The 43805-nt window shown below is 51.0% G+C and carries 43 protein-coding genes, 2 tRNA genes and 2 rRNA genes; 1 reads left to right on the top strand and 46 read right to left on the bottom strand.

Translation table 11 applies throughout. The annotated features are described in order from the left end of the window. From KNP80_RS14665 to metG, 36 genes are all read right to left on the bottom strand, one after another. A 16S ribosomal RNA gene (locus tag KNP80_RS14665) occupies window positions 1–106 on the bottom strand; the annotation flags it as partial. 330 nt (window positions 107–436) lie between these two features. Beyond that, window positions 437–1927 carry a lysine--tRNA ligase gene (gene lysS / locus KNP80_RS14660; RefSeq protein ID WP_021068200.1) on the bottom strand — a complete coding sequence of 497 codons (1491 nt, stop codon included), beginning with the start codon at window positions 1925–1927 and terminating at the stop codon, window positions 437–439. A gap of 147 nt (window positions 1928–2074) precedes the next feature. Further along, complete coding sequence (dusB, locus tag KNP80_RS14655; RefSeq protein WP_214720441.1) at window positions 2075–3070, bottom strand: tRNA dihydrouridine synthase DusB; 996 nt, start codon at window positions 3068–3070, stop codon at window positions 2075–2077. A gap of 22 nt (window positions 3071–3092) precedes the next feature. After that, window positions 3093–3581, bottom strand: a complete 489-nt coding sequence (folK, locus tag KNP80_RS14650; RefSeq protein WP_353048002.1) for a 2-amino-4-hydroxy-6-hydroxymethyldihydropteridine diphosphokinase — start codon at window positions 3579–3581, stop codon at window positions 3093–3095. 11 nt (window positions 3582–3592) lie between these two features. After that, window positions 3593–3958, bottom strand: coding sequence for a dihydroneopterin aldolase (gene folB / locus KNP80_RS14645; protein WP_214720443.1), 366 nt, complete (start codon window positions 3956–3958; stop codon window positions 3593–3595). After that, a complete protein-coding gene (gene folP, locus KNP80_RS14640) occupies window positions 3951–4736 on the bottom strand; it encodes a dihydropteroate synthase (protein ID WP_214835005.1) in 786 nt (261 codons plus the stop codon). The genes folB and folP overlap by 8 nt, the downstream gene beginning before the upstream one ends. Next, window positions 4733–5563, bottom strand: a complete 831-nt coding sequence (locus KNP80_RS14635; protein WP_214720445.1) for an aminotransferase class IV — start codon at window positions 5561–5563, stop codon at window positions 4733–4735. The genes folP and KNP80_RS14635 overlap by 4 nt, the downstream gene beginning before the upstream one ends. Then, complete coding sequence (pabA, locus tag KNP80_RS14630) at window positions 5547–6131, bottom strand: aminodeoxychorismate/anthranilate synthase component II (protein ID WP_029594412.1); 585 nt, start codon at window positions 6129–6131, stop codon at window positions 5547–5549. Before pabA ends, KNP80_RS14635 begins: the two co-directional genes overlap by 17 nt. After that, the gene (locus tag KNP80_RS14625; RefSeq protein WP_251132406.1) at window positions 6128–7483 is read right to left on the bottom strand and encodes an anthranilate synthase component I family protein; all 1356 of its coding nucleotides are present in this window, start codon (window positions 7481–7483) and stop codon (window positions 6128–6130) included. The genes pabA and KNP80_RS14625 overlap by 4 nt, the downstream gene beginning before the upstream one ends. Window positions 7484–7601: 118 nt before the next feature. Then, window positions 7602–8555 (bottom strand): cysteine synthase A, encoded by a 954-nt coding sequence (cysK, locus tag KNP80_RS14620; protein WP_021068192.1) that lies wholly within the window; start codon window positions 8553–8555, stop codon window positions 7602–7604. A gap of 86 nt (window positions 8556–8641) precedes the next feature. Further along, window positions 8642–9568 carry an Hsp33 family molecular chaperone HslO gene (hslO, locus tag KNP80_RS14615; protein WP_285800955.1) on the bottom strand — a complete coding sequence of 309 codons (927 nt, stop codon included), beginning with the start codon at window positions 9566–9568 and terminating at the stop codon, window positions 8642–8644. 20 nt (window positions 9569–9588) lie between these two features. Then, entirely contained in the window at window positions 9589–10353 is a 765-nt protein-coding gene (locus tag KNP80_RS14610) for a type III pantothenate kinase (protein WP_021068190.1), read from the bottom strand. A gap of 94 nt (window positions 10354–10447) precedes the next feature. Continuing rightward, window positions 10448–12475, bottom strand: coding sequence for an ATP-dependent zinc metalloprotease FtsH (ftsH, locus tag KNP80_RS14605; protein ID WP_214834116.1), 2028 nt, complete (start codon window positions 12473–12475; stop codon window positions 10448–10450). 105 nt (window positions 12476–12580) lie between these two features. Further along, window positions 12581–13126 carry a hypoxanthine phosphoribosyltransferase gene (gene hpt, locus KNP80_RS14600; protein ID WP_021068188.1) on the bottom strand — a complete coding sequence of 182 codons (546 nt, stop codon included), beginning with the start codon at window positions 13124–13126 and terminating at the stop codon, window positions 12581–12583. 35 nt (window positions 13127–13161) lie between these two features. Further along, window positions 13162–14391 (bottom strand): tRNA lysidine(34) synthetase TilS, encoded by a 1230-nt coding sequence (tilS, locus tag KNP80_RS14595; RefSeq protein ID WP_214835003.1) that lies wholly within the window; start codon window positions 14389–14391, stop codon window positions 13162–13164. A 68-nt stretch (window positions 14392–14459) separates the two neighbouring features. Continuing rightward, window positions 14460–14531: transfer RNA gene (locus KNP80_RS14590), tRNA-Glu, on the bottom strand. Window positions 14532–14540: 9 nt separating this feature from the next. After that, window positions 14541–14617, bottom strand: a tRNA-Met gene (locus tag KNP80_RS14585). Window positions 14618–14759: 142 nt separating this feature from the next. Beyond that, a complete protein-coding gene (locus KNP80_RS14580) occupies window positions 14760–17162 on the bottom strand; it encodes a YhgE/Pip domain-containing protein (RefSeq protein ID WP_214835002.1) in 2403 nt (800 codons plus the stop codon). Between the two features lie 209 nt (window positions 17163–17371). Continuing rightward, the gene (locus KNP80_RS14575) at window positions 17372–17908 is read right to left on the bottom strand and encodes a S1 domain-containing RNA-binding protein (RefSeq protein ID WP_029594406.1); all 537 of its coding nucleotides are present in this window, start codon (window positions 17906–17908) and stop codon (window positions 17372–17374) included. Between the two features lie 75 nt (window positions 17909–17983). Further along, entirely contained in the window at window positions 17984–18358 is a 375-nt protein-coding gene (locus KNP80_RS14570; RefSeq protein ID WP_021065740.1) for an FtsB family cell division protein, read from the bottom strand. A 45-nt stretch (window positions 18359–18403) separates the two neighbouring features. Beyond that, a complete protein-coding gene (locus KNP80_RS14565; RefSeq protein WP_021065741.1) occupies window positions 18404–18676 on the bottom strand; it encodes an RNA-binding S4 domain-containing protein in 273 nt (90 codons plus the stop codon). Continuing rightward, window positions 18673–20088 carry a bifunctional methyltransferase/pyrophosphohydrolase YabN gene (gene yabN / locus KNP80_RS14560; protein WP_214834107.1) on the bottom strand — a complete coding sequence of 472 codons (1416 nt, stop codon included), beginning with the start codon at window positions 20086–20088 and terminating at the stop codon, window positions 18673–18675. The genes KNP80_RS14565 and yabN overlap by 4 nt, the downstream gene beginning before the upstream one ends. 1 nt (window position 20089) lies before the next feature. Further along, the gene (locus KNP80_RS14555) at window positions 20090–21637 is read right to left on the bottom strand and encodes a polysaccharide biosynthesis protein (protein ID WP_214835001.1); all 1548 of its coding nucleotides are present in this window, start codon (window positions 21635–21637) and stop codon (window positions 20090–20092) included. Then, a complete protein-coding gene (gene mfd / locus KNP80_RS14550; protein ID WP_214835000.1) occupies window positions 21621–25145 on the bottom strand; it encodes a transcription-repair coupling factor in 3525 nt (1174 codons plus the stop codon). Before mfd ends, KNP80_RS14555 begins: the two co-directional genes overlap by 17 nt. A gap of 45 nt (window positions 25146–25190) precedes the next feature. Further along, on the bottom strand, window positions 25191–25748 hold the full coding sequence (pth, locus tag KNP80_RS14545) for an aminoacyl-tRNA hydrolase (RefSeq protein ID WP_058765144.1): 558 nt from the start codon (window positions 25746–25748) through the stop codon (window positions 25191–25193). A 54-nt stretch (window positions 25749–25802) separates the two neighbouring features. Beyond that, window positions 25803–26759, bottom strand: a complete 957-nt coding sequence (locus tag KNP80_RS14540; protein WP_021065746.1) for a ribose-phosphate diphosphokinase — start codon at window positions 26757–26759, stop codon at window positions 25803–25805. Between the two features lie 45 nt (window positions 26760–26804). After that, complete coding sequence (gene glmU / locus KNP80_RS14535; protein ID WP_214834999.1) at window positions 26805–28160, bottom strand: bifunctional UDP-N-acetylglucosamine diphosphorylase/glucosamine-1-phosphate N-acetyltransferase GlmU; 1356 nt, start codon at window positions 28158–28160, stop codon at window positions 26805–26807. A gap of 185 nt (window positions 28161–28345) precedes the next feature. After that, window positions 28346–28645 (bottom strand): septation regulator SpoVG, encoded by a 300-nt coding sequence (spoVG, locus tag KNP80_RS14530; RefSeq protein ID WP_021065748.1) that lies wholly within the window; start codon window positions 28643–28645, stop codon window positions 28346–28348. 135 nt (window positions 28646–28780) lie between these two features. Continuing rightward, window positions 28781–29605, bottom strand: coding sequence for a pur operon repressor (purR, locus tag KNP80_RS14525; protein ID WP_021065749.1), 825 nt, complete (start codon window positions 29603–29605; stop codon window positions 28781–28783). A 73-nt stretch (window positions 29606–29678) separates the two neighbouring features. Next, window positions 29679–30542, bottom strand: coding sequence for a 4-(cytidine 5'-diphospho)-2-C-methyl-D-erythritol kinase (gene ispE / locus KNP80_RS14520; RefSeq protein WP_214720454.1), 864 nt, complete (start codon window positions 30540–30542; stop codon window positions 29679–29681). A gap of 100 nt (window positions 30543–30642) precedes the next feature. Further along, window positions 30643–30879: a Veg family protein gene (locus KNP80_RS14515; RefSeq protein ID WP_021065751.1), complete on the bottom strand. Its 237-nt coding sequence runs from the start codon at window positions 30877–30879 to the stop codon at window positions 30643–30645. Window positions 30880–30961: 82 nt separating this feature from the next. After that, entirely contained in the window at window positions 30962–31840 is an 879-nt protein-coding gene (gene rsmA, locus KNP80_RS14510; RefSeq protein ID WP_214834998.1) for a 16S rRNA (adenine(1518)-N(6)/adenine(1519)-N(6))-dimethyltransferase RsmA, read from the bottom strand. Beyond that, window positions 31837–32397 carry a ribonuclease M5 gene (rnmV, locus tag KNP80_RS14505; RefSeq protein ID WP_214720455.1) on the bottom strand — a complete coding sequence of 187 codons (561 nt, stop codon included), beginning with the start codon at window positions 32395–32397 and terminating at the stop codon, window positions 31837–31839. Before rnmV ends, rsmA begins: the two co-directional genes overlap by 4 nt. Continuing rightward, on the bottom strand, window positions 32390–33700 hold the full coding sequence (locus tag KNP80_RS14500) for a 3D domain-containing protein (protein WP_251132405.1): 1311 nt from the start codon (window positions 33698–33700) through the stop codon (window positions 32390–32392). Before KNP80_RS14500 ends, rnmV begins: the two co-directional genes overlap by 8 nt. Further along, a complete protein-coding gene (locus KNP80_RS14495) occupies window positions 33700–34467 on the bottom strand; it encodes a TatD family hydrolase (protein ID WP_214834088.1) in 768 nt (255 codons plus the stop codon). The genes KNP80_RS14500 and KNP80_RS14495 overlap by 1 nt, the downstream gene beginning before the upstream one ends. Window positions 34468–34520: 53 nt before the next feature. After that, window positions 34521–36482, bottom strand: a complete 1962-nt coding sequence (metG, locus tag KNP80_RS14490; RefSeq protein ID WP_214834996.1) for a methionine--tRNA ligase — start codon at window positions 36480–36482, stop codon at window positions 34521–34523. 329 nt (window positions 36483–36811) lie between these two features. On the opposite strand from metG, the gene KNP80_RS14485 reads away from it, so the two are divergent. Beyond that, window positions 36812–37105, top strand: coding sequence for a transition state genes transcriptional regulator AbrB (locus KNP80_RS14485; RefSeq protein ID WP_012727742.1), 294 nt, complete (start codon window positions 36812–36814; stop codon window positions 37103–37105). 16 nt (window positions 37106–37121) lie between these two features. Here KNP80_RS14485 and rsmI read toward each other — a convergent pair whose 3' ends face one another. From rsmI to rrf, 10 genes are all read right to left on the bottom strand, one after another. Further along, on the bottom strand, window positions 37122–37991 hold the full coding sequence (gene rsmI, locus KNP80_RS14480) for a 16S rRNA (cytidine(1402)-2'-O)-methyltransferase (protein WP_214834995.1): 870 nt from the start codon (window positions 37989–37991) through the stop codon (window positions 37122–37124). Next, window positions 37963–38241: a GIY-YIG nuclease family protein gene (locus tag KNP80_RS14475; protein ID WP_214834080.1), complete on the bottom strand. Its 279-nt coding sequence runs from the start codon at window positions 38239–38241 to the stop codon at window positions 37963–37965. Before KNP80_RS14475 ends, rsmI begins: the two co-directional genes overlap by 29 nt. Further along, complete coding sequence (locus KNP80_RS14470) at window positions 38234–38968, bottom strand: tRNA1(Val) (adenine(37)-N6)-methyltransferase (protein ID WP_058765157.1); 735 nt, start codon at window positions 38966–38968, stop codon at window positions 38234–38236. Before KNP80_RS14470 ends, KNP80_RS14475 begins: the two co-directional genes overlap by 8 nt. 65 nt (window positions 38969–39033) lie before the next feature. Then, window positions 39034–39369 (bottom strand): DNA replication initiation control protein YabA, encoded by a 336-nt coding sequence (gene yabA / locus KNP80_RS14465; RefSeq protein WP_021065760.1) that lies wholly within the window; start codon window positions 39367–39369, stop codon window positions 39034–39036. Between the two features lie 23 nt (window positions 39370–39392). Then, window positions 39393–40223: a PSP1 domain-containing protein gene (locus KNP80_RS14460; protein WP_021065761.1), complete on the bottom strand. Its 831-nt coding sequence runs from the start codon at window positions 40221–40223 to the stop codon at window positions 39393–39395. Window positions 40224–40229: 6 nt separating this feature from the next. Next, complete coding sequence (locus KNP80_RS14455; RefSeq protein ID WP_214720462.1) at window positions 40230–41222, bottom strand: DNA polymerase III subunit delta'; 993 nt, start codon at window positions 41220–41222, stop codon at window positions 40230–40232. Window positions 41223–41239: 17 nt separating this feature from the next. Next, complete coding sequence (locus KNP80_RS14450; RefSeq protein ID WP_029594397.1) at window positions 41240–41569, bottom strand: cyclic-di-AMP receptor; 330 nt, start codon at window positions 41567–41569, stop codon at window positions 41240–41242. Further along, window positions 41569–42207, bottom strand: coding sequence for a dTMP kinase (gene tmk, locus KNP80_RS14445; RefSeq protein ID WP_214720463.1), 639 nt, complete (start codon window positions 42205–42207; stop codon window positions 41569–41571). Before tmk ends, KNP80_RS14450 begins: the two co-directional genes overlap by 1 nt. Before the next feature lie 2 nt (window positions 42208–42209). Continuing rightward, complete coding sequence (locus KNP80_RS14440) at window positions 42210–43631, bottom strand: aminotransferase class I/II-fold pyridoxal phosphate-dependent enzyme (protein ID WP_251129033.1); 1422 nt, start codon at window positions 43629–43631, stop codon at window positions 42210–42212. Window positions 43632–43715: 84 nt separating this feature from the next. Then, a 5S ribosomal RNA gene (gene rrf / locus KNP80_RS14435) occupies window positions 43716–43805 on the bottom strand; the annotation flags it as partial.

The following is a 43805-nucleotide window of genomic DNA, read 5'->3' as shown; positions in this document are numbered from 1 at the left end:
CCGTCGACTTCCCCCCGAAGGGTTCCGTCGATTTCCTGCGCTCGACTTGCATGTATTAGGCACGCCGCCAGCGTTCGTCCTGAGCCAGGATCAAACTCTCCAAAGAATTTGATATAGCTCTTTAAAACATGACGAAGCTTGCGCTTCATTCAAACATTGTAAAACTTTTTTTGCCTCATCGTTCAGTTTTCAAAGTTCGTCTGTCGCTCATTGGCGACTCTTAAAATAATACAAGTCATCGACACAGTTGTCAACCACTTTTTTTATTCTTTTCCGCTGCCATCAGCGGCAACGTTTATTACTTTACCGCATCCCTAAATAGAACGCAAGACTTTTTGCAAAAGTTTTTCTAAAAAAGTTTTTATCCTCTTTAAATCGGCAACATTCTCCATAGAAAAACCTCTCGCCCGTAAGAGCGAGAGGTTGAAACGATTCTTTACTGTTGGTGTCTCATCGTCGGGAACAATAGAACATCACGAATCGATGGTGCATTCGTCAACAACATGACGAGGCGATCGATTCCGATTCCAAGACCGCCCGTTGGTGGCATTCCGTATTCGAGTGCCTCAAGGAAATCGTTGTCCAATTCATGGGCTTCGTCATTCCCTGCTTCTTTCTCAAGAAGTTGAGCTTCGAAACGCTCACGCTGATCAATCGGATCATTCAATTCCGTGAAGGCGTTAGCATGTTCACGACGAACGATGAACAATTCAAATCGATCCGTGAAGCGTGGATCTGTATCGTTCTTTTTCGCCAATGGCGATACTTCGACAGGATGACCTGTGACAAACGTCGGTTGTAACAATGTTTCTTCGACTTTCTGCTCAAAGAATTCATTGACGATGTGACCGAACGTCATATGGTCTTGAATCTCGACACCGTGCTCTTTTGCAAGCGCACGTGCATCTTCATCAGACATCTGTTGCCAGAAATCGACGCCTGTTTCTTCTTTAACCAAGTCGACCATGTGCGCACGTTTCCAACCGACAGCCAAATGAATCGTATCTTCTCCATATTGAACGTCCGTCGTGCCAAGGACTTCTTGAGCTACGTGAGCTACGAGTTCTTCCGTCAAATCCATGATGTCATTATAGTCCGCATACGCTTCATACAATTCAATCATCGTGAACTCCGGGTTATGACGTGTTGAGATCCCTTCATTACGGAAGACACGGCCAATCTCATACACGCGCTCGAGACCACCGACAATCAAGCGCTTCAAATGAAGCTCGATGGCGATCCGCATATATAACTCCATATCAAGTGCATTATGGTGCGTCAAGAACGGACGGGCCGCCGCTCCACCTGCGATTGTATGCAACATCGGCGTTTCGACTTCCAAGTAACCGCGATGGTTCAAGAAATTCCGAATTTCCGAGATAATTCGGCTACGCAGAATAAACGTTTGACGCGAATCGTTATTCGTAATTAAATCCAAATAACGTTGACGATAGCGTTGCTCAACATCTTTTAAGCCATGGTATTTATCAGGAAGCGGACGAAGTGCTTTTGTTAAGAGTTCGAACTCTTCAACATGAATCGACAATTCGCCGACGTTCGTCTTGAACAACTTCCCTTTCACCCCGACGATGTCACCAAGGTCAGATGACTTAAATAAATCGAACGGTTCGTCACCTACGTCATTTTTACGCACATAGATTTGGATTTGTCCTGTGACGTCTTGGATGTGGGCAAAGAAGACTTTCCCTTTTCCACGTTTCGTCATGATTCGTCCGGCAAGCGTCACTTCGACGTCTTGTTCGGCCAAGGCTTCTTTTTCAATCGCCTCATATTGTTCATGTAATTCACCGGCGTGGGCAGAACGTTCGAACCGACGTCCGAACGGGTCAAGCCCTTGTTCACGCATCTCGGTCATTTTTTCAAAACGAACCTGCATTTGGTCATTCATTTCCAACTCGTGACTCACTACTCCATTCACTCCTCTATACGTATTGGGGATGTTCCTAATAAAAAACTGTCAGCCTCACGGCCAACAGCACAGCCTAAACCGTTTGCTTGTGTGGTTCACTTTTTCGCCAAACAAGCTTACCACAAATCAATTTTTTTCACTAGTTCACACTTCTTGCATGTGTCGCTCGAGCTGTTCCACAAAATGATACAACACGATGCCAAAAGCATCTCGCGATTCCGTTTCGTTGATTTGCTTCCGAACCGGGCCGCTGCCTTTCAACCCTTTCAAGTACCATGCCGCATGTTGACGCATCTCGCGAACGGCGGTTACTTCTCCTTTGATGGCAATCAAGCGATCGAGATGCAACATACAGATGTCGATCTTTTCACGCGCCGCTGGTTCTGGCGGAAGTTCACCAGTCTCCAAATACTGCACCGTTTGATACAGCATCCATGGGTTACCGAGCGCTGCCCGTCCGATCATGACAGCATCGACACCATAATGATCAATCGCATGTTTTGCTTCTTGTGGTGTCGAGATATCGCCGTTACCGATAATCGGAACTGTCGCAATCTTCTTGGCTTCGCCAATCCAATCCCAGTTTGCGGTTCCTTCATATTGTTGAGACCGCGTACGACCATGAATCGCAATCGCCGCCGCTCCGCCAGATTGAGCCGCCCGAACATTGTCGAGAATATAAATATGGTCTTCGTCCCAACCGAGGCGCATTTTGACCGTGACCGGCTTATCGACCGCATTCGAGACGGCGTTCACCATCTCGTAAACTTTGTCCGGGTCGAGCAACCATTTGGCACCCGCCTCACACTTCGTGACTTTCGGGACTGGGCAACCCATATTGATATCGATGATGTCCGCATTCGTGTTTTGATCCACGTACTGGGCCGCTCTGACGAGTGTGTCTTTCGAACCTCCGAAAATCTGAAGGCTGAGCGGTTTTTCCCGTTCATCGACGTACAGCATCCGGAGCGTTCTTGCATTCTCCAATAAAATCCCTTTATCGCTGACCATTTCCGCACAGACGAGTCCCGCGCCGAATTCTTTCGCGATCAAACGAAACGCAGGGTTTGTCACTCCGGCCATCGGGGCAAGGACGGCGCGGTTCTTTATATCGATGTTACCAATCTTGAACCCTGACACTTCTCCACTTCCTTTGCTAACGTTAAACCGAGCTGACCAATGATTGTAACGGTCCGAGACGGACGACATCTTGTCGTTCCGACGCAGGAAGGGCTTCTAGCCATGCCCGCACCGTCATTCCCTTTACCTCGACCGCCGGAGCAATCTCCGCGAACGGGGCAAGGACAAAAGCGCGTTCATGCATCCGTGGATGCGGAACAGTTAACTGCTTCGATTGTATATCTTCGCTGTTATAGACCAAGATGTCAAGGTCGATTGTACGCGGTCCATTCTTGAATAGTCGTTCTCTCCCTAGGTCCCGTTCAATCTGTTGGAGTTGAAGCAAGGCCGCTTCCGCAGAAAGGGACGGCTCGACTTCGACGACCATATTATAGAAGGATGGCTGATCTGTGTATCCGACCGGTGCCGTCTCATATACGGATGACTCTTTCGTTACCTGAAGACCGTTTACCGCCATCGCTTGAATCGCTTCTGCTAGATAGTTGGCACGCTCCCCAATGTTCGATCCCAACGCTACGTACATCATACGTTCCGTCTCCGTGTCATCTCGATCGCGACCGAGTCATAATGACCCGGGATGGGCGGGTCCGGCTTGATGACTTTGACGGTGACGCTTTGAATTTTGTCACTGTGGGCCAAGACAGCCTTCGTGATGCGTTCACCCAGCGCCTCGAGCAGATTGACCGGCTCACCGGTGACGATCTCTTCCGTCAATTGATAGAGACCCGCATAACTGACTCCGTCTGATAAATCGTCCGATTGTCCCGCCGGCGCCAAATCCAACTCACACATCAAATCGATGTTAAAGCGTTGACCGAGTCGATTCTCTTCTTCAAACACACCGTGATAGCCATAGAAACGCATCCCATTCACAAACATCTTATCCAATTTGTCCGCCTCCCAGCATCGCGTCCATCATGAGTGACGCTCGTTTATTCTCTCTTACGTCATGGACCCGAATCCACGCACAGCCTTTCATGATTCCTAGACACGTCGTCGCCAGTGTCCCTTCTAGTCGTTCTTCAGTCGGTAAATCAAGCGCTTGCCCAATAAATGATTTCCGCGACGTTCCGAGTAACACCGGATAACCGAGGTTCGTGATCACGTCGAGTCGATTCATCAACTCCATGTTTTGCGCATAGTTTTTCGCAAAGCCGATTCCCGGGTCTAACCAAATCATCTCATCCGGCACACCGGCCGCTTGGGCGATTTCAATCGATTCGTACAAGTCACCGACGACCTCCTCAATGAAATGGCCATAATTTCGATTGTCGCGATTGTGCATCAAGATGATGGGAACGTTAAACGCCCTTGCCACTTGTGCCATCGATTGATCGCCCCACTTCGAGCCCCAGACGTCATTGATGATATCTGCCCCGGCTTCTAATGCCGCCTTTGCCACCACCGGTTTGTACGTATCGATCGAGATGAGCACGTCGAGCTCTTGCTTCAGTTGACGAATGACAGGAACGACTCGCTCGATTTCTTCTTCCGCCGAGACGAACCGGGCTCCCGGACGTGTCGATTCCCCGCCGATATCAATCGCGTCCGCTCCGTCTTGAACGAGTTGCTTGGCGTGAGCGACCGCCTGTTCGAGCGCCGTATATCGTCCTCCGTCCGAAAACGAATCCGGTGTCACATTTAAAATTCCCATGATTTTTGTCATCGCGTTTCTTCCCTCTCAATCGCATGCAACAAGACAGACCAACATGCTTTAAATTTTGCCCCGTCTTTTCCTGGATAGCTGTTCCCGGCATAGTCTGTGACCGGAGCAATCTGTTGAACCGAATTGGTCAACCAAATCTCGTCTGCCTGTGTAAGTTCCGCAAACGTCACATCACGTTCCTTCACATCAAACGTATCCATCACCCAACGTCGCGTGACCCCAGCCAGAGGTCCTGTCGCGAGCGGCGTCGTCCAAAGTTGGTCAGCTTCGACCCAGAAGATATTCGAGACAAGCCCTTCTACGACATGTCCTGAGTCATCGGCGAACAGCCCTTCCGCCTCCCGATCAACGAGCATGCGCTTCCCTAATATATTGTTCATATAATGATGGGATTTTAAGCGGAATGAAGCTTCGGGCCGACTTCTTGGAAACGGAATGGCTTCCAACCGTTTTTCGACGGGTTGAAACGACTCCGGCAGCGGTTTGACGAGTAGCGTCACGTTCGGATGCGTGTAGCGTCCGTCATAGAGTCCAAGTGGCGCCACCCCCGCGGACACGTTCAAGCGCACATACAGGTTCGGGGTCCCGTTTTGACGAACGACGTCTTGAATCGCCTGCTCCATCTCTTGTTTCGTATACGGTAAATCAATCCATAGTTCCGCTAAGCTCTTCTCGAGACGTTCCCAGTGAAAATCAAACAAGAACGGGATGCCATTGAACGTTCGAAACGTCTCGAATAGGCCCATCCCATATAAAAATCCGTGATCTTCAATCGGAATCGTTACTTCAGAGCTGCCCCTTAGTTCGCCGTTATGCCAAAGCCACATGACGATACACCTCGACGAAATTACGAATCATGTCTTTGCCGTGTTCTGTCAAAATCGCTTCCGGATGAAACTGGACCCCTTCAATCGGTAACGTTTCATGCCGGAGTGCCATAATTTCTCCTAGGCTCGTCTCGGCCGTGACTTTCAAGCACGACGGTAACGCATCTCGTTCGACCGCGAGCGAATGGTAGCGTGTCACGATTGTCTGTTGCGGGATGCCGTTAAACAGCGTGTTTCCGTCATGTTGAATCGCTGACGTCTTGCCATGCATGAGCCGCTCGGCATGGACGACTTTTCCGCCGAACGCTTGAGCAATCGCTTGATGTCCTAGACAAACGCCAAGAATCGGGATGCGACCGGCAAACGCCTGAATCGCATCGATGCTGATACCCGCCTCACTCGGTGTGCACGGACCAGGCGAAATGACGAGATAACTTGGGGCGAGCGCTTCAATTTCCTCGATCGTGATGTCATCGTTACGACGGACGACGAGTTGTTCACCGAGCTCCCCAAAGTATTGAACTAAATTGTATGTGAACGAGTCATAGTTATCGATGAGTAAAATCATACCGTCGCCTCCGTCATTTCTTTCGCCGTCCATAGCGCTTTCGCCTTGGAAAGTGATTCGGCGTACTCCGCTTCAGGATCCGAATCAATCACAATCCCGGCACCAGCCTGAACATGGGCGATTCCGTCCTTCACGACCATCGTCCGAATCGTGATGTTGAACACGAGGTCATCATCCCAACTAAGCCATCCGTATGAGCCGGTGTAAATCCCACGCCGGACCGGTTCGAGTTCCTCGATGATTTCCATTGTCCGGATTTTCGGCGCCCCGGTGATGGTGCCGCCCGGGAACATCGCGCCAAGTGCTTCGGCTCCCGATACGCCTTCCCGCATCAAACCGCGCACGTTCGAGACGATATGTTGGACGTGCGAGTATTTCTCGATGACCATCAGCTCATCGACATGCACTGTCCCGTAAGCCGCGACTTTGCCCAAGTCGTTTCGTTCAAGGTCGACGAGCATGACATGTTCGGCCCGCTCTTTCTCATTGTCGAGCAACGTCCGAGCCAGTTCCAAATCCTCTGCCTCGTCCCGGCCTCGTGGTCTCGTTCCGGCGATCGGACGTGTCGAGATGGCGGCGCCATGTTTTTCGAGCAACAGTTCCGGTGAAGCCGACACCATCGTAAGCGAGTCGTCAGCGAAATAACCCATATACGGTGACGGGTTCACTTTCCGGAGCGTGTCGTAGATGTGACGTGGATGCGCGAGCAACGGTTCCGATTGCCGCACGCTCAAGTTCACCTGAAACACATCACCCTCGACGATATAGTCTTGAATCTTTTGCACCGCCGTCACGAACTTCTCTTGTGATAGCGAGCGTGAACGTTCGAGCGTCCCGCTTGCGACCGGCGGGAACGCATAGTGCGTCTCGGTGTGCCAAAGGGCGGCAAAGCGATCGAGTTTCACCTCTACCTGGTCGTCCGCCGTGACGAGCATATATAAGAGCGATTCTTCTTCATCGAAGACCGCCACTTCATCGAACAGTAAGAAGGAGACGTCCGGTGTCGCCAAGTCGTCCGCTGCCTGCCGTGGTAACCGTTCGAGCGTTCGGGCCACGTCATAGCTCACATAACCGATCATCCCGCCAAAAAACGGGGGAGCGCCAGCCGGTCGCTCGGTAGCGTACCGGGTGCGGATTGTTTCGACGATGTCGAGCGGCTCACCGTACAGTGTTTCCGTCACATCTGATGTAGCGAACGTTCCGACCCCATCTTTCACGTGAAGCGTAGCGAACGGTTCAATCCCGGCCATCGTATAGCGGCCGACGCGTCCACTCTCTAACCACGCGTAGTGCTTCTCCCCTTCCGTCAATGTCATATACGTGTCGTACATCTTCTCTTTTGTCATGCGCATGGTTTTGAACGCTGTTTGTCTCACGCCACATTCCCCCGTTCCACTGATTCATGCCTTTAATTGTACACAAGAAAAGGCAGTTACCGAAAGAAGTTGTCTCCCGGTAACTGCCGTTTGTTTACGAGCGTACGCTATCTGATTCTTCATCGAATTGATAGAGCGGTGTGCTGAGGTAGCGTTCTCCGTTTGATGGGATAATCGCCAGCACGTTTTTCCCTTTGCCGAGACGTTTCGCCGTATCGACAGCGGCAGCGATCGCCGCCCCAGACGAGATGCCTCCGAGCACGCCGTTCGTTTTGGCCGCAAGACGTGCGTATTCGAACGCCTGATCGGTCGTGATTTGAAGGACACCTTCATAAATCTCCGTATCGAGAATCGACGGGATGAACCCGGCCCCGATGCCTTGGATTTTATGCGGGCCTGGTTTACCGCCCGATAAAACCGGTGAATCGACCGGTTCGACCGCTAGGATTTGTACGTTTGGATAGTGGGCTTTCAACACTTTACCCGCTCCCGTAATCGTTCCACCTGTCCCGACGCCGGCGATGAACGCATCGACTTGGAGGCCTGACGCATCGAATGCGTCGACGATTTCAGGTCCCGTCGTCATCTCGTGCACGTTCGGGTTGGCTTCATTGTTAAATTGCTGCGGGAGGAAATAACCGTTTTGTTCAGCCTCTTCCGTCGCACGACGAATCGCTCCGCCCATCCCTTCAGGACCCGGCGTCAAAATGAGTTCCGCACCGTAGCCACGAAGCAGATTGCGACGTTCCATGCTCATCGTTTCCGGCATGACCAAAATCGCTTTATAGCCTTTGGCCGCACTGACCATGGCAAGACCAATCCCTGTGTTCCCACTGGTCGGTTCGATAATCGTATCTCCTGGCTTCAAGACCCCTTCTCGTTCCGCCGCTTCAATCATCGCGAGCGCAATCCGGTCTTTTACGCTAGAGCCTGGGTTCATATACTCCAATTTCAAGTAAACCGTGGCATCTTCAGCGCCAGTCAATCCATTCAACTTCACAATCGGTGTCTTTCCAATCAGGTCTGTTACTGAATCTACGATACGCATTTCATTTCCTCCTCCATAATTCCGACTATTCCGATATTGTAATCATACCCTATCAGATTCAAAATATGCAATTTGGAGCAAAGCGGTCAGCGTGCTTGTTGTTTCATCGTTTCTAACTGTTCCGCCGAGAAGTGGTATTTCTCGCCACAGAAATGACAAACCGCTTCAGCGCCGCCATCTTCTTCAATCATGTGACGAATCTCTTCGGCACCGAGTCCGATAATCGCGCTCTCCATACGGTCGCGGCTACATGTGCAATTAAATTGGACCGGTTTTTGATCCAACACTTCGAGGCTGTCGCCAAGGAGCATCTGCAGCATTTCTTCTGGCGTTTTCTCTTCCCCGATGAGGACCGACACCGGTGGGAACGTCTTGAGCGCCTGTTCAAGCGCTTGAATCGTCTCTTCTGACGCATCCGGCATCAATTGAACGATAATGCCACCAGCCGCAAGAATCGATTCATCTTCCGGAAGTACGAGCACACCCGCACCGACGACTGACGGCACTTGTTCTGACGTCGCGAAGTAGTACGTGAAGTCTTCGCTAATCTCACCCGTTTGAATCTCAGATGAGCCTCCGACAAAGTCTTTCAAACCGAGGTCTTTAATCACCGAGATTGTCCCGCGTCCGACGGCTTCGCCGACTTTCAACTTCGTCAAACCGTGATCATTCACAAACGTGCCGCCTTCGACACGAGGATGTGACACGTAACCGCGCACGTCTCCTGCCGTATCAGCATCGACGATGATTTTCCCAATCGGTCCATCTCCTTCGACTTTGAGCGTCACGCGAGCGGCGCCTTTTTGCATCGCACCAATCATCGTCCCGATCGTCATCGTGCGTCCGAGCGCCGCTGAAGCGACCGGTGTCGTCTGGTGACGAAGTTGCGTTTCAAAGATTGTTTTCGTCGTCCGGACGGCAAACGCGCGGACTTCCCCGTTGAACCCGAGGGCACGGACGAGGTAATCGGCTTTCATTTGGTCAAGTAATGCTTGTTGTTCTGGTTGAATCATATCGAGTAACTCCTTTAAGTTTATTTCTGGTTGCGCTCATAGATGAGACGAAGCCCATCGAGCGTCAAAAATGAATCGACGACATCAATCGTCTCTGCATGCTCGCTAATCAAACGCGCGAGACCGCCTGTGGCGATCACAGTCGCTTCTCCGACTTCACGCTTCATACGACCGACAATCCCGTCGACTTGTGCGACATAGCCGTAATACGTCCCGGACTGCATCGCTTGAATTGTATTTTTCCCAACGACCGTAGGTGGTGTCGCGAGCTCGATGCGCGGCAACTTGGCCGCCCGTTGATAGAGCGCCTCGACCGAAATCATGATCCCCGGTGAAATGATGCCTCCGTGATAACGGCGGTTCTCATCAATATAGCAGTACGTCGTCGCCGTTCCGAAATCGACGATGATGAGCGGTCCATCATATTTGGCAATTCCAGCGACCGCGTTGACGATGCGGTCTGCACCGACTTCGCGCGGATTATCGACATGAATGTCGAGACCGGTTTTCACGCCGGGACCGACGACAATCGGCCGGACATTAAAATAACGTTGCGACATCTGTTCGAGCGGAAAGATGACCGGTGGAACGACCGAAGACAGAATCACGCCGTCAATCTGATCGAACGAGACGTTCGAATGATCGAACAGTGATTTCACGAGCATGCCGTATTCATCGGTTGTTTTCGTACGGTCTGTCGAGATGCGCCAATGATGGACGAGCGTCTCGCCGTCATACATCCCAAGGACAATATTTGTATTCCCAACATCAATCACTAAAATCATGATAGCGTTCCTCACTTTGTTGTCAATTACAGTTCGCTCGAATTATAACACGAAAAAAGACGAATGCCTTGTTTAGGGCATTCGTCTCTTACACTTAGCGTGATTCGTTATTCGGGCGTTCCGTCGGCGTCGCTTCCGGCTTATCGCCTTCAGGGACCACGTCAGGCTTCGCTTCTTGAACGACTCCAGGCTGATCGATGACTTGTCCGTGCTTGACGGCCGCCTCATCTTTTTTCGCTTCGTCGCTTGCATCATCTTTCGATGGTTCAGACGGCTCTTCCGGTTCGTGTGGAAGATATTCGCGCGTCTTAATCAAGTGACGAATCTGTTTCGAATCGAGCGTCTCAACTTCGAGCAACGTCTTCGCGACGAGTTCGAGATCGTCTTTACGATCCGTCAAGATTTGTTTCGCTTTCGCGTAACAACGGTTGATGATATCCCGGATTTCGAGGTCGATATCTTGTGCAATCGCATCCGAGTAGTTTTGTTCCGTTTGGAAATCACGGCCGAGGAAGACTTGTCCCCCATGGTTCGATCCAAGTTGGAGCGGTCCGAGCTTGTCGCTCATCCCGTAATCCATGACCATCTTCCGCGCGATACCAGTCGCACGTTGGAAGTCATTGCTGGCTCCTGTTGACACTTCACCGAAGATGACGTCTTCCGCCACACGGCCCCCGAGGAGACCGACGATTTTATCTTCAAGCTCAGGTTTCGTCATGAAGTAGCGATCTTCTTTTGGAAGCATGACGACATAACCGCCTGCGTTACCGCGAGGAACGATTGTCACTTTATGCACTTCATCTGCATTCTCAAGTTCAATCCCGATAATCGTATGACCTGCTTCATGATAGGCGACGATTTGTCGTTCTTTCTCCGAGATGACACGGCTCTTCTTAGAAGGACCAGCGATGACGCGGTCAATCGCTTCCTCGACATCCACGACTGATACCGCTGAACGGTCAGACCGGGCTGCGACGAGCGCTGCTTCGTTCAATAAGTTTTCAAGGTCGGCACCTGAGAACCCAGGCGTCCGCTGCGCAATCGACTTCAAGTCGACTGTCGAATCGAGCGGTTTGTTGCGCGCATGAACTTTAAGGACTTCTTCACGCCCTTTGACATCTGGACGATCAACCGTGATTTGACGGTCGAAACGACCTGGACGAAGCAAGGCTGGGTCAAGAATATCCGGACGGTTTGTCGCGGCAATCATGATGATGCCCTCGTTGTCACTGAATCCATCCATCTCAACAAGCAATTGGTTAAGCGTTTGCTCACGCTCGTCATGGCCACCACCAAGACCGGCACCACGCTGGCGTCCGACCGCATCAATTTCATCGATGAAGATGATACACGGTGCGTTCTTTTTCGCATTCTCGAACAAGTCACGAACACGTGACGCCCCGACACCGACGAACATTTCGACGAAATCAGAACCTGAGATTGAGAAGAACGGTACACCGGCTTCTCCTGCAGCTGCACGAGCGAGCAATGTTTTACCTGTTCCCGGAGGACCGACGAGCAAGACACCTTTCGGAATCCGTGCCCCGAGTTTCGAGAACTTACGTGGGTCTTTCAAGAATTCAACGACTTCGATGAGCTCTTGTTTTTCTTCGTCTGCTCCGGCGACGTCTTTAAACGTCACACGGCGCTTCTCTTGGTCGTATAGTTTGGCCTTCGATTTCCCGAAGTTCATCACACGACCGCCACCGCCGCCACCTTGGGCTTGGTTGAGCAAGAAGAAGAATAAGATGAAGATGATGATGAACGGTAAGATCGCGAATACGATGCTGAACCAGCTACCACTCGACTCTGCTTCTTCGATTTGGATGTCGGTATCCGCGCGAAGCGACGAGAGCACTTCGGCGTATTCGGCCTCGTTGGCCGGGATATTCGTTTCAAAACGCTGATCTTCGTCTCCTGTTAGATCTCCTGTAATTGAGATGGCTCCCGGAATTTCTTGTACGGTTGCCGTTTCAATCCGACCTTCTTCCACATATTCCAAGAACTTCGAATACGTAAGCGTCTCGCTCTGGCTATTCGGGTTTTGTAAATATTGAAGGAACAAGATCAAGGCTAGGAAAATCACACCGAAAACTAAGGTGTTTTTCACTGCACGATTCATTCTCTGCCTCCTATTCCGAGAAACGATGTTCTCGCCCATTCAGTATATGTGTATACTTTGGGTATTTCTTTTATCTTAACACGACGCATTTTCAAAAGAAAAACGTTAGCCCCCGTAAATGCTCGGCTTGAGCACACCGACGTACGGAAGGTTACGATATTTCTCTTCGTAATCGAGACCATAGCCGACAACAAACTCGTGCGGAATAACGAAACCGCTATAATCTGCCGACAATCCGTTCTTGCGGCCCGTAGGTTTATCGAGAAGCGTAACGATTTTAACCGACTTGGCTTTGCGGTACTTGAGCAGGTCAACGAGATAGCCGAGCGTGAGCCCACTATCAATGATATCTTCTACAATCAAGATGTCGCGTCCTTCTACAGATGTATTTAAATCTTTCTCAATTTTAACTTCACCCGTCGATGACGTTCCGCCATGGTACGTCGACACGTCCATGAAATCCATTTCTAAATGGATGTCCATTTCTTTGACGAGGTCTGACATGAATGGCATCGCACCTTTTAACACGCAGACGAGGAGTGGAAACTCTTCTTTATATTCTTCGCTAAGTGTTGTAGCGAGTTCTTTCACTTTACCTTGAATCTCTTCGCTTGAAATCAGTACTTTCTCCATATCGTTCATTAATGACATCTTAAAATCCTCCTCTTTCTTATCCGACACAATCATCATTTTACCATTAATCGTGGGCACATCGCACCCGACTTATCCGGAAAATCGGAAACTCTTACCCCTACTATAGCGATAATCCGTCCCGTTGCGTCAACTACCAATGGGACGAATGGCCGTTTTTCTCGCGGAATCTTCGCGTCAATGAAGATGCGGGCGACTTTTTTCGTCCCGATGGACAGTTTCATCGCGTCCCCAGCCTCGACAGAGCGGATGATCAACGGCAACTCGATCGCCTCGAGCGGGATGCCGTCCGTATCATCCTCAACGTCTAGTGAGAATAACGAAGTCCCGAACACTACATGCGCTGGGAAGGTCGTTACCACTTGTTTGTGTGGGGCTAGGAGTGATTGACCAGTTGCCTGTAACGATAAGAGCCCGTCTTGTTTCCGCAGGCCCCATGGCCCCTCTAAGTCGAAATGGCCAGAACCTTTAGCACTCGTTAACAGACGGTCGATCGCGGTCCCCACCTCTACCCCGTAGCGCATTGATAGCAGGCGCCCGACGGTGTATCGTTCGACAGGTTTTAGACACATTAAGTTATCCAATTTCACGTGAAACGCTTTCATCTCGAGCCGCACGTTGTCCTGGATCCAATTCTCCATCTGTCGGTAGCGGGTCCGCCACAGTTCGCGTTGATGCCGAGCTGTTTCGCTCACAACTTGAACAAGATCCGGTTGCGACGCGAGGAGCTGGGGCACGATCTGATGCCGCACTTGATTGCGCAAATATTCGGTCGTGGCGTTGCTCGCATCTTCTCTCCATTCAAGTCCGTATCGTTTGGCATAGGCAATCAATTCCCGCTTCGGTTCCGATAAGAGCGGACGAACGAGTTCTCCTCCTGCGAACGGACGACGCTCGGGAATTCCCGTCACTTCGATGACGTTACGCTGCAGTTGGATGAGGACGGTCTCGAGTTGGTCGTCCGCGTGATGGGCCGTCATCAGTTGTGTATAGCCGAACTTCTGCATAGCCTGTTCAAAGAACGCATATCGTGCCGTCCGGTAACTCGCCTGCGAACCGCCATCCGGAAAAGTGAGTCGCTTTCCGTGAAATGGAACCCCATAGGATGCGGCGAGACATTGCACGAACCGATATTCCTCGTCCGATTCGGGACGTAACCCATGATGGACATGGGCCACGCCCACTTCCATACCGGTCCGAATGACTCGATCCAATAAGACGACCGAATCGACTCCACCGGACACGGCAACCAATACTTTCGTCATCCGTCCGCCTCCTTGATATAACAAAAGAAGCCATCTCGAGTGAGATGGCTTCTTTTCGCTTAGGTAAGTGACCCGTACGGGATTCGAACCCGTGTTACCGCCGTGAAAGGGCGGTGTCTTAACCGCTTGACCAACGGGCCTAAATAAAATGGTAGCGGCGGAGGGAGTCGAACCCACGACCTCACGGGTATGAACCGTACGCTCTAGCCAGCTGAGCTACACCGCCATGTTATTGTTGTGTCCTAAGCACATTTTCTATAATAACCAGTACCCACGTCAGTGTCAATTCTTTTTTAAAAGTTTTTTCACAAAAAAATCGTGTATAGTGTCGTCTTATCCACTATACACGATTTTCAGTTCGTTGTGCATCACGCTTCTGACGTCGTCAGCCGATATTTTTTCTTCCAGGCGATGCGGAAATATCCCCAGAGCAAGAAGAAGCAAGCGGTCGAGACGGACGCCAAATAGACGATCGCTTGTTGCAAGTAACTCCAGCCGTCCGCTGACAAGATTTCTTTATAGCCCGATACGGTGTACGTCATCGGCAACCAGGCGTTAAACGGTTGGAGAGCGCTCGGAATCAGTTCGAGCGGGAACGTTCCAGCCGACGTCGTCAATTGAAGGATCAATAAGACGATGGCGACGAAACGCCCCGGATTTCCGAGCGTCGTGACAAGCAGCTGCACGATTAAGAGGAAGGTGATGCTGACGAGCCAACTGAATCCGAAGAACTGGAGCGGTGCATCGACTTCAAGTCCGAGCAACATGACCATCGCCACATCCAAGACGAGCGCTTGAATAAATCCGACGACGAGCAACACACCCGATTTTGAGACGAGCCATGACAGACTGCGTTTCGGTTTTCCAGCTGGATCGTACAGCGGATAGACAATCGAGAGCAAGAGAGCCCCGACGAATAGTCCGAGTGACATGAAGTACGGTGCAAAACCTGTTCCGTAGTTCGGGACCTTGTGAATCGAGTCATTGACGACCGTGACCGGTCCGGCCATCATGTCGACGTTATCGTCTCGGATGTCGATTGCGGCCGCTTCGGCCCCATCGGCGAGCGCATCCCGTAACTTGCTGTTACCAGCCGCAAGTTCGGACACTCCGTCTGCGAGCTGGTCGCTACCTGACTGAAGGTCTTTACCGCCCTCTGCCAAACGTACAGCCCCGTTCGCGAGTGTATTCGTGCCCGCGCCGGCGCTCTTCGCCCCGTCCGCGAGTTTCGAACTACCCTCTGACAAGGCGCCCGTCGCCTCGGTCAACTGCGTACTGCCGGACGCGAGTTCGGCGGTCCCGTCTTTCAACGCTCCGACGCCGGCGTTTAAGCGATTGCTTGCCGAAGCCAACTCTTTCGAACTCACGGCTGCCGTTTGCGCCCCTTGTTCCACTTGTGTCGACCCATCCGCCAACGCCTGTGCCCCGCTTGCGAGCTCGGCTTGTCCGTCACGTAACGTCACCAGTCCCGAAGCGAGTTCATTGGCACCAGCCTCCGCTTGCGTCAATCCGTCACCGAGCGCGGCCTGCCCTTCCTTCACACGCGTCGCTCCCGTGGACAGTGCATCGAATCCAGCTGCCGTCGCTGTTTGACCTTCCGCCAATTGGGCCACAATCGCCTGTAGCATCTCTGGTGAAGCAGGTTGCCCTGCCTCAGCGAGTGCTGACAGCTGGCCTATCAACTGATCTTGACTGGCCAACATTTCCGTCTTCATCTGACCAATCCCGGCCACAAGTTCCGTCTCTCCTGCCATCAAGGCGGCATTTCCTTCTTTCGCCGCCGTCATCGCGGCCGCCAATTCATTTGAACCGGCACTCAATTGCTCACTGCCGTCCTTCGAACGCTGAATCCCGGCCGCGAGTTGTTGAACGCCTTGATTGAGAGAAGCCGTCCCGCTGTGCAATTCCTCCAACTTCGAGGCGAACGTGCCTGTCCCTTCGACAAGTTGGCTCGTTCCGTCTTGAAGGGCAGACGCCCCGTCATTCACTTGACGTGCCCCGTCTGATAAGGCGGCGCTACCTGCATAGACTTGCTGGCTTCCCTTCGCCAATTCCGTCGTCCCTGTCTCGAGTTGGGCCACACCTTCATTCAACCGACTCGCCCCGTCAGCCAATTCTTGTTGTTTTGAAGCGAGCAATGCGGTCCCGTCGGCCAATTGGGTCGCCCCCTGTTCGGCCGTCTGCGATCCATCTGCCAGTTTTCCCGCCCCAGCCGCCGCTTCATCGAGTCCAGCAGCGGCATCTTGAATCCCGTCACGCATCGCACTGACGTACTGTTTCGCGACTTCGGTCGACAGTTCACCTTTCACTTGCTCCATCGCGGAACCGCCGATTTGAGCCGCTAAAAAGTTATACGATTCATTGGCGATATATTTGAGTTCGAGCTTCTCAGGTTGTTCACTGAGAGCCGTCGTCGCTTTTTCTGAGAAGTTTGCCGGAATCTCAATCGCCATGTAATAGTCATGATCGTTCAACCCTGACTCGGCTTCTTGTTTCGTCGTCTCGATAAATTTGAACGCCTCAGACGTCTTTAACTTCTCAACGAGTTCGTCCCCGACGGCAAGTTGCTCCCCGTCGAACGTCGCTCCCTGGTCTTCGTTCACGATCGCCACCGGCAAGTCTTTCATCTGTCCATACGGATCCCAAAACGCCCATAAGAACATCCCGGCATACATGAGCGGTACGAGTGCGACCGCGAGAATCGGGACCCAGACCCGAGGATTCTTCCCGATGCTTCTCCATTCCGCCAACCACAGTTTCCATCCATTCATTTTCATTCTCACCTTTCACTTATAAAACATAACTATTTTTTCATGTTACCTATTGTGCTCGCTTCCTCGAAAAAATGCAACCCTTTTTAGTTATTTTTCATAACAAAAAAGAATCAAAAAAAACCACAGACTATAAAAGTCTGTGGTTCGTCGTCTTCTTGAGGAAGACCGTCTATCGTTACGAGTAGAAGCTGATGGTTTACGAAGGGTTACCCGCGCTTGGCTCCACGTCCACCGCGTTTTGAGTCGGTTTGACGTTTTAACGTCGTCAAGCGCTCGTCGCTGTCTTTCAAGAACTTGCTCATCAACGTATCGAACGTTTCTGGCTCACGGCGTACTTCGCGACGTCCGCCGCCGCCACGTGGACCGCCACCGCGTGGACCGCCGCCACCGCGTGGGCCACCTTGTCCTGGACCACCTGGGCGTGGGCCGCCTTGACCCGGGCCGCCTGGGCGTGGGCCACGAGAGAAACGCTCGCCGGCTGGACGCTCTGGACGTTCACTGACAGGGCGATCGACGGCCTTTTTGATAGACAACCCGATTTTGCCATCTGTTTCGACGTTCAAGATTTTGACCGTCACTTCTTGACCGACCGTTAGCACTTCATTGATGTCTTTGACGTAAGAATCTGCCACTTCACTGATGTGCACCAAACCCGTTTTGCCATTTGGAAGTTCTACGAACGCTCCGAAATGCGTAATCCCTGTAACCTTACCTTGTACCTTGCTTCCTACTTCAATTGACATAAAATAATGTACTCCTTTTTTTGATTGATTCCCTACAATTATACGAGTCGATTCGTCAACGGTCAACGAACCCACTTATTCCTCTGGTGAGAAGTAAAAAATAATCTCGCCATCTTTCGAGAACAACAGCTCGTTGCGCGCTAGATTAGCGATGTATTCTTCGTCTTGTAAACGCTCGACCTGCTCTTTCAGTTCTGATTGTTCGTCCTTCGTTTCCCGAAGTTCGACTTGCGCTTCATTTTGTTTCCGTTCTTGCTCGGACACATATCCGACTTTCGAGAAGTAACTCTGACCGATGAAGACAACCATTAACAAAAAGAGAAGTGAGGCCGCAGCCAGGCGGCGTCGAAGATGGATACGTCGCCGGTTCTGTTCTTTTTCCAGCTGTTCTCTCCGTTCATCAAGAGCCCGAATCCGCTGTTTGCGTTCCATCGGGTTACGTCCATTCATCGAATCACCTTCCTCCTATCCTGTTACGTTCAGTATACCTTTTTTTTACGCTTCCGTACCACTGTTCACCTTTTCTTCTTTGAGCAGGCGGTACATTTCTTTCGCATCCTCTTTGCGGGCATGCTCGGCAATCGAGTCAATGACGACCGTAACGAGCTTGTTCCCGAATCGAATTTGCAACTCGTCACCGACTTTGACGTCGGTGCTCGCTTTCGCTACTTGTCCGTTCAATTGAATCCGGCCTTGGTCGGCGACTTCTTTCGCCAACGTACGCCGCTTAATCAAGCGGGATACTTTCAAAAACTTGTCTAGTCTCATAATCCCTTCTCCTTCGCTTCATCCCAGAGCCGATCCATCTCTTCGAGCGTCATCTCTTCGAGGGAGCCGTTCGCTTCAATGTATTCGAATCGTCTCTTAAATTTTTGATTGGTTCGTTCGAGCGCCTGTTCGGCGTTCAACTTGAAATAGCGCGCCACGTTGACGATTGAGAAGAGGACATCGCCAAGTTCTCGTTCATCTTCAGGCTGACTTCTCCACTCGTGGAGTTCTTCTTCCAATTTCTCAAACGCGCCTTGAACATCGTCCCATTCGAAACCGACTTGCGCAGCTTTTTTCTGCAATTGCTCGGCCCGCATCAAACCAGGTTGCGTCATGAGAACACCATCTAGCTGCGATTTTCTCTTTTCCCCTTTTTCCACTTGTTTAATCGCATTCCAATTCGTCACCACTTCATCGGCATCATCGACCTTCACATCCCCGAACACATGAGGATGACGGCGGACCATCTTCTCACTGACGGTGCCAATGACGTCTCGGATATCAAAATAGCCTTCGTCCGCTCCGATTTGGGCGTGGAGCATGACTTGGAGTAACACATCACCGAGCTCTTCGACAATCGCATCATCGTCTTCCGTATCGATTGCTTCAATCAATTCATACGCTTCTTCGAGCAAATATTTGCGGAGCGACTCATGCGTCTGTTTCCGGTCCCACGGGCAGCCGTCCGGACCGCGGAGCGTCGCGATGATGTGCTTCAACGTCGAAAATTCGCGCGCCAAATGCGTCTCGTCCGTCAACGGCGGCACATAGAGCGTCGTCAAGTTGTCGACTTCTGCCACGCGGTCCATCTCGTAGAGCGGGATTTCACTGACCCGCTCATGTTTCGTCCCAGCGGCTGTCACGAGTTTGACGATATGCTCATCCGGATATCGTTCCATCAATTGGACTTTCACGTCTCCGGCCACGAACCCGTCATACACTTGACCAATCAATACGTGTTGGGTCACTTGAATCCGTTCGACATCGAGCGCCGTCGCATCGAGTAATTGGAAGCCGTTGATTGGATCGATGCGGAGGGCTTGGAACATGGCGTCCAAAAAGCTCTGACCGCCGAGGAACGTGACGTCCGCACCTTGTTCGACGAGCAGCTCGACCGTCCGCTCCGCCACGAACGGATGCCCCGGTACGGCATAGGTGATGGCTAGCTCTTCGCTCTTTTCAAGCAACGTCTCAACGATTTGTCGGTAGACGTCCTCGAACGTGTCACTCGCCTCGTAAATCGAATCAAACGATTCGAACGTCACGCCTTCCGCCTCAAGTTCGCTGACGACAGGGTGTTCTTTCGTGCGCAACCATACGAGCGGTTGCTGCTTCAAATGACGATAGACACCGAGCGGTAGTTGATCAAGTTCGCCAGACCCGAGGCCGACGACCGTAATTCCGTAACTCATATCAGTTCTCCTTTTTTTCTAGCAGATTGATGAGACGACCTCCGAACGGAATCATTTCCCATTCTTCTATCGTCAAAATTTGTTCTTTCCATAACCGCCAGACATAAATGCCGGCCCCAAGCACGAGCATGAAGACGAGCCAGACGAGGGCATCGAGACGATGCGCCAGCCCATCCATCGCCATGACGTTCAAGCCGAGCAAGATGACGCCCATCGGCGCCACCGCTTTGACGAGACGTCCATAATGTCGAAACCGGAGCATGCCGAGCGGGATGATTTGGTCGAGCCGATTGAAATTGAAACCGGCCATCGCTAAAAAGGCAATCGAGGTCCCGAGGGCAGCCCCCGCGATGCCATAGTAAGGGACGAGCCACAAGTTGCTGCCGAGCTTCACGCCGATGGCGAGAATCATACCGACAGCAGCTGTGCGTTCCCGGTCAATCGCCTGTAGACACGTCATGCTCGCCACGGCAAGCGACGCGGCGAACGTACTCGTCGAGAGCAAGACGAGCGCTGTCGTCCCGGCCGCGTTTTCAAATAGCGCGACATTCAACGGGAACACGACACCCATCAAGCCGATTGTGGCCGCAGCAGCGACCGTTGTCGTCACGCGAATCATCGAACTGAGTCCGGAAGAGGTCGCTTCTATACGACCGGCACGATAATGCCGCACCAAGTTCGGGACATTTGCCATTCCGAGCGCCGTCGTGAAAAGAATCGCAAATTGAACGAGCGGATAGCCTCGGTCAAATACCCCTTTCCCGACTTTCGCCGCATAATCCCCGCCCATCAGATTGACAATCGTGAACGAGTCGACGAGTTGCATCCATAAAATTCCGAGCGAGGCGAAACCGACGGCAAACCCCGTCGTCAGTAAGATTCGAAGGACAGACCGCAACGTCGCGGGTTGTACCGGTACGAGCCGTAACTGCTTCGCCCATAATGACAAGATGACGATGGCGATGACACCTCCGACGAGCGTCGCCCCATACGCGTATCGACTGAGCGTATAGGCGTCTTGACCGAAGCGCACGCCAATCAACAAGGCGACGAGTAAGACCGTGACGCGAACGAGGTTCTCAAGCACTTGAGAAATCGCACTCGGCCGCAAGTCATCGACGGCCTGAAATGAACCGCGGAGCACGGCCAAAGCCGGCATGAGTAAATAACTCAGGCTGATGATCCGCAGCGTCGGTGCGAGTTCCATGTCCCCGAGGAGACGAGCGATGACCGGTGCTAGCATCCACATCGTGACGACAAGGATGACGGCTAGACCGAACAAGACATAAAAACTGCCCCATAACACCTCGAGCTTTCGCCTCGGTCCATGGGCCCCGACACCGATTTTGGCAATCACTACCGGCATCGCATACATGCCGAGCGAAGCGACGATTGCGGCAAACGGATACACGGTTTGATAAGCATACAACCCGAAGTCTCCGGCGATATTTTGGTAAGGCACTCGGTACGCGAAACTGATGAACTTTGAAAGATAGCCCGCGAGCGCAAATAAGACGACGCCGGTCGCAAACTTACTTGGCGACCGCATGCGCCAACCTCTTCACGAGCTCCTCAAGCACCGTATCGGCATCGTTCAACAGTTCGACGACCGGCATGCGGCCACTGAGCGACAATTTGAGGGCGCCGTTGTCTTGTCCGACACCGAGTTTCCGACCGAGTGGCATCGTCCATTCCATGAATGACGGGACATCGAGCGCCGTCGTTGATTCGAGCGACAATACCATCTCGATGCGGCCCGGCGACTGTTTGATGCGCGCCACTTTCGCCATCTCGCCATAGATGCGCAGACGCGTCAGTTGGATGAGTAGCGCGACCGGTTCCGGGAATTCGCCGAACCGTTCAATCAACTCGTCCTGGAGGGCGAACAACGCCTCTGGTGTATCGACATACTTGAAGCGTTTGTACATCTCGATTTTCAATTCGCTGTCCGATAAATAGTCGTCCGGAATGTACGCATCCGCTTGGAACGCGATTTCTGGTTTGAAGACGACTTGTTTCGCCTGTCCGCGCATCCGGTCTTTCCGTTCCTCGATGGCTTCGGACAACATCTGCGAGTATAAGTCGAACCCGACCGAATCGATGAACCCGGACTGTTGGGCTCCGAGCAGATTGCCGGCGCCGCGAATCGATAAGTCGCGCATCGCAATCTTGAACCCGCTCCCGAGCTCCGTGAACTCTTTGATGGCCTGTAGCCGACTCTCCGCGACCTCCGTCAAACGCTTGTCTTTCCGATACGTGAAGTAGGCGTAGGCGATCCGGTTGGAACGGCCGACGCGACCACGCAACTGATACAGCTGTGACAGCCCCATCTTGTCCGCATCGTGGACGATGAGTGTGTTCACGTTCGGGATATCGATGCCGGTCTCGATGATCGTCGTCGAGACGAGCACGTCCGCCTCTCCTTCAAGGAAGCTGATGAGCTGGCTCTCGAGTTCGGTCTCGGTCATCCGACCGTGTGCCGTCGCAATGCGTGCTTCCGGTAACAAGGCCCGAATCTCTTCTGCCTTCCGCTCGATACCTTCGACGCGGTTGTAGAGGAAGAATGCCTGTCCGCCTCGCGCGAGTTCGCGCTCAAGTGCTTCCCGCAAGACGATACCATCGTATTCCATGACGTACGTCTGCACCGGGTAGCGGTTCTCTGGCGGTGTCTCGAGGACCGACAAGTCTCGGATGCCGATCATCGACATATGGAGTGTCCGCGGAATAGGTGTCGCCGTCAGCGTCAGGACGTCGATATTCGTCTTCAACTGTTTGAGCCGTTCTTTATGTTTGACCCCGAACCGTTGCTCTTCATCGATGATGACGAGACCGAGGTCGGCGAACGTCACATCTTTCGACAAGACGCGGTGCGTCCCGACGACGACGTCAATCGTTCCTTCCTTCAAGCCTTTCTTCGTCGCCGCCATCTCACTTTTAGAGCGGAAGCGGCTCATGACGGAGACGTTAATTGGAAATTCACTGAACCGTTCAAGCATCGTCTCGTAATGCTGTTGCGCCAGCACGGTCGTCGGAACGAGGAACGCGACTTGCTTCCCAGCGAGCACGGCTTTGAACGCGGCTCGAATCGCCACTTCTGTTTTACCGTAACCGACATCGCCACAAAGGAGACGATCCATCGGCCGTGACCGTTCCATATCCGCTTTGATTTCAGCGATGGAGCGGACTTGGTCTTCCGTCTCCGCATACGGGAACGAGCTTTCGAACTGACTCATCTCCTCGTCATCACCCGGGAACGCGTAGCCGACGGACGCTTCACGCGCCGCGTACAGCTTGATCAGTTCATCGGCGATGTCTTCCACCGATTTGGCGACTTTCGATTTGACCTTCTTCCACTCAGTCCCGCCGAGTTTGTAAATCTTCGGCTCTTTGCCTTCGGCCCCGACATACTTTTGAACGAGATCGATTTGATCGACGGGGACGTACAGCGCATCGTCGCCGGCATAGACGAGATGTAAGTAGTCTTGATGAATGCCGCCGACTTCAATCGTCTTGATGCCCAGGTACTTCCCGATTCCGTGATGGATGTGGACGACGTGGTCGTTCGGCTTCAATTCTTGGTAACTTTTAATCCGTTCGGCGTTCGTCAAATTCTTCGTCTGACGTTTCCGCTTCGTGACGCGCTTGAACAGTTCTTCTTCGGAAACGACGACGAGACGACTCGTCGAGAGTTCAAAGCCGCCTTCGATTTGGCCGATCATGACATGAACGTGACGCGGCAACAGCTCACCGTCCACATTTGTGAACGTGGATGAGATTCCATAATCGTCAAGTAGCTCCACCACTTTATCGGCCCGTGTTTGATCGCCTGCCAAGAAGACGATACGATGGTCACCTTGTTGCCACCGTTCGACTTCTTGTTTCAACAAGTGCATCTGCCCATGGAACGCCGGGAGAGGGCGACAGCTGAGGTGGACCGTGTTCGTCTCCGGAATCCCGGACCGTCGTGACGGTAACAAGGAGAACGCGACTTGTTTCAACGTCCGGAATACTTTATGCATTGGGACGGCGAGCGTGTAGTTGCTGACCGACTCCCCTCGTTCGATGAGCGACGAGAACCATTCCGCTTCCTCGCGGTCTTGCACGTCGGCAGCATCTTCAATCCGTGCCACTTCATCTAACATCAAGACCGCTTCCGCCCCGACATAATCGAGGAGCGTCGAGCTATACAGGAGCGGTGTGTACTTCCCAACTTTTTCAGGAGCCTCGCCTCGACCGAACTGTTCGATGTCCCGGGCGATTCCATCTTCGAGCGCTTGCCGGATCGTCTCGGTCTCGATGAGCGAGAGCGTCCGCTCGTATTGACGTTCGAGTGCTTGTCCGGCCTGCTGCAACTGGTCGCGTGAGGCGATGAACTCGGTGGCGGGTGGGATGACCGCTTCGCCGACGACACCTAGCGAACGCTGCGTCTCGGCATCAAACGTAAAGATGGAATCGACTTCGGTGTCGAACAAATCGATACGATACGGGCGCGCTGCCGTGAGCGGATAAACGTCTAAAATACTGCCGCGGACGGAGAATTCACCCGGTGCGGTCACGGTGGCCGTCCGTTCATAACCGAGCGTGATGAGTGTCTCGGCGAACGGCTTTAAATCAAGCTCTTGTCCAGGTTTGATGTGATGATGGCTCGTCTGCCAGTCTGACGGGTTCGGGATATAACGGCGCAAGCCACCGAGCGGCACGACAATGACGCCTCCCGTTTCGTCCAGGAGACGTGTCCGAGCCTCAATCCGAGCAGCCAGCAATTCTGGGCTCGATGTGAGGGATAGTTCACCAGCGAGCGTCTCATCAATCGGATAAAGCAATGTGTTGCTCGGTCCGATGAGCGACTCGAGTTGGTCGTACATTTTTTGGGCTTGATACATGTTATGCGTGACGACGACGAGACGTCTTGGCGAGTTTTTCGCCAAACCCGCCAATACAAGCGCCTTTGCACTTGTCGTTAATCCGGTGACGAGTTGTCGATCGACTTTTGGCAACCGCTCCCGAATCACATTCGTCTCAGGTAACGTCACCATGAATTTCTCTAAAGCATTCATTTGTTTTCCTCCACCTCATACGACAAAAAAGGGTACCTTGACCCTTTAGTTATATCGATTCATGAGCGCAATCCATTCAGTATCCACAAAATCGGTTGCGGCGGACACAGCTTGATCGAGCGTATCATTTAATTCTGGCATGTCTTCTTTACGGTAGTTCATAAGCACCCAATCGACCACTTTAATCGGATGCGGCGGACGGCCGATTCCCAGTTTCAGACGTTTAAAGTCTTGTGTGCCTAAATGCTGAATCAACGACTTGATGCCGTTATGTCCGCCGGCACTGCCTTTCGGACGGAATCGCAGTTTTCCTGGGACCATGTCCAAGTCATCATAAATGACGAGCAAGTCGTCAATCTCAATCTTATAATAATCTAAAATCGGACGGACCGACTCGCCTGATAAATTCATATACGTGAGCGGTTTGACGAGGACGACACGTTCTCCATTGATTCTTCCCGTTCCAATCAATGCTTTAAACTTGGCTTCATCGAGTTTGATCCCATGTTTGTCAGCAAGGCGATCAATCGCCAAAAATCCGACGTTGTGACGGGTCATCTCATACTTTTTGCCTGGATTCCCGAGGCCGACGATACATTTCATCTTATTCCTCCTGAACAAAAAAGCCCAAAGGCGAACGCCTTCGGGCCTCGTTTTTTAATCGAACAGTGTGCTCACCGATTTGTGCTCGTGGACACGCATGATCGCTTCTCCAAGCAAACGGGCAACCGACATCTGCTTGATTTTGCTTGAACATTCGCGACCTTCTAAATCGATCGTGTTCAAAACAACAAGTTCCTTGATTGACGAGTTGTCGATCCGTTCCATCGCCGGTCCAGATAACACTGGGTGTGTACACGAGGCGTACACTTCTTTTGCACCAGCTTGGACGATGGCATCGGCCGCGAGCGTGATTGTTCCAGCTGTATCGATGATGTCATCGATCAAGATGGCCGTCTTGCCTTCAACGCTGCCAACGATGTTCATGACTTCAGCCACATTCGCTTCAGGACGACGCTTGTCGATGATGGCGATTGGAGCCTTCAAGCGTTCGGCAAGCTTACGGGCACGCGTGACGCCACCGTGGTCCGGTGAAACGACGACAATGTCTTTCGCTTTAAATTCATCTGTCTCAAAATACGTCGAGATGAGTGGAACACCTAATAATTGGTCTACTGGGATATTGAAGAAACCTTGGATTTGAGCAGCATGCAAGTCCATCGTGATTAAACGCGTGGCACCTGCAACCGTCAATAAATCAGCGACAAGTTTCGCTGTAATCGGCTCACGTGAGCGCGCCTTGCGGTCTTGGCGAGCGTAACCGTAGTATGGCATGACCACGTTAATCGTCCGAACCGATGCTCGTTTCAACGCATCGATCATGACGAGTAACTCCATGAGCGTTTCGTTCACCGGTGAGCTCGTCGATTGAATGATGTACACATCATCGCCTCGCACGCTCTCCTCGATGTTGATGTAAAGTTCTCCGTCGCTAAACCGCTTCACTTGGCAATCGCTGAGCGGGATGCCAATTTCCTTGGCAATCTCTTCGGCGAGTGGGCGGTTTGAGTTTAAGCTAAATAGGCGAATTTCACGTTCATATACAGTAGACATGTTTAGGATTCTCCTCCATCGTTTTCCATAATAATAGGCAGCAACTTATCGTTTCGTGTAACCTTCTTTATTCGTTTGGCGTTCGCGTGCAATCGCAAGCGCCTCTTCAGGAACGTCATCCGTGATCGTCGAACCGGCTGCTACGATTGAGCCTTTTCCGACTTTCACCGGAGCGATCAAGTTCACATTGCAGCCGACGAATGCATCGGCTTCGACGACCGTTTCGAACTTGTTCTTGCCGTCATAGTTGACCGTAATCGAGCCACAGCCGAGGTTGACGCGTTCCCCGATCGAAGCATCTCCGATATAGCTGAGATGTGATGCTTTCGCACCGTCTCCGAACGTTGATTTTTTGATTTCCACGAAGTTACCGACGCGCGTATTCGCGCCGAGGACTGCTTGTTGACGAAGGTGGGCGAACGGCCCGACCTGTGCTTCAGTTCCGACACGGCTGTCACTTACGACCGATTGACGAACCGCCGCACCGTCTTCGATGACGCTATTGCGGATATCTGAATTTGGACCAATCACGCACTCTGAACCGATAATCGTTTTCCCGAGAATGACCGTCCCTGGATAGATGATCGTATCCGAACCGATGACGGCATCTGGTGAGATGTATGTCGAAGCTGCATCCATGAATGTGACACCTTCACGCATGAGGCGTTCGTTCGTCCGCTTGCGCATGACCGCTTCAGCTTGTGAGAGAGCGACACGATCGTTGACGCCGATCGTTTCATCGAATGTCGGCGCCGTGTGTGCTGCCACGACTTCGCCTGCTTCTTTCGCAATCGAGATGACGTCCGGCAAGTAGTACTCGCCTTGAGCGTTGTTGTTTCCGACTTGCTTCAATGCATCAAACAAGAGCTCGTTATCGAACACGTACGTTCCGGTGTTGATTTCACGGATCTCTAGTTCAGTGTCAGACGCATCTTTATGCTCGACAACTTTTGTGACATTTCCGTCTTCCCCGCGGATGACGCGGCCATATCCAGTCGCATCATCAGCAATCGCAGTCAACACGGTCACTTTTGCCTGTTGCGCCTCGTGATGGGCCAACAACGCCTCGAGCGTTTCCGCTGTCAATAGCGGTGTATCGCCGCAAACGACGAGCGTCGCGCCAGGTTTGCCTGCGAGTTCAGCTTCTGCCATCTGTACCGCATGGCCCGTACCGAGCTGTTGTTCTTGGACCGCATACTCCACGCGTGAGCCTAACGTCTCTTGTACCGCTTCAGCCCCATGGCCGACGATGACGATTTGACGACTGACCCCGATCTTGTCGAGTTGATCGACGACGTGTTCGACCATCGGTTTTCCAAGGACCGGATGAAGTACTTTATAAAGCTTCGACTTCATGCGCGTCCCTTTACCTGCTGCCAAAATGACTGCAAAACGATCCATTCTTGATTCGCTCCTATCTCATATCGACTGTAATGTACTCAAATGTTCGGTTTTTTATACATTCAAACCTTATTTACACCGTATCTACTATATCGAAACCATGACGCGGTTTCAACCGTTGTACCTATTCGTAACCAATGAAACGTAAAAAGGCAGCGGAAGGGTCCCCCATCCGCTGTCAAATGTTACTCGTTCATGGCATTATATTGGGCTTGCGTCTCGGCGATAGCGACGTCCTCTTGACCGTACGCCTCTAAAACGGCAGCCTCGACTTTCTGACGCATATCTCCATTAATCGGGTGAGCAATGTCACGGAAAATCCCTTCTGGCGTCCGCTTGCTCGGCATCGCTACGAACAGACCGGTACTCCCTTCAATAATTCGAAGGTCGTGTACCACAAATTCGTGGTCGAGTGTAATGGAGGCCAGTGCCTTCATTCTACCTTCCGTCGCGACTTTGCGAATTTTTACGTCTGTGATCTGCATGTTTCGCATCCCCTTTTCATCGTTGTCTGGACCGTGGTGTACTTTCTAAAAGGCTGAGATGATTCCAAGCGAACCGATTGACTTCGTACGAATCTTATACCCTTTCATCATAAAACGAAATCAAATTTTTGCCAATCACTTTAAGAATTGTTCGACGTTTCCACGCGAAATCGTGACGAGACCTTCATCCGAGTCGACGTTCGTCAATTTCATCAAACTGACGTATTCGCTCACCATTTTCTTCTCGGCGCCTTCTGCTTCCATAAGTACGCCGACACCGGCAAGGTTCGCTTCGAACTCGTTCAAGAGACTCATCATCCCGCGAATCGTTCCGCCAGCTTTCATGAAATCGTCAATCAACAGCACGTTCGCACCACGTGGCAAACTACGACGCGCGAGCGCCATCGTGCGAATCGCCTTCGACGAACCGGAGACGTAGTTGATACTCACGGTCGAACCTTCGGTGACACGACTATCGGACCGAACGATGACAAACGGTACCCCGAGTTGCTCGGCGACAGCGTAGGCGAGCGGAATTCCTTTCGTCGCAATCGTCATGACGACATCGACTTTACGATCGGCGAATACCGAGGCGAAGACTTGGCCCATCGGCTTCACTTGACGCGGGTTACCGAGAACGTCTGTCAAATAGAGGTAGCCTCCCGGAAGCAACCGTTCTGGCTTCGACAACTGTTCACATAGCCCATCGATCATCGAGAGCGACTTATCTTTGCTCCACCCCGGGATGAACATGACGCCACCGGCCGCTCCTGGCACCGTGACCAGTTTACCTGTGCCATCGTGGGCCAACATTTCACTGACGATGACCAAATCTTCACTGATAGATGACTTGGCTGCTTTATAACGGCTCGAAAACATCGATAACGAGACGAGCTGGTGCGGATGGTCCAGCAAATAACGGGTCATATCAACGAGACGACCACTTCTACGAATTTTCATACGGATTCCCCTTCACTTCTTCAATAATAGACGAATGTTCTAAACAGAATATATCATTCTCATTCGTCTTTGTTCAATGTTTTTTGCCGAGAATCCGAACGACGAACACTTCAGGACAAAATCCTTTCAGCCCGTTATAGACACGATGTGCTTTTTGTTCATGCTCAATTAGTGCGAATACGGTCGGACCACTTCCGCTCATGAGCACCCCATCCGCTCCGCAGTGGAGCATCGTTTCTTTGATTTGGCGAACCTCCGGATGAAGTTCGAGCGTGACCGCCTCAAGGGCATTGCCTAAGTTTGCACAGATGCCATCAAAATCACGATCACGAATCGCCGTGACCATCGCCTCGGTATTCGGATGCACAATCTTCTCCATCTCCACCGCGCGATAGACGTCGGCCGTCGACACACCGATTTTCGGTTTCGCCAAGACGACGTAACACGGTGGCGGTGACGGGATTGTCTCTAACTGTTCACCGCGTCCGCGCGCGATGGCTGTTCCCCCCATGACACAAAACGATACGTCCGATCCAACGGCGGCCCCAAGTTCGGCTAACTCTTCTAACGACAGGCCGAGATCGAACAGGTCGTTCATGCCTCGAAGCGTCGCGGCAGCGTCACTCGATCCGCCAGCTAGCCCTGCCGCGACCGGAATCTGCTTATCCAATACGATTTCGACACCTTGCTTGATGCCAAATCGCTTCCGCAACAACTCGGCTGCACGATACGCCAAGTTCCGGTGGTCATTCGGCACATAGGCATGTTCAGATTGAATCCGAATCTCGTCTGTATCAAGGACGGTCAATTCCAGTCGATCCGATAAATCTACTGTCGTCATTACCATTTCTACTTCATGATAGCCATCTGCCCGCTTCCCAAGGACGTCAAGCGTCAAATTGATTTTTGCCGGCGCTTTCACACTGATCGTGCGCATATCGTTCACCCTTCCCATGTATCTCCTGTTCGCCATTGTACCGTAAACGAGCGCACAAAAAAAGAAGCAGCTGCCAATGCATCCGCCTCTCATTTATCGTTCAATTGCTGAATTCAATTTTAACTGTATCCGTTAGGACATCAGCGTAGCTATATGAGACACGTTCCACGTTATGGTGGTCTTCATCCAATTTGACGACAAACACCGCGGGATACGTCTCAACGAGCGTTCCAAACCGAGTAACGACTTTCTTACGACCGCCGTTTGCTTTCAACGTCAATCGTTCTCCAACATGCGATTCGAGTTTCTGTCTGATTTCTTGCAACGTCTTTGGCATACGCTTCACCTCACTGTTACAAGTATAACACATTCAGAAATGAAAATAAAGATTAATATTATATCGATTCGCTATCCGGTCGTCAACTGTTTTTAAGTGGTAAAATTGTGTCCGCTAACCGGGCAAACTCTTCAAGCGAAAGCGTTTCGCCTCGCCGTTTTGGATCGATTTCGGCCTCACCCAAGAGAAGTTCGATTTCCATTTTTTTATCTTTGCCCAGGTGGTTCGTCAAGTTATTCAAGATCGTTTTCCGACGTTGCGCGAAACTGGCACGGGCAATCTCGAAAAAGAAGGCTTCATCTTTCACGTCGACCGCCGGTTTGGGACGCATCTTCAACGTGATGACCGCTGAATCGACGTTCGGAGCCGGCATGAACACACTTTTCGGGACGATAAAGCTTACGTTCGCCTCTGCGTAATATTGAATTGCAATCGAGAGAGAGCCGTATGCTTTCGTACCAGGCTTCGCTCCAATCCGCTCGGCAACTTCTTTTTGAATCATCATGACGAGTGAACGGAACTTGATTTGGCTTTCCAGTAAACGCATGATAATTGGCGTCGTCACATAATACGGCAAGTTCGCCACGACCGAGATGTCTTCGATGCCTTGACTGAAAAACTCACGCTCGACGATGGCTTGAATATCGAGCTCGAGCGCATCGCCGTGGATGACATGCACGTGTGGATAAGGAGACATCGTGTCTTCCAAAATCGGAAGCAGACGTTGGTCGATTTCGAGGGCGACGACCTTCTTCGCCCGCTTGGCAGACTGTTCCGTCAATGACCCGATACCGGGACCGATTTCGAGCACCCCGCTCGCCTCTCCCAGCTCCGCGGCGTCCACGATTTTATTCAAAATATTTAAATCGATTAAAAAGTTCTGCCCAAGCGACTTTTTAAACGAGAAGCCGTGACGTTCTAGAATTGATTTCGTGCGTTGAATTGTGGCGATGTCTTTCAATGATTTTCCTCCTCTAACTGAGCCAGTGCTCGTTCCCATTCTTCAATCGTGACCCGTAACGCTTCCACGCGTTTCACAAACTGTTTCGCGTTCGGTTCACCAATGCGAAGTAACACCCCGAGCCGTTTGCGCCGCCGCGCCGCGTCTGGTCCGCCAATCAAATCGGCCTCGAGCACCATCTGACGGGTGACGAGCGGCATGTCAGTCTCAATCCGCTGTTCATACAACGCTTCGAGCACACGGCGAATCGTCGCTGGAGAAGCATGCTCGACCCCGATTTTACCGCGCTTGTCTTTCGCTTCGGCTCGAGGGAGATAGGCATGCTTGCACCCTTTGACTTGCTCCTCGACGATGGCCCGGATCCGGTCACCCGGATAATCCGGGTCCGTCAAAATAATCACGCCTCGTGTCTCTTGGGCACGTTTGATTCGCTCGATTGTTTGCTTCGAAACGGCCGACCCGTTCGTCTCAATCGTATCGACGTCATATACTTCCTGTAGCCGCGTCGTGTCGTCTCGACCTTCGACGACGATCACTTCTTGTATCTTTTCACGCATCATCGGTTCCTTCTTTCTCTTCTTGCTTCGGGATGACCCAAATCGTGAGTGGCTGACGCCCAAACGTCACCGCCTCTTCTTTTGAGTCCATCATCACATCGATTTTATTGCCTTTGATGGCACTGCCTGTATCTAAGGCAATCGCCATCCCAAACCCTTCAACGTACACGCGTGTGCCGAGTGGGATGATGGCTGGATCGACCGCGATGATTCGCATGCCTTCATACAGAATCGTGTCCGTCACATCATAACCGCTGCGCGTCAGTACCCTGCCGTCAAACGTAATTGTATCTTCTGCATTGTTCGTATACGCTGTCGCCTCGACGAGAAGCTGTTTCGCAGAGGTGAAATCTAAGACATCCTCGGCTCGAGGCGTCTCTTCGATTTTAATCTCTGCTTCCTCTCGAAACGGGCTCGATGGTTCGGTCGTTGCCGTCTCCTCTTGTTCTTGCTCGGTCTCTTGATTCGCCTCTGGTTCAGCTACGATTCTCGTTCCAAGTTTTATGATTTGAGGGCGTACGGTTCGCAGCGTTTCCACGCTCGTTTCGGTCCGATTTGTAATTGTACCATTTTCCACTGTCAGTGCATACCGCGTCCGTTCGAGTCCAGGGACACCGACTTGAACAACCTCGGTTTCTCCGAGCGCAAGCGTGTCATCCTCTTTTCTGACGATTTCAAATGGGATGAGTCGATTCTCATACTGCACGACGTCTCGACTCACGTTGACCGTGATTGTCATCCCGTCTCGTACTGGTGTCGCCAGAGCCGGTTCGACGGTATCCTTGTCAGAAACCGTCACATTCGCCTCCTGTAGCGCCTGCTCGACAGTTTGAGCCATCGTATAAACCGTCTTTGCCTCATCGCCGACAATGACATCGAGGGTGACGACAGGCTGATACCGGATGGTCATACCCGATGTAATCGGGGTACGGACGCCCGGGTAGACATCGTCCTCGTCACGGACACTCACTCCATAACGAAGCAACACGTCTTCGACAGTTCGTTCACGCGTCTCAATCGTTTCGATTTGTCCGTAACCAATTTGTAGCGAGACGGTGCGGGCCCGCTCAATCTGAATAACTCGGTCGAGCGGAATATCCGCACTCAAGGCCGGTGTCACGACGTCTGACTCGTCAACGACAATCCCTGTCTCTTCAAGCACGTCTAACACCGACTCGCCCCGACTTTCATGCACCATCGTCACTCCGTCATCGATGATGGTGACAGGTTCTGGTTGCATCGCCATATAAGCGAACACAGCGGTGGCCACGACGCCGACGCTTAACACGATCCGTCTGAGCATCATGGAAGACGGAACAGGCGCTTCGCATTAGCGGTCGTCGCCTCGGCAAGTGCGTCGTAAGACATGTCACGTAGCGATGCAATCTCTTCAGCGACATACGTGACGTAAGCCGGTTCGTTCCGCTTGCCACGGAACGGTGTCGGCGTTAAATACGGACAGTCCGTCTCGACGAGGAGTCGATTGAGCGGGACTTGTTGTGCCACCGCTTTCGGTACTTTCGCATTCTTGAACGTCACTGGTCCCCCAAGAGAAATATAGAAGTTCAAACGCAGACAGCGCTCCAACAATTCGACGGACATGCTGTAACTATGGAACACACCACCGACCTCTTCGGCGTGTTCTTCCTCTAAAATATCGAGCACGTCCGCGGTCGCTTCCCGATTGTGAATCACGATCGGCATATTCGTCCGTTTCGCGATGGCAATTTGTTGCCGGAACACGCGTTGTTGGACGTCTTTAGGCGATTTGTCCCAATGGTAGTCGAGCCCAATCTCCCCGAGCGCCATCACTTTAGGGTGATCCATCAACGTCTCGATTCTTGCCAAGTCGGCCTCCGTGCAATCGACGGCGTCAACCGGGTGCCAGCCAACGATCGCGTAAATGTCTTCATACGTTTCCGCGAGCTCGATGGCACGCGTGATGGTCGGATTGTCGAACCCGACGACGAGCATCGGGGAAACGCCAGCAGCACGAGCCCGTTCAATCGTCGCTTCGACGTCTTCATTGAACTGTTCTGCATTGATATGTGTGTGTGTATCAATCAACATGATGGTTCCTCCTTGTATAGACAAAGAGGGAGACCGAAGTCTCCCCCAAACGATTATTTGACGATGGCCCCGTTCGGCATATTCTCAGATACGGTCGCAAGTTCAAGCTTGCCGTCTTTATCAGCCGCTAAAATCATCCCTTGTGACAACTCGCCACGCAGTTTGACCGGCTTCAAGTTGGCCACAACGATGACTTTCTTGCCAACCAAGTCTTCCGGCGCATACCATTCCGCGATACCCGAGACGATTTGACGCGTCTCCCCGCCAAGATCGACTTGAAGTTTCAACAACTTCTTCGCCTTCTTGATTTTATCGGCTTCGATGATTTGACCGACACGGAACTCGACTTGATCAAAGACGTCAATCGTGATTTCCGGACGCACGTCCTCATTTTCGATGTCGCCCGCTTCCGCTTCGGCTTCTTCGACGCGTGCTTGCGAAGCTTGACGCATCATCTCTTGAATCGCATCGACTTCTTCTTTGACGTCACGACGCGGGAAAATCGGTGTCCCGTCTGTGACGAAGGCTCCATCGAACGCCGCGAACGTATCGAGTGCTTCCCATGACATATCTTCTCCTTCGAGACCGAGCTGACGGAACATCTCTTTTGGCGCCCGTGTCATGAACGGTTGAATCATGACCGCGACGTGACGGAGCACGCCGGCGAGGTGAGTCATCACCGACGCCAGTTCGTCTCGTTTCGTTTCATCCTTCGCAAGGACCCACGGTTGTGTCTCGTCAATGTATTTATTGGCACGGCTGACGAGTTGCCAGATGCTTGTGAGCGCGACTGAAAACTCCATGTGCTCCATGGCCGCTTCCGTCTTCTCTGTCGTCTCGTTGACGACTTGAAGCAACGAGGCATCGAACTCCGTCACATTACCCGCATAAGCAGGGATTTCGCCATCAAAATACTTCTTAATCATGGCCACGGTCCGGTTGAGCAGGTTTCCGAGGTCGTTCGCAAGATCAAAGTTCAAGCGATCAACGAACGCTTCCGGTGTGAACGTGCCGTCTGCTCCGAATGGAACTTCACGAAGAAGATAGTAGCGGAGCGAGTCGAGTCCGTAACGGTCGATGAGTGGAATCGGGTCAACGACGTTGCCTTTTGATTTCGACATTTTGCCGTCTTTCATGAGCAACCAACCATGCGCGAAAACTTGTTTCGGCAACGGGAGGTCAAGCGCCATGAGCAACGCCGGCCAAATGATTGTATGGAACCGGACGATCTCTTTTCCGACCAAATGGACGTCGGCTGGCCAATAGCGGTTGAACAACTCGTCGTTGTCCGACCCGTAGCCGAGGGCAGAGATATAGTTCGTAAGGGCATCGACCCATACGTATACGACATGCTTCGGGTTCGATGGGACTTGTACACCCCAGTCAAACGTCGTCCGTGAGACAGCCAAGTCTTGAAGACCCGGCTTCAAGAAGTTGTTGATCATCTCCGTTTTGCGCGATTCTGGCAAGATGAAGTCAGGGTGCGACTCGAAGTACTCGATCAAACGATCCGCATACTTGCTGAGACGGAAGAAGTAACACTCTTCGCGTACGAGTTCGACTGGGTGACCGCTGTCCGGGCTCTTCCCGTCGATGAGCTGAGACTCCGTATAATACGTCTCATCAGGAATCGAGTACCAGCCTTCATACTCTCCTAGATAAATATCATCATTTTTAAGAAGCGTCTCGAACACATGCTCGACGACAGCTTTGTGGCGTGCGTCTGTTGTACGGATGTAGTCATCATATGAGATTTCGAGACGGTCCCATAACACTTTGATGTCTTTGACAACTTCATCCACGAACGCTTGCGGTGTCACACCGGCTTCTTTCGCTTTTTCTTGAATCTTTTGACCGTGTTCATCCGTCCCCGTCAAATAACGAACGTCAAAACCTTTCAAACGCTTATAGCGCGCGATCGCATCGCCGGCCACCGTCGTATAAGCGTGACCGATGTGTAGTTTGGCACTCGGATAGTAAATCGGAGTCGTAATATAAAAAGTAGGCTTCGCCATTGTATGTTCTCCATCCTTTCGACATTTGCAATTTCCATTATACACGGTTCGACAAAAGAATTTCCAAACCAATTGTTTGGAATTTTTTTGTTGTTATCTCATAAAATATGTTCCAAAAAAACCCTTTCTTTGTTTCAGGTCCTAACTTTCGGGGAATTTTAGGTATATATTGCTCCTACATCGTCATTTTTCGAAAATGTAGATTTCCAATAGTAAGCAGTTGACTGCAATTGGAAAGTTTAGTATGCTTTTTGCTGTAGTAACATTGTCGAATTTTGACGACTCATGTCACCAAGAGATTTCGACACCATTGGAGGAGGAAACACAAAATGAAATCTACAGGTATCGTACGGAAAGTTGATGAGCTCGGTCGTGTCGTCATTCCAATCGAATTGCGCCGCACACTCGGGATTGCTGAGAAAGATGCACTTGAAATCTACGTCGACAACGATCAAATCGTGTTGAAAAAATACAAACCGAACATGACTTGCCAAGTGACGGGCGAAGTATCGGATGACAACTTCAAGTTGGCTGACGGTAAATTGATCCTTTCACCGGAAGGCGCACAACGCGTTCTCGTCGAGTTGAAAAACATGCTCGAAAACTACTACAGCGAAGAGTAAGCAAGGGATTCCTTGCTTACTCTTTTTTGTCGACTTGATGATACGCGTCATACACTTCACTTCGTGACAGACCCCGCTCTTTAGCGGCTTGTTTAATGGCGGCGTTCGGTTTTAAGCCATCCTCAATGTAACGGTCGACGTGCTCGAGGGGCGATAGCGCCTCCCACCAATCGTGTGTCGGTGCCGCTTCCGTCGATCCTTCCACCATGACGACGAATTCGCCGCGTACTTCGCCTTCGCACCAGACAAGCGCTTCTTCTACCGTCCCTCGTAAAAACTCTTCAAACGTTTTCGTCAACTCTCGTCCGAGAACGAGTTGCCGATTGCCGAATACGTCTTGAATCCCGGTCAGCATCTCTTTTAACCGATGTGGCGCTTCATAAAAAATGATGGTGCCCGGTTCATATTGTAAGGATGACAACACCTCGAGCCGCTCTTTCTTTTTACGGGGCAAGAATCCATAATACAAAAACCGCTCGGTCGCAAGACCAGAGGCGACAAGAGCCGTCAACGCTGCGTTCGCTCCAGGGAGTACGACGACGGGGAGCCTCGCTTGAATGGCCAACCTCACGAGGTCACTCCCAGGGTCCGAAATACCCGGCATGCCAGCGTCTGAGACCACGGCGACCGACTTGCCCGCCTCAATATCTTCGATTAAGCGCGGGCCACTCACGTGCTTATTATGCTCATGGTAGCTGACCAGTTTCGTCTCAATGCCGAAATGACGACAGAGTTTCATCGTTTGGCGCGTGTCTTCAGCCGCAATCAAATCAACTTCTCCTAGAATTCGAACCGCCCGATACGTCATGTCTTCTAAATTTCCAATCGGCGTCGGCACAACATAGAGCGTGGGCCCATCAGTCTGATAACTTTTCTGTGAGTTCATTACTCGTTCCCTCCATCAATTGCTGTTTTTGAGCCCGCGTGAGTTGTTTGATGGACCATTCGTACTGCATGGCTTCACGTTTGGTCGCAAACGACCTGACATATCGCAACGTCACCGGGAGACGAGCTCGTGTATATTTCGCACCTTTGCCGTTGTTATGCACTTCCATCCGCTTATCAACGTCCGTCGTATAACCGGTATAGTACGTTCCATCGTTGCACTCGAGAATATAGGCAAAGTACTTACGCATCGAGGATTGCCCGCATGTCGCTCGTATACGTGTCATCTTCCTCATAAACGATAAACGGAGGTAAGATTGTGAGCCCTGCTTTTCCATCTTTCGACCCCTCTATTAACAATGTGTTCGCGTCTCGACCTTGCTTCGGATAAACGAGTTGCATTCGCTTTGGTTCAATCCGATATGCCCGCATGAGCGTCAGAATGTCGAGTAATCGCTCCGGACGATGGACGAAGGCCACTTTGCCACCCGGTTTGACGAGTTGACTGGCTGAACGAATACAGTCTTCTAGTGTGCAAAGGACTTCATGGCGTGCAATCGTATGATGTTCATTTTGATTGCGTAGCGATGTCTCGTTCGCCAAAAAATAAGGGGGATTGCATGTGACAACATCGTAACGGGCATGACCTAATAGACTGGCAGCAGTTTTCACGTCCCCTTCAACGATGTGGAGCCTCTCGTCCAACTCATTGATGGCAATGCTTCGATTGGCCATGTCGACGAGGCGAGGCTGGATTTCAACACCCGTGACCGTCCCTTTCGTTCGATATGATAAAAAGAGCGGAATCGCCCCCGTGCCGGCGCACAAATCGACGAGCTTTCCTTTTTGAATCGGCACCCATACAAATTCGGCGAGTAATACGGCATCCAATGAAAATGAAAAAACGTCATCACTTTGAATGATCTTGCCGGGACGCCCTAACAAATCATCAAGACGTTCACCTTGTTTAACAGTCACGCCATTTCCCTCCTACATAACGTACAAAGGCGACGGACGGGAATACCCCCGTCTATCGCCCCTTATTAATGTTTATTTAGCATCGACATGCAGAAGAGACAGTCTCCGTCTTTTCTGACTTGTCCATAGTGCAAATTACAAATGTGAAATCCTTCTTGGTATAACGCCGCCAGATTGTTCTGTCCTTTTCCGGACAACGCAATTTGGGGATCTCCATCAGGCGTCTCGACTTCTGCAAGTTGCTCCACTTTTTCACGCAAATGATGGTTTTCGAGATACATGTGTTGGTTTTCTTCGAGCAAATAGGCGAGTTGCTCTTTGAGCACCCCTAAATGCTCCGTCAACAATTGCATTTGTTGCTCGATCGCATCGACCCGCATCATGACTTCCTTTTTATCCATTCTTTCCACTGCTCAGCACCCCATCACTGTTTCGACGGTTTTCGTTTGACTGCACCGACCTCGACGAGCTCGTCGATTGTATACGTCACAACACGGGTCCGATCATTCAACTCGACTTGAATCAATTGATCCAAGATATTGAGACCGATGACACGTCCGTCACCTTCTGGAATTTTGATTCGTTTTCCGACGTCTGGTAAGTCCCGCTTCAATTCTTCATACGTATCATTCTCGTATTTCAGACAGCACATGAGACGACCACACACACCGGAGATTTTATTCGGATTCAAGGATAAGTTCTGATCCTTGGCCATTTTAATCGATACCGGCTCAAATTCCCCTAAAAACGAGGAGCAGCACAACACACGACCACAAGGCCCGATTCCGCTCAGCAGTTTTGCTTCGTCCCGAACTCCAATTTGACGGAGTTCGATCCGGGTGCGAAACACACTTGCTAAATCTTTGACGAGTTCCCGAAAATCAACGCGCCCCTCTGCCGTGAAATAAAAGATGACTTTATTACGATCAAATGTATACTCAACATCTACTAACTTCATTTCAAGTCGATGTTCACGAATTTTTTCTTCACAGACGGCGTGAGCGTCAAATGCTGCCAATCGATTGTCTTGAACGATTTCGGCATCTTTTTGATCGGCGACACGAAGGATTGTCTTTAACGGCAATACTACTTCGTCTTCACCCAGTTGCTTACCAACTTGGACGACTTCACCGTATTCGATGCCTCGTACCGTCTCTACGATGACATGGTCTCCACGTTCAAGCGTTGCTTCGCCTGGTGAAAAGTAATAGATTTTTCCCGCTTCTTTAAAACGGACTCCGACTACTTCAAGCACGCTCTCCTATCCTTTCTGCAAATCGAACGTTAACCGTTCGAACGTTAATTGAGGATTGACGTTTGCCTCAAGCCGTCGAATCGCCTCATGGACAGATTCAATAGCATGGACGATTTTATGAACCGGACGATCTTTTACAAACGTGGTATATAGCGCCTGTTCTTTCGTAAACAATTCCGGAACATAGTCTGTTCGCACTTTGAAGTGGAGCGCTTGCTCCAACCAATTTCCGAATAGCTCGAGACCGACTCGCAATTCATTCCGCCCTTTAAAATGACCGAGCCATTTTTCTTGGGCAAATAAAAGCAATTCTTGCGGGCGTTTTGTCAATACTTCAACTAATTGTACCACTAGCCCATACGCCTGTACAAACCAGTCGTTATGAAGCGCCTCACGCGCGTCTTCGAATTTCGGATATGTCTCTAAAGCAAGACGCGCTAAATCGCTCGTACATTGCACGTCTGCGACCAACGTTTCCACAAGCCGTTCTCGATTAATCGGTCGAAACACTAAATGCTGAGCCCGCGAGCGAATGGTTGGTAATAGGAGTTGCGGCTGGGTCGTGACCAAGATGGCCAGTTTTCCAACGCCCGGTTCTTCGAAAAATTTTAAGAGACTGTTGGCCGCCTGAGGTGTCATTTTATGCGCTTGATGAATGACATATATTTGACGGTCCCCTTCTGCTCCACGTAGCGACAAGTCGCTCAACAATTGTTGAACTTGTTCTTTTTTGATACTGGCCCCATCCGGTTCCACTTCCATATAGTCGACGAGGTTGCCCGAATCCATCCGTCTACAGTTTCGACAACTGCCACACGGCTCTACCCCGTCAGGCGACTCGCAAAAAAGGGATCTTGCAAACAGTTGCGCCGTCTCAATTAAATAAGGTTCATAATCTCCCGAGAAAATATAGGCGTGACCCACCTTTTGAGCGACAATCGAATTTTCAATCACTTTGGCGATAACCGTTTGAGATTTCGCTAAATCTTGAAAGCTCATATTCGTGACCGTTCCCATTAAAACTGATGGAATCCTTCAATCGGCAAGACGAACACCGTCGCTCCGCCAACTTGTACTTCTACCGGATACGGAATATATGAATCAGCGTGACCGCCCATCGGTGAAATCGGCGTGATCATTTGATCTCGGCTCGAACAATTCGATTTGATTAGCGCGAGCAAATCGTCTAACCGTTCTTTTGGTACACCGATCATAAACGTTGTGTTACCTTCTTTCAAAAAACCTCCGGTTGTGGCTAATTTTGTTGCGCGGAAGTCCTCTTCGATTAAAGCATCTGACAACCGAGCACTATCCTTATCATGTACAATCGCGATTACCATCTTCATCATTGCGTCACTCCTCTTTCATGTAATCGTTCTAACGTAATATCTAACACTTCATCTTGAATCATTTCAATTGTAGCGTTCGCATCGATACGAACCATCCGATCCGGATGTTGTTCTAATAATTTTTTGAACCCATCGTATACGCGTTGATGGAAAGACTCATCTCGGCTCTCGATACGGTCTAATTGACCTCGATCTTTCATGCGACGGCTCGCTTGATCAGGGGTCAAATCAAAAAGGAAAGTCAAATCGGGTTTAATCCCGGCCGTTGCCCACTCGTTCAGTGATAGAATTTGATTCAAATCATATTGGAGCCCATATCCTTGATAGGCAATTGAGGCATCGACAAATCGATCACACACAACAATCGCCCCTCGTTTAAGGGCAGGTCGAATCACTTGATCGATGTTTTGGGCACGGGACGCGGCATACAGCATCATCTCGACGCGTGGGGTCATTTCATCATGTTCTGGTGATAATAAGACCTCTCGAATACTGTTTCCGACTTTGGTCCCTCCTGGTTCTCGAGTGACGACTACTTCGTATCCTTTTTCAGTCAATGAACGAACTAACAATTGCAACTGCGTGGTTTTCCCCGAACCGTCGGGACCTTCTACAGTAATAAACATACCTTTCACGATTAAAACTCCTCTACGATAACATCAATTTGTTTCATCATAACATGCCTGCTCGCTTGAAGGTTCCGTCCTAGTGAAATCCATTCATTCAATACTCTAATTTTCTCGTGTGTGATGACTTCTCCTCTTAGTATCCACGGAATTCCTGGTGGATAAGGGATAACGGTTTCTGCAGCAACGGCTCCTATTGCTTGTTCAAACGATTTGCGAATGATATCCGCATCATCTGAAATAGCATGCAACACCGAAACACGTTCTGTCATCGGGTAAGGATAGATCGTTTCATCTTCGACTATGAGTGGGACGTGTTGTGATGCATTTTTAATCAGTTTCACCCAATGTTGAATCTCTTTGCTTTTTAATTCCCTTAACGGCAGGCAGAATAACACATGATCTTCTGCAGCCAGTTCCGTATCAATACCGATTGACGCCAAATGTTGACTGAAGATGAGACCATTTTTCGGATATGTCAGCAAGGTCATTTTGGTAAAATCATCGCCCACTTTGATTGAAAAGCCAGCACGTCTCATTTCCATGATGAATGCAAAATGACTTTTTTGAATATGTGTCCAATCTCGTTCACTCAAATTTTCGAGATACTCTCTAGCGTAATCGAGTGAAGCCATAATCAAATAAGACGGACTAGACGTTTGAAAAGAAGAGAGTGCATGAAATAAACGTTTCTCATTAATCTCTTCCTTATAATGGACCCATGCCCCCATCGTGAGCGCTGGAAGGGTTTTATGAGCAGACTGGACAACGGCGCTAGCTCCTTCGAAGATAGCGGATCGCTTTGGAAATGTAGGATGAATCAAATGAGCGCCATGTGCTTCATCAACTAAAAGAGGAATATGCAACGGACGCAAATAAGCACTGATCTCCGGGATGTTTGCCATGTCTCCGTAATAAGTAGGAGATGTCAGTAGGAGGGCCTTCCCACCTGGGTACTGCGTGACAGCATCTTGAATTGTTTCTAATGCGACGACAGTCGGTAAACTGCTCCCCCTATCTAATTCAGGAGTGAGTAAAATGGGTTCTAAACCGAGCCACTCAATGGCGTTCCACACGGATTTGTGGGAATTACGTTGTACATATACTCGTTCTCCCCGTTTCACAGTTGCTGCCAACAGACTCCAGTTTCCCGCCGTTGACCCATTCACTAACCATTTACTTTTACTTTGATAAAGAGATCCTAGTGCCCTCTCTCCTTCTAGAATAATACCTTCAGCATGGTGTAAATCATCCAAGTGTCCGAGTTCTGTTAAATCGTATGGCATTATTTTTTGGAATACAGTCGGAAGTTTCTCATCTCTTACTGTTCCATTGTGATGACCAGGTACATGAAAAGAGACACGATCTTCGCGTACATGTTGCTCCAATGTTTCCATAAATGTGAAAGGATTATGTTTAGGTTTTCGAGTCATATAGGCAACCTTCCTATCCGAAATAGATGCGACTTATATACAAAAAGAGACGATCAAGCGGATGCTTGATCGTCTTTCGCGTTGGCCTGGCAACGTCCTATCCTCACAGGGGGAGACCCCCAACTACTTTCGGCGCTGAAGCGCTTAACTTCCGTGTTCGGCATGGGAACGGGT

The sequence above is a fragment of the Exiguobacterium sp. E4787 genome (genome assembly GCF_018618375.1).
Classification (GTDB): domain Bacteria; phylum Bacillota; class Bacilli; order Exiguobacteriales; family Exiguobacteriaceae; genus Exiguobacterium; species Exiguobacterium chiriqhucha.
Note: the sequence above shows the minus strand (reverse complement) of the source record. Positions and strands in the feature narration are given on the sequence as shown.

What these genes read in the sequence shown, in the direction of transcription:
- hslO (WP_285800955.1), bottom strand. Translation starts at nt 9,568, where the DNA reads ATGATTCAACCAGAACAACAAGCATTACTTGACCAAATGAAAGCCGAT.
- yabA (WP_021065760.1), bottom strand. Translation starts at nt 39,369, where the DNA reads ATGGATAAAAAGGAAGTCATGATGCGGGTCGATGCGATCGAGCAACAA.
- KNP80_RS14515 (WP_021065751.1), bottom strand. Translation starts at nt 30,879, where the DNA reads ATGCCAAAGACGTTGCAAGAAATCAGACAGAAACTCGAATCGCATGTT.
- mfd (WP_214835000.1), bottom strand. Translation starts at nt 25,145, where the DNA reads ATGAATGCTTTAGAGAAATTCATGGTGACGTTACCTGAGACGAATGTG.
- KNP80_RS14475 (WP_214834080.1), bottom strand. Translation starts at nt 38,241, where the DNA reads ATGCGTAAGTACTTTGCCTATATTCTCGAGTGCAACGATGGAACGTAC.
- KNP80_RS14565 (WP_021065741.1), bottom strand. Translation starts at nt 18,676, where the DNA reads ATGAGACTAGACAAGTTTTTGAAAGTATCCCGCTTGATTAAGCGGCGT.
- folP (WP_214835005.1), bottom strand. Translation starts at nt 4,736, where the DNA reads ATGACAAAAATCATGGGAATTTTAAATGTGACACCGGATTCGTTTTCG.
- pth (WP_058765144.1), bottom strand. Translation starts at nt 25,748, where the DNA reads ATGAAATGTATCGTCGGCCTCGGGAATCCAGGCAAAAAGTATGAGATG.
- glmU (WP_214834999.1), bottom strand. Translation starts at nt 28,160, where the DNA reads ATGGATCGTTTTGCAGTCATTTTGGCAGCAGGTAAAGGGACGCGCATG.
- metG (WP_214834996.1), bottom strand. Translation starts at nt 36,482, where the DNA reads ATGGCGAAGCCTACTTTTTATATTACGACTCCGATTTACTATCCGAGT.
- KNP80_RS14575 (WP_029594406.1), bottom strand. Translation starts at nt 17,908, where the DNA reads ATGTCAATTGAAGTAGGAAGCAAGGTACAAGGTAAGGTTACAGGGATT.
- pabA (WP_029594412.1), bottom strand. Translation starts at nt 6,131, where the DNA reads ATGATTTTACTCATCGATAACTATGACTCGTTCACATACAATTTAGTT.
- KNP80_RS14580 (WP_214835002.1), bottom strand. Translation starts at nt 17,162, where the DNA reads ATGAATGGATGGAAACTGTGGTTGGCGGAATGGAGAAGCATCGGGAAG.
- KNP80_RS14440 (WP_251129033.1), bottom strand. Translation starts at nt 43,631, where the DNA reads ATGACTCGAAAACCTAAACATAATCCTTTCACATTTATGGAAACATTG.
- KNP80_RS14625 (WP_251132406.1), bottom strand. Translation starts at nt 7,483, where the DNA reads ATGCGCATGACAAAAGAGAAGATGTACGACACGTATATGACATTGACG.
- KNP80_RS14485 (WP_012727742.1), top strand. Translation starts at nt 36,812, where the DNA reads ATGAAATCTACAGGTATCGTACGGAAAGTTGATGAGCTCGGTCGTGTC.
- KNP80_RS14555 (WP_214835001.1), bottom strand. Translation starts at nt 21,637, where the DNA reads ATGCGGTCGCCAAGTAAGTTTGCGACCGGCGTCGTCTTATTTGCGCTC.
- KNP80_RS14495 (WP_214834088.1), bottom strand. Translation starts at nt 34,467, where the DNA reads ATGTTGATTGATACACACACACATATCAATGCAGAACAGTTCAATGAA.
- KNP80_RS14500 (WP_251132405.1), bottom strand. Translation starts at nt 33,700, where the DNA reads ATGCTCAGACGGATCGTGTTAAGCGTCGGCGTCGTGGCCACCGCTGTG.
- KNP80_RS14450 (WP_029594397.1), bottom strand. Translation starts at nt 41,569, where the DNA reads ATGAAGATGGTAATCGCGATTGTACATGATAAGGATAGTGCTCGGTTG.
- KNP80_RS14570 (WP_021065740.1), bottom strand. Translation starts at nt 18,358, where the DNA reads ATGAATGGACGTAACCCGATGGAACGCAAACAGCGGATTCGGGCTCTT.
- ftsH (WP_214834116.1), bottom strand. Translation starts at nt 12,475, where the DNA reads ATGAATCGTGCAGTGAAAAACACCTTAGTTTTCGGTGTGATTTTCCTA.
- spoVG (WP_021065748.1), bottom strand. Translation starts at nt 28,645, where the DNA reads ATGCAGATCACAGACGTAAAAATTCGCAAAGTCGCGACGGAAGGTAGA.
- hpt (WP_021068188.1), bottom strand. Translation starts at nt 13,126, where the DNA reads ATGTCATTAATGAACGATATGGAGAAAGTACTGATTTCAAGCGAAGAG.
- yabN (WP_214834107.1), bottom strand. Translation starts at nt 20,088, where the DNA reads ATGAGTTACGGAATTACGGTCGTCGGCCTCGGGTCTGGCGAACTTGAT.
- purR (WP_021065749.1), bottom strand. Translation starts at nt 29,605, where the DNA reads ATGAAAATTCGTAGAAGTGGTCGTCTCGTTGATATGACCCGTTATTTG.
- rnmV (WP_214720455.1), bottom strand. Translation starts at nt 32,397, where the DNA reads ATGCGTGAAAAGATACAAGAAGTGATCGTCGTCGAAGGTCGAGACGAC.
- KNP80_RS14455 (WP_214720462.1), bottom strand. Translation starts at nt 41,222, where the DNA reads ATGAGCTTTCAAGATTTAGCGAAATCTCAAACGGTTATCGCCAAAGTG.
- rsmI (WP_214834995.1), bottom strand. Translation starts at nt 37,991, where the DNA reads ATGAACTCACAGAAAAGTTATCAGACTGATGGGCCCACGCTCTATGTT.
- tilS (WP_214835003.1), bottom strand. Translation starts at nt 14,391, where the DNA reads ATGACGAAAGTATTGGTTGCCGTGTCCGGTGGAGTCGATTCGGTCGTC.
- KNP80_RS14635 (WP_214720445.1), bottom strand. Translation starts at nt 5,563, where the DNA reads ATGTGGCTTTGGCATAACGGCGAACTAAGGGGCAGCTCTGAAGTAACG.
- ispE (WP_214720454.1), bottom strand. Translation starts at nt 30,542, where the DNA reads ATGCGCACGATCAGTGTGAAAGCGCCGGCAAAAATCAATTTGACGCTT.
- KNP80_RS14540 (WP_021065746.1), bottom strand. Translation starts at nt 26,759, where the DNA reads ATGTCTACTGTATATGAACGTGAAATTCGCCTATTTAGCTTAAACTCA.
- KNP80_RS14610 (WP_021068190.1), bottom strand. Translation starts at nt 10,353, where the DNA reads ATGATTTTAGTGATTGATGTTGGGAATACAAATATTGTCCTTGGGATG.
- cysK (WP_021068192.1), bottom strand. Translation starts at nt 8,555, where the DNA reads ATGCGTATCGTAGATTCAGTAACAGACCTGATTGGAAAGACACCGATT.